The 44,028-nt window shown below is 67.1% G+C and carries 58 protein-coding genes, 1 tRNA gene and 1 pseudogene (1 of these 60 only partly in view); 22 read left to right on the top strand and 38 right to left on the bottom strand.

The window, feature by feature from the left end; translation table 11 throughout:
- Together dgcN and yfiB are read left to right on the top strand one after the other, a co-directional pair.
- On the top strand, positions 1-245 hold the final stretch of the coding sequence (dgcN, locus tag DES41_RS11410) for a diguanylate cyclase DgcN/YfiN (protein WP_211332947.1). It extends 1,096 nt beyond the left edge of the window; the window shows 245 of its 1,341 coding nt (coding positions 1,097-1,341); the start codon falls outside the window, past its left edge; its stop codon occupies positions 243-245.
- Positions 245-769: an outer membrane lipoprotein YfiB gene (gene yfiB, locus DES41_RS11415; protein WP_114467725.1), complete on the top strand. Its 525-nt coding sequence runs from the start codon at positions 245-247 to the stop codon at positions 767-769. Before dgcN ends, yfiB begins: the two co-directional genes overlap by 1 nt.
- Positions 770-780: 11 nt before the next feature.
- Here the strand turns inward: yfiB and DES41_RS11420 are convergent, their stop codons facing one another.
- On the bottom strand, positions 781-1,494 hold the full coding sequence (locus DES41_RS11420; protein WP_114467726.1) for a YggS family pyridoxal phosphate-dependent enzyme: 714 nt from the start codon (positions 1,492-1,494) through the stop codon (positions 781-783).
- A gap of 41 nt (positions 1,495-1,535) precedes the next feature.
- Between DES41_RS11420 and DES41_RS11425 the strand changes: the two genes are divergently transcribed.
- The 3 genes from DES41_RS11425 to DES41_RS11435 are packed head-to-tail and all read left to right on the top strand — an operon-like array spanning position 1,536 to position 4,386.
- Positions 1,536-2,579 carry a type IV pilus twitching motility protein PilT gene (locus DES41_RS11425; RefSeq protein WP_114467727.1) on the top strand — a complete coding sequence of 348 codons (1,044 nt, stop codon included), beginning with the start codon at positions 1,536-1,538 and terminating at the stop codon, positions 2,577-2,579.
- A 24-nt stretch (positions 2,580-2,603) separates the two neighbouring features.
- Positions 2,604-3,272 (top strand): cyclic nucleotide-binding domain-containing protein, encoded by a 669-nt coding sequence (locus DES41_RS11430; protein WP_114467728.1) that lies wholly within the window; start codon positions 2,604-2,606, stop codon positions 3,270-3,272.
- Positions 3,250-4,386, top strand: coding sequence for a PilT/PilU family type 4a pilus ATPase (locus DES41_RS11435; protein ID WP_114467729.1), 1,137 nt, complete (start codon positions 3,250-3,252; stop codon positions 4,384-4,386). Before DES41_RS11430 ends, DES41_RS11435 begins: the two co-directional genes overlap by 23 nt.
- Here DES41_RS11435 and DES41_RS11440 read toward each other — a convergent pair.
- Positions 4,383-5,285, bottom strand: a complete 903-nt coding sequence (locus tag DES41_RS11440; protein ID WP_114467730.1) for a LysR family transcriptional regulator — start codon at positions 5,283-5,285, stop codon at positions 4,383-4,385. The two genes, DES41_RS11435 and DES41_RS11440, sit on opposite strands and share 4 nt — an antisense overlap.
- Before the next feature lie 87 nt (positions 5,286-5,372).
- Between DES41_RS11440 and DES41_RS11445 the strand changes: the two genes are divergently transcribed.
- Together DES41_RS11445 and DES41_RS11450 are read left to right on the top strand one after the other, a co-directional pair.
- On the top strand, positions 5,373-5,762 hold the full coding sequence (locus tag DES41_RS11445) for a tautomerase family protein (RefSeq protein ID WP_114467731.1): 390 nt from the start codon (positions 5,373-5,375) through the stop codon (positions 5,760-5,762).
- A gap of 33 nt (positions 5,763-5,795) precedes the next feature.
- Positions 5,796-6,698, top strand: a complete 903-nt coding sequence (locus DES41_RS11450; RefSeq protein WP_114467732.1) for an NAD(P)-dependent oxidoreductase — start codon at positions 5,796-5,798, stop codon at positions 6,696-6,698.
- Between the two features lie 27 nt (positions 6,699-6,725).
- Here the strand turns inward: DES41_RS11450 and DES41_RS11455 are convergent, their stop codons facing one another.
- The 3 genes from DES41_RS11455 to DES41_RS11465 form a co-directional block, all read right to left on the bottom strand.
- Complete coding sequence (locus tag DES41_RS11455) at positions 6,726-7,355, bottom strand: BON domain-containing protein (protein ID WP_114467733.1); 630 nt, start codon at positions 7,353-7,355, stop codon at positions 6,726-6,728.
- The gene (locus DES41_RS11460) at positions 7,352-7,951 is read right to left on the bottom strand and encodes a phosphoheptose isomerase (RefSeq protein WP_114467734.1); all 600 of its coding nucleotides are present in this window, start codon (positions 7,949-7,951) and stop codon (positions 7,352-7,354) included. Before DES41_RS11460 ends, DES41_RS11455 begins: the two co-directional genes overlap by 4 nt.
- A gap of 64 nt (positions 7,952-8,015) precedes the next feature.
- Positions 8,016-8,405, bottom strand: coding sequence for a YraN family protein (locus tag DES41_RS11465; RefSeq protein WP_114467735.1), 390 nt, complete (start codon positions 8,403-8,405; stop codon positions 8,016-8,018).
- Here DES41_RS11465 and rsmI point away from each other — a divergent pair.
- Entirely contained in the window at positions 8,405-9,328 is a 924-nt protein-coding gene (gene rsmI / locus DES41_RS11470; protein WP_114467736.1) for a 16S rRNA (cytidine(1402)-2'-O)-methyltransferase, read from the top strand. The two genes, DES41_RS11465 and rsmI, sit on opposite strands and share 1 nt — an antisense overlap.
- Before the next feature lie 6 nt (positions 9,329-9,334).
- Here rsmI and DES41_RS11475 read toward each other — a convergent pair.
- The 3 genes from DES41_RS11475 to DES41_RS11485 form a co-directional block, all read right to left on the bottom strand.
- Positions 9,335-9,410: transfer RNA gene (locus DES41_RS11475), tRNA-Arg, on the bottom strand.
- A gap of 63 nt (positions 9,411-9,473) precedes the next feature.
- Positions 9,474-9,932: a hypothetical protein gene (locus DES41_RS11480; RefSeq protein ID WP_147282834.1), complete on the bottom strand. Its 459-nt coding sequence runs from the start codon at positions 9,930-9,932 to the stop codon at positions 9,474-9,476.
- An 84-nt stretch (positions 9,933-10,016) separates the two neighbouring features.
- A complete protein-coding gene (locus DES41_RS11485) occupies positions 10,017-10,655 on the bottom strand; it encodes a TetR family transcriptional regulator (protein ID WP_342769650.1) in 639 nt (212 codons plus the stop codon).
- 223 nt (positions 10,656-10,878) lie between these two features.
- Here DES41_RS11485 and DES41_RS11490 point away from each other — a divergent pair, with 223 nt between their 5' ends.
- The 4 genes from DES41_RS11490 to DES41_RS11505 all read left to right on the top strand — a co-directional run bounded on the left by DES41_RS11490 (position 10,879) and on the right by DES41_RS11505 (position 17,384).
- The gene (locus tag DES41_RS11490) at positions 10,879-12,135 is read left to right on the top strand and encodes an efflux RND transporter periplasmic adaptor subunit (RefSeq protein ID WP_114467738.1); all 1,257 of its coding nucleotides are present in this window, start codon (positions 10,879-10,881) and stop codon (positions 12,133-12,135) included.
- Between the two features lie 18 nt (positions 12,136-12,153).
- Positions 12,154-15,324, top strand: a complete 3,171-nt coding sequence (locus tag DES41_RS11495) for an efflux RND transporter permease subunit (RefSeq protein WP_114467739.1) — start codon at positions 12,154-12,156, stop codon at positions 15,322-15,324.
- Positions 15,317-16,723: an efflux transporter outer membrane subunit gene (locus DES41_RS11500; RefSeq protein ID WP_114467740.1), complete on the top strand. Its 1,407-nt coding sequence runs from the start codon at positions 15,317-15,319 to the stop codon at positions 16,721-16,723. The genes DES41_RS11495 and DES41_RS11500 overlap by 8 nt, the downstream gene beginning before the upstream one ends.
- 88 nt (positions 16,724-16,811) lie before the next feature.
- Positions 16,812-17,384 carry a c-type cytochrome gene (locus tag DES41_RS11505; RefSeq protein ID WP_114467741.1) on the top strand — a complete coding sequence of 191 codons (573 nt, stop codon included), beginning with the start codon at positions 16,812-16,814 and terminating at the stop codon, positions 17,382-17,384.
- 15 nt (positions 17,385-17,399) lie between these two features.
- On the opposite strand, the gene DES41_RS11510 is transcribed toward DES41_RS11505, so the two are convergent.
- From DES41_RS11510 to DES41_RS11520, 3 genes are read right to left on the bottom strand one after another with little or no spacing between them, the layout of a single operon-like run.
- Positions 17,400-17,948, bottom strand: a complete 549-nt coding sequence (locus DES41_RS11510; RefSeq protein WP_114467742.1) for a DUF2946 family protein — start codon at positions 17,946-17,948, stop codon at positions 17,400-17,402.
- A 10-nt stretch (positions 17,949-17,958) separates the two neighbouring features.
- A complete protein-coding gene (locus tag DES41_RS11515) occupies positions 17,959-18,954 on the bottom strand; it encodes a YheT family hydrolase (protein WP_114467743.1) in 996 nt (331 codons plus the stop codon).
- A gap of 35 nt (positions 18,955-18,989) precedes the next feature.
- Complete coding sequence (locus DES41_RS11520) at positions 18,990-19,445, bottom strand: YybH family protein (protein ID WP_114467849.1); 456 nt, start codon at positions 19,443-19,445, stop codon at positions 18,990-18,992.
- 142 nt (positions 19,446-19,587) lie between these two features.
- Here DES41_RS11520 and DES41_RS11525 point away from each other — a divergent pair, with 142 nt between their 5' ends.
- From DES41_RS11525 to DES41_RS11535, 3 genes are read left to right on the top strand one after another with little or no spacing between them, the layout of a single operon-like run.
- Complete coding sequence (locus DES41_RS11525; RefSeq protein WP_114467744.1) at positions 19,588-20,175, top strand: LemA family protein; 588 nt, start codon at positions 19,588-19,590, stop codon at positions 20,173-20,175.
- Positions 20,176-20,178: 3 nt separating this feature from the next.
- Positions 20,179-21,111 (top strand): TPM domain-containing protein, encoded by a 933-nt coding sequence (locus DES41_RS11530; protein ID WP_425466350.1) that lies wholly within the window; start codon positions 20,179-20,181, stop codon positions 21,109-21,111.
- Between the two features lie 14 nt (positions 21,112-21,125).
- Positions 21,126-21,644: a TPM domain-containing protein gene (locus tag DES41_RS11535; protein WP_114467745.1), complete on the top strand. Its 519-nt coding sequence runs from the start codon at positions 21,126-21,128 to the stop codon at positions 21,642-21,644.
- 7 nt (positions 21,645-21,651) lie between these two features.
- Here DES41_RS11535 and DES41_RS11540 read toward each other — a convergent pair.
- From DES41_RS11540 to DES41_RS11585, 10 genes and pseudogenes are all read right to left on the bottom strand, one after another.
- Positions 21,652-22,098, bottom strand: a pseudogene (locus DES41_RS11540) (SGNH hydrolase domain-containing protein); the annotation flags it as partial.
- A 264-nt stretch (positions 22,099-22,362) separates the two neighbouring features.
- Complete coding sequence (locus DES41_RS11545; protein ID WP_056667572.1) at positions 22,363-22,782, bottom strand: F0F1 ATP synthase subunit epsilon; 420 nt, start codon at positions 22,780-22,782, stop codon at positions 22,363-22,365.
- Positions 22,783-22,802: 20 nt separating this feature from the next.
- Positions 22,803-24,209 (bottom strand): F0F1 ATP synthase subunit beta, encoded by a 1,407-nt coding sequence (atpD, locus tag DES41_RS11550; RefSeq protein WP_114467747.1) that lies wholly within the window; start codon positions 24,207-24,209, stop codon positions 22,803-22,805.
- A gap of 33 nt (positions 24,210-24,242) precedes the next feature.
- Positions 24,243-25,124: a F0F1 ATP synthase subunit gamma gene (gene atpG / locus DES41_RS11555; RefSeq protein WP_114467748.1), complete on the bottom strand. Its 882-nt coding sequence runs from the start codon at positions 25,122-25,124 to the stop codon at positions 24,243-24,245.
- A 23-nt stretch (positions 25,125-25,147) separates the two neighbouring features.
- Positions 25,148-26,701, bottom strand: coding sequence for a F0F1 ATP synthase subunit alpha (atpA, locus tag DES41_RS11560; RefSeq protein ID WP_114467749.1), 1,554 nt, complete (start codon positions 26,699-26,701; stop codon positions 25,148-25,150).
- Between the two features lie 45 nt (positions 26,702-26,746).
- Positions 26,747-27,277 (bottom strand): F0F1 ATP synthase subunit delta, encoded by a 531-nt coding sequence (locus tag DES41_RS11565; protein ID WP_114467750.1) that lies wholly within the window; start codon positions 27,275-27,277, stop codon positions 26,747-26,749.
- Between the two features lie 7 nt (positions 27,278-27,284).
- Positions 27,285-27,755, bottom strand: coding sequence for a F0F1 ATP synthase subunit B (locus DES41_RS11570; protein ID WP_056901418.1), 471 nt, complete (start codon positions 27,753-27,755; stop codon positions 27,285-27,287).
- Between the two features lie 42 nt (positions 27,756-27,797).
- Complete coding sequence (atpE, locus tag DES41_RS11575; RefSeq protein WP_056667590.1) at positions 27,798-28,058, bottom strand: F0F1 ATP synthase subunit C; 261 nt, start codon at positions 28,056-28,058, stop codon at positions 27,798-27,800.
- Between the two features lie 59 nt (positions 28,059-28,117).
- Positions 28,118-28,996, bottom strand: a complete 879-nt coding sequence (gene atpB / locus DES41_RS11580; RefSeq protein ID WP_114467751.1) for a F0F1 ATP synthase subunit A — start codon at positions 28,994-28,996, stop codon at positions 28,118-28,120.
- Positions 28,997-28,998: 2 nt separating this feature from the next.
- The gene (locus DES41_RS11585) at positions 28,999-29,451 is read right to left on the bottom strand and encodes an ATP synthase subunit I (RefSeq protein ID WP_245965655.1); all 453 of its coding nucleotides are present in this window, start codon (positions 29,449-29,451) and stop codon (positions 28,999-29,001) included.
- Positions 29,452-29,660: 209 nt separating this feature from the next.
- On the opposite strand from DES41_RS11585, the gene DES41_RS11590 reads away from it, so the two are divergent.
- The 4 genes from DES41_RS11590 to lipA are packed head-to-tail and all read left to right on the top strand — an operon-like array spanning position 29,661 to position 32,515.
- Positions 29,661-30,530 (top strand): aminotransferase class IV, encoded by an 870-nt coding sequence (locus DES41_RS11590; RefSeq protein WP_114467753.1) that lies wholly within the window; start codon positions 29,661-29,663, stop codon positions 30,528-30,530.
- 11 nt (positions 30,531-30,541) lie between these two features.
- A complete protein-coding gene (locus DES41_RS11595; RefSeq protein ID WP_114467754.1) occupies positions 30,542-30,838 on the top strand; it encodes a YbeD family protein in 297 nt (98 codons plus the stop codon).
- 13 nt (positions 30,839-30,851) lie between these two features.
- Positions 30,852-31,523, top strand: a complete 672-nt coding sequence (gene lipB, locus DES41_RS11600) for a lipoyl(octanoyl) transferase LipB (protein WP_114467851.1) — start codon at positions 30,852-30,854, stop codon at positions 31,521-31,523.
- A 5-nt stretch (positions 31,524-31,528) separates the two neighbouring features.
- Positions 31,529-32,515 (top strand): lipoyl synthase, encoded by a 987-nt coding sequence (gene lipA, locus DES41_RS11605; protein WP_114467852.1) that lies wholly within the window; start codon positions 31,529-31,531, stop codon positions 32,513-32,515.
- A 15-nt stretch (positions 32,516-32,530) separates the two neighbouring features.
- Here lipA and ptsP read toward each other — a convergent pair whose 3' ends face one another.
- From ptsP to DES41_RS11625, 4 genes are read right to left on the bottom strand one after another with little or no spacing between them, the layout of a single operon-like run.
- The gene (gene ptsP / locus DES41_RS11610; protein ID WP_114467755.1) at positions 32,531-34,300 is read right to left on the bottom strand and encodes a phosphoenolpyruvate--protein phosphotransferase; all 1,770 of its coding nucleotides are present in this window, start codon (positions 34,298-34,300) and stop codon (positions 32,531-32,533) included.
- A gap of 22 nt (positions 34,301-34,322) precedes the next feature.
- A complete protein-coding gene (locus DES41_RS11615) occupies positions 34,323-34,592 on the bottom strand; it encodes an HPr family phosphocarrier protein (RefSeq protein ID WP_114467756.1) in 270 nt (89 codons plus the stop codon).
- Positions 34,561-35,004 carry a PTS sugar transporter subunit IIA gene (locus DES41_RS11620; protein ID WP_114467757.1) on the bottom strand — a complete coding sequence of 148 codons (444 nt, stop codon included), beginning with the start codon at positions 35,002-35,004 and terminating at the stop codon, positions 34,561-34,563. Before DES41_RS11620 ends, DES41_RS11615 begins: the two co-directional genes overlap by 32 nt.
- A 10-nt stretch (positions 35,005-35,014) precedes the next feature.
- Positions 35,015-35,557 carry a hypothetical protein gene (locus tag DES41_RS11625; RefSeq protein ID WP_114467758.1) on the bottom strand — a complete coding sequence of 181 codons (543 nt, stop codon included), beginning with the start codon at positions 35,555-35,557 and terminating at the stop codon, positions 35,015-35,017.
- Positions 35,558-35,616: 59 nt separating this feature from the next.
- Between DES41_RS11625 and DES41_RS11630 the strand changes: the two genes are divergently transcribed.
- The 3 genes from DES41_RS11630 to DES41_RS11640 all read left to right on the top strand — a co-directional run bounded on the left by DES41_RS11630 (position 35,617) and on the right by DES41_RS11640 (position 37,901).
- Positions 35,617-36,762 (top strand): hypothetical protein, encoded by a 1,146-nt coding sequence (locus DES41_RS11630; protein ID WP_147282835.1) that lies wholly within the window; start codon positions 35,617-35,619, stop codon positions 36,760-36,762.
- A gap of 70 nt (positions 36,763-36,832) precedes the next feature.
- Complete coding sequence (locus DES41_RS11635; protein ID WP_114467760.1) at positions 36,833-37,333, top strand: TlpA family protein disulfide reductase; 501 nt, start codon at positions 36,833-36,835, stop codon at positions 37,331-37,333.
- An 85-nt stretch (positions 37,334-37,418) separates the two neighbouring features.
- On the top strand, positions 37,419-37,901 hold the full coding sequence (locus tag DES41_RS11640) for a GNAT family N-acetyltransferase (protein ID WP_211332948.1): 483 nt from the start codon (positions 37,419-37,421) through the stop codon (positions 37,899-37,901).
- A 21-nt stretch (positions 37,902-37,922) separates the two neighbouring features.
- Here the strand turns inward: DES41_RS11640 and DES41_RS11645 are convergent, their stop codons facing one another.
- The 13 genes from DES41_RS11645 to DES41_RS11705 all read right to left on the bottom strand — a co-directional run.
- A complete protein-coding gene (locus tag DES41_RS11645; RefSeq protein ID WP_114467761.1) occupies positions 37,923-38,429 on the bottom strand; it encodes a peroxiredoxin in 507 nt (168 codons plus the stop codon).
- 90 nt (positions 38,430-38,519) lie between these two features.
- On the bottom strand, positions 38,520-38,789 hold the full coding sequence (gene rpsQ / locus DES41_RS11650) for a 30S ribosomal protein S17 (protein WP_114467762.1): 270 nt from the start codon (positions 38,787-38,789) through the stop codon (positions 38,520-38,522).
- An 11-nt stretch (positions 38,790-38,800) separates the two neighbouring features.
- Positions 38,801-39,022 carry a 50S ribosomal protein L29 gene (gene rpmC / locus DES41_RS11655; RefSeq protein WP_369820949.1) on the bottom strand — a complete coding sequence of 74 codons (222 nt, stop codon included), beginning with the start codon at positions 39,020-39,022 and terminating at the stop codon, positions 38,801-38,803.
- A 14-nt stretch (positions 39,023-39,036) separates the two neighbouring features.
- Positions 39,037-39,453: a 50S ribosomal protein L16 gene (gene rplP, locus DES41_RS11660; protein WP_056667638.1), complete on the bottom strand. Its 417-nt coding sequence runs from the start codon at positions 39,451-39,453 to the stop codon at positions 39,037-39,039.
- Positions 39,454-39,455: 2 nt separating this feature from the next.
- Positions 39,456-40,316 (bottom strand): 30S ribosomal protein S3, encoded by an 861-nt coding sequence (rpsC, locus tag DES41_RS11665; RefSeq protein WP_114467763.1) that lies wholly within the window; start codon positions 40,314-40,316, stop codon positions 39,456-39,458.
- 15 nt (positions 40,317-40,331) lie between these two features.
- Positions 40,332-40,661 (bottom strand): 50S ribosomal protein L22, encoded by a 330-nt coding sequence (rplV, locus tag DES41_RS11670; protein ID WP_056667645.1) that lies wholly within the window; start codon positions 40,659-40,661, stop codon positions 40,332-40,334.
- Positions 40,662-40,670: 9 nt separating this feature from the next.
- A complete protein-coding gene (gene rpsS, locus DES41_RS11675; protein ID WP_013899633.1) occupies positions 40,671-40,949 on the bottom strand; it encodes a 30S ribosomal protein S19 in 279 nt (92 codons plus the stop codon).
- Between the two features lie 10 nt (positions 40,950-40,959).
- Positions 40,960-41,784 carry a 50S ribosomal protein L2 gene (gene rplB, locus DES41_RS11680; protein ID WP_114467764.1) on the bottom strand — a complete coding sequence of 275 codons (825 nt, stop codon included), beginning with the start codon at positions 41,782-41,784 and terminating at the stop codon, positions 40,960-40,962.
- A gap of 1 nt (position 41,785) precedes the next feature.
- On the bottom strand, positions 41,786-42,109 hold the full coding sequence (gene rplW, locus DES41_RS11685; RefSeq protein ID WP_114467765.1) for a 50S ribosomal protein L23: 324 nt from the start codon (positions 42,107-42,109) through the stop codon (positions 41,786-41,788).
- Positions 42,106-42,729 (bottom strand): 50S ribosomal protein L4, encoded by a 624-nt coding sequence (rplD, locus tag DES41_RS11690; protein ID WP_056667653.1) that lies wholly within the window; start codon positions 42,727-42,729, stop codon positions 42,106-42,108. Before rplD ends, rplW begins: the two co-directional genes overlap by 4 nt.
- Positions 42,729-43,403 carry a 50S ribosomal protein L3 gene (rplC, locus tag DES41_RS11695; protein ID WP_114467766.1) on the bottom strand — a complete coding sequence of 225 codons (675 nt, stop codon included), beginning with the start codon at positions 43,401-43,403 and terminating at the stop codon, positions 42,729-42,731. Before rplC ends, rplD begins: the two co-directional genes overlap by 1 nt.
- A 161-nt stretch (positions 43,404-43,564) precedes the next feature.
- Positions 43,565-43,879 (bottom strand): 30S ribosomal protein S10, encoded by a 315-nt coding sequence (gene rpsJ, locus DES41_RS11700; protein ID WP_056901436.1) that lies wholly within the window; start codon positions 43,877-43,879, stop codon positions 43,565-43,567.
- Positions 43,880-43,893: 14 nt separating this feature from the next.
- Positions 43,894-44,028 (bottom strand): EF-Tu C-terminal domain-related protein (locus DES41_RS11705; RefSeq protein ID WP_484279570.1); only part of this gene is annotated, 135 nt, incomplete at its 5' end.

Here is a 44,028-nt window from a genome sequence, read left to right on the forward strand (position 1 = left end):
CCCAGGACGCCCTGCGCATCGCCGACAAGATCAACGCCGCCGTGGCGCTGCCCTTGTCCGAGCGCCACGAGCGCATCGTGCCCTCGGTCAGCATCGGCATTGCGCTGTATCCCCAGCATGGCCAGACCGCCGACCAGCTGCTGCGTGCGGCCGACCGCGCCATGTACGAAGCCAAGAAGAGCGGCCGAGGCACCAGCCGCCTGTTCGAAGGCGCCTATGTCGTCAGCGACATTTCGGAGTTGTGATGGAACTGCATCGGATCGCCCCCCGCCGCGCCTGGCTGCTCGGCGCCGCCTGGGGCAGCGCCTGGCTGCTGGCAGCCTGCGCCGCACCACCGCCCCCGCCCCCGCCCCCGCCATCGCCGCCGGCACCGAGCCGGCAAGAGCGCTTGCGGGCGCTGGGCTTTCGCCCCACCGACGAGGGCTGGGAGCTCTCGATCGCGGGCCGGATGCTGTTCGACAGCGATTCCGACATGCTGGACGCCGAGGGCCAGGCCACCGCCGAGCGGCTCGGGCAGCAGCTGGCCCAGCTGGAGATCACGCGCGTGCGCATCGAAGGCCATGCCGACAGCACCGGAAGCGAGGCCTACAACATTGCGCTGTCGCTGCGGCGGGCCCAGGCCGTGCAGCGCGCCATGGCGGCCGCAGGGCTGCACGACGCGGACATCCAGGCCCTCGGCCTAGGCAAGGCCGCGCCCATGAACGACAACCGCACGCCCGAGCAGCGCCAGCAGAACCGGCGCGTGGCCATCGTGCTGCCGGCGCACTGAGAAGCTGCGCCTCAGCGCGCGCCGAAGATCGCCGTGCCCACGCGCACCAGCGTGCTGCCCGCGTCGATCGCGGCCTCCAGGTCGGCCGTCATGCCCATGGACAAGGTGTCGAACGCTGCCCCGCCGATGCCGGCCTCCCGCACCTGCTCGAACAGGGTGCGCGCACGCGCGTGCACGGCGCGCTGGGCCTCGAAGCCGCTCTGCGGCTCGGGAATGGTCATGAGCCCGCGCAGCGCCAGCCGCGGCAGGGCGGCCACCGCGCGCGCCAGCGCCAGCACCTCCTCGGGCGCGACGCCGGACTTGCTGGCCCCGCCGTCGATGTTGACCTGGATGCAGACCTGCAACGGCGCCAGTTCGGCCGGCCGCTGCTCGGCCAGCCGCTCGGCGATCTTGAGCCGGTCCACGCTGTGCACCCAGTCGAAGTGGGCGGCGACCACGCGGGTCTTGTTGCTCTGCAGCGGACCGATCATGTGCCACGCGACCTGCACCGGGCGCCCGCCCTCGGCCTCCCAGGCGCGCAACGCCTCGATCTTCTGCACGCCCTCCTGCACATAGTTCTCGCCGAAGCCCGCCTGGCCAGCGGCCATGGCCTCCAGCACGCTGGGCAGCGGCATGGTCTTGGAGACGGCCAGCAGCTGCACGCTGTCCACCGGGCGCCCGGCGCGGGCACAGGCTGTGGCCATGCGGTCACGCACTTGCTGGAGATTGTTACGTATGCTCGTCATAATTAGTTAAGCAAGAGTACCAAATCCACCCTAGGATTCCTGTGGACATCACCCAGCTGCTGGCCTTCACGGTCAAGAACAAGGCTTCGGACCTGCACCTGTCGGCTGGCCTGCCGCCGATGATCCGCGTGCACGGCGACGTGCGCCGCATCAACGTCGATCCGCTGGACCACAAGACAGTGCATGGCATGGTGTACGACATCATGAGCGACAGCCAGCGCAAGCACTTCGAGGAGTTCCTGGAGATCGACTTCTCGTTCGAGATCGAGGGCCTGTCGCGCTTCCGGGTCAACGCCTTCAACCACAACCGCGGCGCCGGCGCCGTGCTGCGGACCATCCCCTCCAAGATCCTCACGCTGGAGCAACTCAACGCGCCGCGCATCTTCGGCGAGCTGGCGCTCAAGCCGCGCGGCCTGGTGCTGGTGACGGGGCCCACCGGCTCGGGCAAGTCGACCACGCTGGCGGGCATGGTCAACCACCTCAACGAGAGCGAGTACGGCCACGTGCTGACGATCGAGGACCCGATCGAGTTCGTGCACGAGTCCAAGAAGTGCCTGATCAACCAGCGCGAGGTGGGGCCGCACACGCTGTCGTTCGCGGCCGCGCTGCGCTCGGCGCTGCGCGAGGACCCGGACGCCATCCTGGTCGGCGAACTGCGCGACCTGGAAACCATCCGCCTGGCCATGACGGCAGCCGAGACCGGCCACCTGGTGTTCGGCACGCTGCACACCTCCAGCGCGGCCAAGACCATCGACCGCATCATCGACGTGTTCCCTGCGGAGGAAAAGGAGATGGTGCGTGCCATGCTGTCCGAATCGCTGCAGGCCGTGATCTCGCAGACCCTGTGCAAGACCAAGGACGGCCAGGGCCGCGTGGCGGCGCACGAGATCATGCTGGGCACGCCCGCCATCCGCAACCTGATCCGCGAAGCCAAGGTGGCGCAGATGTACTCCACCATCCAGACCAGCCAGGCCGCCGGCATGCAGACGCTGGACCAGAACCTGACCGACCTGGTGCGGCGCAACGTGATCTCGCCGGCCGAGGCGCGCGGCAAGGCGAAGACGCCCGAGAACTTCCCCGGATGAGCTTGCGGCGCGGGAGCGGGCGTCATGCGTAGCTGGTTCGGCTCCCTGCGCGGCGGACTGCCGGGACGCGAGCGCTCTTCGGCCAGCGCCGAACCAGGGCTGTTCGCCACGGGGCACCCCGGCCCGGGCCACGCCGATGCGGTGATGGTGCCCTGGGAGACCCGGGCCATCGAGATCGGCGCGCGCAGCATCGCCTCCGGCACGGCCATCGCGGGCCTGCAGGCCTTGTGGGCGCGCGACCGCAACATGTCGCGCCTGGAGGCGCAGGACATCGTGCAGATGGAGCGCTTCTTCCGCTTCGTGCGGGTCGGCAGCGGCCGCGTCGTCATCCACCAGCACGAGTTCGGCAATTTCATGGTGGTGCTGCTGCAGGGCAGCATCGCGGTGGACCGGCGCCAGCCCTGGGGCGAACTGCTGCGCCTGGCCGAGAGCCGGCCGGGCGAGATCCTGGGCGAGATGTCGCTGCTGGACAGCGGCCAGCGCTTTTCCGCCTGCACCACCTTGACCGACTGCGAGATCGCCGTCCTGCCCGCCGACGGCCTGGACGAGATGATGGGCAGCGACCCGCGGCTGGCGGCGGCGCTCATCGCCCTGCTGGCCCGCAAACTGTCCTTGCGACTGCGCGCCGTCAACGCCCGGCTCACGGACCGTCCGAACCAGGAAGCCCCCTATGGAACGCGATCAGGCCAGTAAGTTCATCAGCGACCTGTTGCGGTTGCTGCTCACCCGCGGCGGCAGCGACTTGTTCGTCACCGCCGACTTCCCGCCGGGCATCAAGGTGGACGGCAAGATCGTCAAGGTCTCGGCGCAGCCGCTGCTGCCGGCCCACACGATGGCGCTGGCGCGCGCCATCATGAACGACAAGCAGGCGGCCGAGTTCGAACGCACCAAGGAGTGCAACTTCTCGATCTCGCCCGGCGGCATCGGCCGCTTCCGCGTCAACGCTTTCCTGCAACAGGGCAAGGTCGGCCTGGTGCTGCGCGTGATCCCGGCCTCGGTGCCCACGCTGGACGGGCTCAACGTGCCCAGCGTGCTCAAGGAGGTCGCCATGACCAAGCGCGGCCTGTGCGTCATGGTGGGCGCCACCGGCTCGGGCAAGTCCACCACGCTGGCGGCCATGGTGGACTGGCGCAACGAACACTCGCACGGCCACATCATCACCATCGAAGACCCGGTCGAGTTCGTGCACCCGCACAAGAACTGCGTGGTGACGCAGCGCGAGGTGGGCATCGACACGGACAGCTGGGAAGCGGCCCTCAAGAATTCGCTGCGCCAGGCGCCCGACGTGATCCTGATGGGCGAGATCCGCGACCGCAACACCATGGACCAGGCCGTGGCTTTCGCCGAGACCGGCCACCTGTGCCTGGCCACGCTGCATGCCAACAACGCCAACCAGGCGATGGACCGCATCGTCAACTTCTTCCCGGAGGAACGGCGCACGCAGCTGCTGATGGACTTGTCGCTGAACCTCAGGGCCATCGTCTCGCAGCGCCTGGTGCCGCGCCAGGACGGCAAGGGCCGGGTGGCGGCGGTCGAGGTGCTGCTGAACTCGCCGTTGATCGCCGACCTGATCTTCAAGGGCGAGGTGGCCGGCATCAAGGAGGTCATGAAGAAGAGCCGCAACCTGGGCATGCAGACCTTCGACCAGGCCTTATTCGACGCCTTCGAGAGCTACGAGATCACCTACGAGGATGCGCTGCGCAACGCCGATTCGCTGAACGACCTGCGCCTGCAGATCAAGCTCAACAGCCAGCGCGCGCGCAGCAGCGACCTGGCCGCCGGCACGGAGAACCTGACCATCCTCTAGCCGGGCGCGAACGCCGCCTGCAGGTGCGCCAGCATGGCGCGGATGCGCGGCGCGCGGTGCCGCTCGGCCAGCACCACGGCCTGGATGCTGTGCTCGCCCGGGTCCACGCAGTGCGCCAGCACGGGCTGCAGCCGCCCCTGGCGCACCAGTGGCTCGGCCACCAGGTCGTTCAGGCTGGCGATGCCCGCGCCGGCCAGCGCCATCGCCACGACGGCCGCGCTGCAATCGGCCCGCAGCTGGCCTTGCACCGCGAGGCCGCCCTCCGCGTGGAAGAGCCACAGGTTGTGGCCTGGCACCGCGGTGTTGCCGATGAGGGCATGCGTGGCCAGCGCGGCCACGCTGCCTGGTGCGCCGTGCCGGTCGAGGTAGGCCGGCGCGGCGTACAGGCGGCGACCGTAGCGCGCCAGCGGCCGCACCACATGGTGTCCGGCGGGCGCCACGCCGGCCCGCACCGCGATGTCGATGCCTTCGTCGGCAATGCGGGCCAGGCGGTCGCCCAGGTGCAGCTCGACCTGCAGCTCCGGATGGGCGGCGCGCAGGGCCGGCAGGCTGGGCACCACGATGTACTCGGCCAGCAGGCGGCTCAGCGCCAGCCGCAGCGTCCCCGCGACGGCCGTGCGGCGCGGCGACAGGCTGGCCTGCAGCGCGCGGCGCTCGGCCAGCATGCGTTGCGCGTGTTCGAGGAACAGCTCGCCCTCGTCGGTGAGTGCCAGGCCATGCGTGCTGCGGTGCGCCAGGCGCAGGCCGCAGGCGGCCTCGATGCGGCCGAGCGCGCGCGAGACATTGCTGCTGGCCACGCCGCGCTCGCGCGCGACCTCGGACAGCGAGCGTGTCGCCGCGATCCGGTCGAACAGTTCGAAGTCCTCAAAGCCCAGCTGGTCGATGCTTGTGCGCGCCATGCACAAGCATTGTGAACGGGCGGGCGTTTCGGCAGCGGCGCGCGCCGGGCACAGTGGCAGCTCTTCAAACGATCACAGGTGAACCCCATGCCCTTCGTCCGCATCGACCTTCCCGACACCATCTCGCCGCAGGATGCGCAAGCGCTCGGCGACGCCGTCCACCAGGCCCTCGTGGCCAGCTTCGAGGTGCCGCCCGACGACCGCTTCCAGGTGCTCGCGCGGCATGCGCCCGGCGCACTGGTCTGCACGCCGGCCTACCTCGGGGTGGCGCACTCTGCGCGCGTGGCGCTGGTGCAGATCACCTGCTCGTTCGGCCGCACGCTCGCGCAAAAGCGCGCGCTCTACGCAGGCATCGCGCACAACGCAGCGCAGGCCGGTTTCGCTGCGGCGGACGTCATCGTCCACCTGGTCGAGACCGCGCGCGAGAACTGGTCGTTCGGCGGGGGCGTGGCGCACTATGCGCCCGTGGCTTCCTAGAATCGCCGGTCCACTCTGGAGAAAAGAATCCGCATGGCTTCCACCAATCCGCGCAGCTACACCGCCACCCCCGCCCGCAACGTCGCCTTCCTGGGCCTGGGCGTGATGGGCTTTCCCATGGCCGGCCACCTGGCCCTGGCCGGCCACCAGATCACCGTCTACAACCGCTCGGCAGCCAAGGCCCAGGCCTGGGCCGCCGAATTCAAGGGCAAGAGCGCCGCCACCCCGCGCGAGGCTGCCGCGGGCGCCGACATCGTCTTCTGCTGTGTCGGCAACGACGACGACCTGCGCTCCGTCGTGCTGGGCCCGAACGGCGCCTTCGCCGGCATGGGCAAGGACACGGTGTTCGTGGACCACACCACGGCCTCGGCCGACGTGGCGCGCGAACTGCACGGCAAGGCCCGCGAGGCTGGCCTGCACTTCGTCGACGCCCCGGTCTCCGGCGGCCAGGCCGGCGCGCAGAACGGCATGCTGACCGTGATGTGCGGCGGCGACGCCGAACCCTTCGCCCGCATCGAGCCCGTGGCCCAGGCCTTCTCGCGCTCCATCGTGCTGCTGGGTGCCAGCGGCTCGGGCCAACTGGCCAAGATGGTCAACCAGATCTGCATCGCGGGCCTGGTGCAAGGGCTGTCCGAGGCCGTTGCCTTCGGCCAGCGTGCCGGGCTCGACATGGAACAGGTGCTGGCCGTGATCAGCAAGGGCGCGGCCCAGAGCTGGCAGATGGAGAACCGCGGCAAGACCATGGTCCAGGGGAAGTTCGATTTCGGCTTCGCGGTGGACTGGATGCGCAAAGACCTGGGCCTGGTGCTCGACGAAGCCAAGCGCAACGGCGCACGCCTGCCCGTCACGGCGCTGGTGGACCAGTTCTACGCCGACGTGCAGCAGGCCGGCGGCAACCGCTACGACACATCCAGCCTGATCACCCGGCTGAAATGAACAAGGGCGCCTTGCGGCGCCCTTGACTCACTTCGCGGGAGGCTGCTGGCCCAGCCGGGCCAACTCTTCCTCGGTGAGCGTCTCGAAGACGCGCACGACCTTGGCCACGTCCTTGACGCCGCGTGCGATCTCGGTCGCGCGGTTGGCTTCGCGCGGCGTCACACGGCCCATCAGGTAGACCACGTTGCGCTCGGTCAACACCTTGAAGGCACTGGCCTGCAGGTCCTTGGCGTCGATCAGCGAGGCCTTGACCTTGCTCGTGATGAGCAGGTCGGTGGAACGCTGTGTGAGCGCTGCGGGGATGCCCACGGCCAGGTCGTTCACGACGGAGTTCACGTTCTCCACCTTGGCGACGATCTGCTCGGCACGCTGGATGTCCTCGGTGCGCGCCACCTCGCCGGTCAGCAGCACCTGGCGGTTGTAGCTGGTCACGTTGACGCGCGCGTTCTCGCCCAGGGCTTCCTTGAGGCGGTTGGCGCCACGCAGTTCGATGCCCTGGTCTTCGAGCTGGGCACCCGAGGTGCGGCGGTCCATCGCCACCATCACGCCGCTTGCGAAACCGCCACCGACCACCAGCGGCACGCAGGCCGACAGACTCGCCACCAGCGTGGCAGCCGCCAGCGACATCAGCACGACGCGCTTGGAACGCACTTTCATAGACTTGTTTCCTGGTCACCTAGCAATTGGGAATCCACGCCATCGCACAGGCAATGCAGCGTCAGCAGATGCACCTCCTGGATGCGGGCGGTGCGCTCGTGCGGCACGCAGACATGCACATCGGTCTCGCGCAGCGCGCCGGCCATCTTGCCGCCGCCACGGCCGGTCAGCGCCACCACGGTCATCTCGCGTGCATGCGCGGCCTCGACGGCCGCCAGGATGCTGGGCGAGTTGCCGCTGGTGGAGATCGCCAGCAGCACATCGCCGGCCAGGCCCAGCGCGCGCACCTGGCGCGCGAAGACCTGCTCATACGAATAGTCGTTGGCAATCGCCGTGAGGATGGAGCTGTCGGTCGTCAGCGCGATGGCACCGAGCTCGGGCCGCTCGCGCTCGAAGCGGCCGACGAACTCGGCCGCGAAATGCTGGGCATCGGCAGCCGAACCGCCGTTGCCGCAGGCCAGCACCTTGCCGCCGCTCGTCACGCTGACCAGGATGGCTTGCACGGCTGCCGCAATGGGCTTGCTCAGTGCCTCGGCCGACTGGTATTTCAGGTCGGCGCTGTCGATGAAGTGCTGTTGGATGCGTTGCTCTAGCATGGGGCGCAGATGATACCCCTGCGGTTTTCCCTGCTGCGGCTGGGGTGAGTTTGCATACGCGGGCTCAATCGGCGTCGAAGGCGGCCTGCAGCCACTGCGGCCCGCCCGGCTCCAGCAGCACCACGTCGAAACGGCAGGGCGGAGGCGAGGCCAGCCGCGCGAGATAGTGGCGCGCGGCGAACACGATGCGCCTGCGCTTGACGGCGCCGATGCTGGCCGCGGCGCCGCCGTGCGAGAGGCTGGCGCGGCGCCGCACCTCGACGAACACCACCGTGCCATCGGGCGCGCGCATGACGAGATCGATCTCGCCGCCGCCACGCCCCGGCGTCCGATAATTGCGCGCCAGCAGGCGCAGCCCGGCACGCTGCAGATGTGCCAGCGCCACGGCCTCGGCCGCGTCGCCAGCCTGCTTCGTGGTCGGCCCGCTGGCCGCACCCTTCCAGAGGAATCCCATTGAGCGCTTCTTTCGCCTTGGCGCTGCGCGCCGCCCATGAGGCCGCGGCCACCCAGCATTACCCGCAGGCCGCACTCTACGTGGTCGCCACGCCGATCGGCAACCTGGCCGACATCGGCCTGCGCGCGCTGCATGTGCTGCAGCTGGTCGACGCCGTCGCCTGCGAGGACACGCGCCACACGCAGAGCCTGCTGCGCGCCTACGGGCTGGAGCGTCCCGGCGCACAGCTGATGGCCGCGCACCAGCACAACGAGGCCGAGGCCGCGCAGACCGTGCTCGCCCGCTTGCAGCAGGGCCAGCGCGTGGCCTATGTCAGCGACGCCGGCACGCCTGCGCTGAGCGACCCCGGTGCACGCCTGGTGGCGGCCGCCCGCGCAGGCGGCTTCGCCGTGGTGCCGCTGCCCGGCGCGAGCAGCGTGACCACTGCCCTGTCGGTTGCCGGCATTGCCGACGACGCAGCCTTCGTGTTCATGGGCTTCCTGCCCAGCAAGGCCGGCGAGCGCGATGCGGCAGTGCAGGCGCTGGAGGCCGACCCACGCGCCGTGGTGCTGCTGGAGGCGCCGCACCGCATCGAGGCGCTCGCGCGTGCTTTGGCGGCATTGGGCGCGCGGCCCGTGACGGTGGGCCGCGAACTGACCAAGCAGTTCGAGGAGATCGCCACGGTTGCCGCGCAGGAGCTGCCGTCCTGGCTGGCCGCGCAGGCCACACGCACGCGCGGCGAGTTCGCATTGGTCGTGCATCCCGCGCCGGCACAGGCCGCACCGCAGGAAGACCTGCGCGTGCTCAAGCTGCTGCTGCCCGAACTGCCGTTGAAGACCGCCGTGCGCCTGGCCGCCGAGATCACGGGCCAGCCGCGCAATGCGCTGTACGCGCAGGCCCTGAGGCTGAAGCCGCAGCAGGACGAAGAAGCGGGGGAAAACTGAAAGACTTGGTGCGGCTGGCGGGGATCGAACCCACGACCCTTGGCTTCGGAGGCCAATACTCTATCCACTGAGCTACAGCCGCGACCGGGCGCCATTGTAGCCACGCGCCGGCACCGACTTTCGGCCGCAGGCCGCGCGGCCGGATTCAGGGACCGGGCGGGTCCGCCGGCCAGTCGCAACTGGCCGAGCGCGCCGTTGCTGCACGGCCGTCGGCCTGGCGCAGCCGCGCGAACAACTCGAGCTGCACCGGCCGGCCGGCGTCGACATGCACGCGGAACTCGATGTGGCGGACATCTGCCGCACACGGCAGGCGCTGGTAGCCCCAGACGAAGCTGTGCTCGCCGCGCGCCGTGGCGCCCTGTGCCTGCTGGGCCATGGCCGCCGGCTCGAACACGCCGCCGGCCGTCAGGCGCGAGCGCACGCGCACACGCCAGCCCGCGCCCATCAGGCTGGTCTCGCGGTAGGCGAGGAAGGCATGCGCCTCGCCGCTGACCAGGTCAGTCGCTTCCAGGTAGGCGAGCGTGTCGTACCGGGTCCAGCGGTCGGACATGGGCGGGCGCAGGCGCGCGGGATCCTCGGGCGGACCCAGGCCGGGGCTTTGCATGGCGGACAGGGGCAGCGGCGACATCGCCGCCCATGGTGGAAAGCCGCTGTTTCACCGCGGTTGCATGCGTACGGGAGACTTGTTTCACTTGTTGCGCTGCACCGGCTCGCGCAGACCAAGGCCGATCAGGTACAGCTCCAGCATCTGCTCGCCCAGGGTCGGCAGGTCGAACGCAGCCGTGTCGAGCAGCCAGTTGAAGATCAACCCGTCGATGGTGGCGTGCAGGCCAGCCGCCGCCACCGCGGCCGGCAGGCGCAGGCGCTGGCCGCGCTGGCGCGCCGCCAACCGCAGCGCGCGCTGGATGTCGCCCACGCACTGGTTGCGCACGGCAAGGTGGCGCGCACGCACGGCGTGGAGCTCGTCCACGTACTCGACCTTCTGCACCGCGATCTCCACGACGCGGCGCAGTTGCGCGTCGTCGCGCATCTGCACCAGCGCATTGCGTAGCGATTCCTTCAGGCCCACCAGCGGCTCGACACCATTTGTTGCAACCTGCTGCAGCGATTGCTCCAGCGGCAGCGTGACCCGTTCCATCATCGCGTTGAACAGATCGGCCTTGTCCTTGAAATGCCAATAGATCGCGCCACGCGTGGCGCCGGCCTCGGTGGCGATGTGCTGCAACGAGGTCTGCGAGACCCCGTTGCGGTGGAACAGCCGCTCGGCCGCATCGAGCAACCGATGCCGCGTGGCCTGGGCTTCTTCCTTGGTACTGCGCGCCACCATTTCCTCCTTGGCAAGAGACTGTTGTGCCCGGCGGGGGCAATATACATTCATCATTGTATGTAAGTAAGCTACACTGCGGCGGCGTTGGGGAGTCCTGGGATCGGCGGCCTGCGCTCGCTGGCCATCGCCTGATCCACCATCGCACCCATTTCCAAGAAAGAGACCGGAGCCTCCGCAATGGCGGCGGTTGCGGCGTTGTGTTGTTGTCTGAGGAAGGAATCGCATGTCTGCGTTGCGTCTTGGTTCCCTGAATGTCGTGGCGGCCCCGCTGCGCCCCATCGTGTTGGCCATGGCCGTGTTGCTGGTCGCCTGCGGCCAGGGCGACAAGAAGGCCGAAGCACCGGCCAAGGGCGGTGGCGGCATGCCAGCGCCCGAGGTGGGCGTCGTGGTCGCCACGCCGGGCGACATCGGCCTCGTGACCGAACTGCCGGGCCGCCTGGAAGCCTCGCGCATGGCCGAGGTGCGTGCGCGTGCCGCCGGCATCCTGCAGCGCCGCCTGTTCAAGGAGGGCAGCGACGTGAAGGCCGGCCAGCCGCTGTTCGCGATCGACGCCGCGCCCTACCAGGCCACCTACCAGAGCTCCCAGGCGCAGGTGCTGCGCGCCCAGGCCGCCGTCACGCGCACCACCGAGGTGGCCAAGCGCTACGAGCCGCTGGTGGCCGCCAACGCGATCAGCAAGCAGGATTACGCCGATGCCGTGGCCGCGCGCGTGCAGGCCGAGGCCGACCTCGCCGTGGCCAAGGCCGCCGTGCAGACCGCCAAGATCAGCCTGGACTACGCGGCCGTCACCTCGCCGATCTCCGGCCGCATCGGCCGCGCACTCGTGACCGAGGGCGCACTGGTCGGCCAGGGCGAGGCCACGCCGCTCGCGGTAGTGCAGCAGATCAATCCGCTGTATGTGAACTTCACGCAGTCGGCCAGCGATGCGCTGCGCCTGCGCCGTGCCATGGAGGCCGGCACGCTCAAGCGCGCCGGCAATGGCGAGGCTGCCAGCGTGCGCATCGTGCTGGAAGACGGCAGCACCTACGCCCAACCCGGCAAGCTGCTGTTCTCCGACCTGACCGTGGACACGACCACGGGCCAGATCACGCTGCGCGCCGAAGTGCCCAACCCCAAGGGCGACCTGTTGCCAGGCCTGTACGTGCGCGTGCAGATCGAGCAGGCCCAGGCCAGCAACGCGATCGCCGTGCCGCAGCAGGCCGTCACGCGCAGCGAGAGCGGCAACACGCTGACCGTGGTCGGCGAAGGCGGCAAGCTGGAGAAGCGCCAGGTGAAGATCACGGCCGGCCAGAACAACCGCTGGATCGTGACCGAAGGCCTCAAGGCCGGCGAGCAGGTCATGGTCGACGGCTTCCAGAAGCTGCAGATGCTGCCGCCCGGCACACCGGTGAAGGCCGTGCCCTGGCAGGCTCCGGGCCAGGCCCCGGCGCCCGCGGCATCGGCATCGGCCGCTGCCCCCGCCGCGGCCCCCAAGCAATAAGAAGCAAGGCAAGCATCCATGGCCAAGTTCTTCATCGATCGCCCGATCTTTGCCTGGGTGATCGCGCTGTTCATCATCGTGATGGGCGCGGTCTCGATCACCCAGCTGCCGATCTCGCAGTACCCGCCGGTGGCCCCGCCGGCCATCGTCATCAACGTCTCCTATCCCGGCGCCTCCGCGCAGACGCTGGAGGACAGCGTGCTGTCCGTCATCGAGCGCGAGATGAACGGCTCGCCGGGCCTGGTCTACGTGGAATCGGTCGCCCAGGCCGACGGCACGGGCACCATCACGGTGACCTTCGAGCCTGGCACCAACGACGACCTCGCGCAGGTGGACGTGCAGAACCGGCTGTCGCGTGCGACACCGCGCCTGCCCTCCGCCGTGACGCAGCAGGGCGTGCGCGTGGACAAGTCGCGCAACAACTTCCTGCTGTTCGCGATGCTGTCTTCGGACAACCCCGACTTCACTCCGGTGGAGCTGGGCGACTATGCCGCGCGCAACATCCAGCCTGAGCTGCAACGTGTCAAGGGCGTGGGCCAGGTGCAGCTGTTCGGCTCGGAAACCGCCATGCGGATCTGGCTGGACCCGGCCAAGATGCAGGGCGTGCAGATCTCCTCGGCCGATGTGTCGGCCGCGATCCGCGCGCAGAACGCCCAGGTGGCCTCCGGCACCATCGGCGACCTGCCGAACGTGGCCGGCCAGGGCATCGCCGCCACCGTCGTCGTCAAGGGCCAGCTGTCCAACGTCGAGCAGTTCCGCAACATCGTGCTGCGCGCCAATCCCGATGGCTCCACCGTGCGCCTGAAAGATGTGGCCCGCATCGAGATCGGCGGCCAGAGCTATGCCACCTCGGCACGCCTGAACGGCACGCCCGCGGTGGGCCTGGGCGTGCAACCCTCACCGGGCGGCAATGCGCTGGAGTCGGCCCGCCTGCTACGGCAGAAGATGGACGAGCTGTCCAAGTTCTTCCCGCAGGGCGTGAAGTACGACATCCCCTACGACAGCTCCAAGTTCGTGAGCATCTCGATCGAGCAGGTCACGCACACGCTGCTGGAAGCCGTGGCGCTGGTGTTCCTCGTGATGTTCCTGTTCCTGCAGAACTGGCGCTACACGCTGATCCCCACGCTGGTGGTGCCGATCGCGCTGCTGGGCACCTTCGCGGCGCTGCTGGCGCTGGGCTTCTCGATCAACGTGCTGACCATGTTCGGCATGGTGCTGGTGATCGGCATCGTGGTGGACGACGCCATCGTGGTGGTGGAGAACGTCGAACGCATCATGAGCGAGGAAGGCCTGTCGCCGCTGGAAGCCACCAAGAAAGCGATGCAGCAGATTTCGGGCGCCATCATCGGCGTGACCGTGGTGCTGATCTCAGTGTTCGTGCCGCTGGCCTTCTTCGCCGGCTCGACCGGCAACATCTACCGCCAGTTCTCGGCCGTGATGGTGGTCTCGATCGGGTTCTCGGCCTTCCTGGCACTGTCGCTGACGCCCGCGCTGTGCGCCACGCTGCTCAAGCCCGTGGAAGCCGGCCACCACCACGAGAAGCGCGGCTTCTTCGGCTGGTTCAACCGCAGCTTCTCGCGCACGGCCAAGGGCTACGAAGGCGTGGTCGCGCGCATGCTCAAGGGCGCGGCGCGTTACCTCGTCATCTACGCCGCCATCATCGGTGCCGTGGTCGTGGTCTACCAGCGGCTACCCACCTCTTTCCTGCCGCAGGAAGACCAGGGCAACATCATCGTCAACGTGCAGCTGCCGCCAGGCGCGACGCAAGAGCGCATGCTGGACGTGATGCAGCAGGTCGAAGGCTTCATGCTCAAGCAACCTGAAGTGGAGAGCATGGTCGGCGTGCTGGGCTTCTCGTTCTCGGGCCAGGGCCAGAACTCGGGCCTCGCCTTCGTGACGCTCAAGGACTGGTCCGAACGACACGACCCGGCGCACTCCGCCGGTGCACTGGCCGGCCGCGCGTTCGGCGCGCTGTCGGGCATCCGCGACGCCTTCATCTACCCGCTGAGCCCACCGCCGATTCCCGAACTGGGCAACGCCAGCGGCTTCTCGTTCCGGCTGCAGGACCGCTCCGGCCAGGGCCACCAGGCGCTGCTCAACGCACGCAACCAGCTGCTGGGCATGGCCTCGCAGAGCAAGGTGCTGGCGCAGGTGCGGCCGGACGGCCTGGAAGACGCATCGCAGCTGCAGATCGACATCGACCGCGACAAGGCCCAGGCCCTGGGTGTGGGGTTCGATTCGATCAACACCGCGCTGTCGACCGCACTGGGCTCGAGCTACATCAACGACTTCCCGAACCGCGGCCGGTTGCAGCGCGTGATCGTGCAGGCCGACGCACCGGCCCGCATGCAGCCTGAAGACCTGCTGCGCCTGAACGCTGCCAACGCGCAAGGGCAACCGGTGCCGCTGTCGGCCTTCGCGACCACGCGTTGGGTCACCGGCGCCATGCAGACGGTGCGCTACAACGGCTACCCGGCCATGCGCATCAGCGGCGACGCCGCGCCCGGCCAGAGCACCGGTGCGGCCATGGCCGAGATGGAACGCCTGGCAGCGCAGCTGCCGGCAGGCTTCGGCTTCGAATGGACCGGCCAGTCGCGCGAGGAAAAGCTCGCCGGCTCGCAGGCCATCATCCTGTACGGCTTCGCGATCCTGGCGGTGTTCCTGTGCCTGGCGGCGCTGTACGAAAGCTGGTCGATCCCGCTGGCCGTGATCCTGGTGGTGCCGTTGGGCGTGATCGGCGTGCTGCTGGCCACCTTGCTGCGCTCTTACGCGAACGACGTGTACTTCCAGGTGGGCCTGATCACCATCATCGGCCTGTCGGCGAAGAACGCGATCCTGATCATCGAGTTCGCCAAGGACCTGCAGGCCCAGGGCCGCAGCGTGGTGCAGTCCGCGCTGGAAGCCGCGCACCTGCGGTTCCGCCCGATCATCATGACCTCGCTGGCCTTCGGGCTGGGCGTGGTGCCACTGTTCATCGCGTCGGGCGCCGGTTCGGCCAGCCAGCGCGCGATCGGCACGGGCGTGATCGGCGGCATGGTGACGGGCACCTTGCTGGCCGTGTTCTTCGTGCCAGTGTTCTTCGTGGTCGTGCGCAGCCTCTTCAAGGGCAGCAAGCGCCAGAACGAGATGTATGCGGCCCATGCACGTGATGCCGGCGTGAGCGAAGCCAAGGAAGGCGCACATGACTAAGAAACCATCGACGCGCCTGACGGCGCTGGCGCTGGCCGCACTGCTGAGCGGCTGCTCTTTCATCCCGACCTACGAGCGGCCCGCTGCCCCGGTGGCCACGCAGTGGCCGGGCGAGACCGCGGCCACCGCCGCGGCCCAGCCCGTGGCCGACATCCCGTGGCAGAGCTTCTTCAGTGACGCACGGCTGCGCGCATTGGTGGAGCAGGCCCTGGCCAACAACCGCGACCTGCGCGTGGCCGTGCTCAACATCGAGCAGGCCCGCGCGCAGTACCGCATCCAGCGCGCCGACCGCTTGCCCAGCATCGGCGTGGGCGCCAGTGGCACGCGCACGGAGCTTGGCCAGGGCGGCAGCACCACGGCCTACCAGGTCGGGCTCACGCTGTCGTCATGGGAACTGGACTTCTTCGGCCGCGTTGCCAGCCTCAGCGAGGCGGCTCTGGGCCAGTACCTGGCCACCGAGGAAGGCCGCAAGTCCACCCAGATCACGCTCGTGTCCGCGGTGGCGAACGCCTATCTGAGCCTGCTGGCCGACGAGGAACTGCTGGAGCTCACGCGCCAGACCCTGGTCACGCGCGAGGACTCGGCCAAGCTGTCCAAGCTGCGCTTCGACAACGGCGTGGCCTCGGAGCTGGACCTGCGCCAGGCCCAGTCGCTGCTGGAGGCCGCACGCGCCACGCTGGCGCAGCTGCAGCGCCAGCGCGCACAGGACCAGAACCAGCTGACCTTGCTGGTCGGCCAACCCGACTGGGCGCAACGCATCGCGGCCCTGCCCGCCACGAGCCGGCTCGAATCGGCCATCGTCATGAACGATCTGCCGGCCGGCCTGCCTTCGGACGTGCTGACGGCGCGGCCGGACATCCGCCAGGCCGAACAGTTGCTGCGCTCGGCCAATGCCAACATCGGCGCGGCGCGCGCGGCCTTCTTCCCGCGCATCACGCTGACGGCTGGCTTCGGCACCGTGAGCAGCCAGCTGTCCGGCCTGTTCGAGAGCGGCAGCTGGGGTTTCAGCGCAGCACCGCAGCTGCTGCTGCCAATCTTCGATGGCGGACGCAACCAGGCGGGATTGGACTCGGCCAACGTGAACCGCGACATCGCGGTGGCGCAGTACGAGAAAGCCATCCAGACGGCGTTCCGCGAGGTGGCCGATGCGCTGGCTGGCCGCGCCACGCTGGGCGAGGAGTTACGCGCGCAGCAAGCGCAGGCCGAGGCGGAATCCGCGCGCTTCAAGCTCTCGGACCTGCGCTACCGCAACGGCGTGGCCAGCTACCTCGATCTGCTGGACGCGCAGCGCTCGCTGTTCGTCACGCAGCAGGCCGTGGTGCAAACCCGGCTCGCGCAATTGCAGAACCAGGTGACGCTGTACAAGACGCTGGGTGGCGGTTGGACCAGCCAGCCCTGAGCGAGCGGCGCGTGCGCGACGGGCTCGTACAGAACCGGCCGTTATACTCGCCGGCTGACAAAAAGCCCCCGACGAGACTGAGGACAACATGAGCGAACATGCGGACGGCGGCGCCCATACGGGCCCCATCAAGAATCCCAAGCAACTGCTGCTGGCAACCCTGTTCTCGTTCGTCGTCCCGATCTTCGTGATCATCGGGCTGGTGTACTTCGTGGTGTCGGCGGTCAAGCCCTCCGGCAGCAGCGATGCCGACGCCATGGTGCTGGGTGGTGTGACCGAGCAGAGCCTCGCGCAGGGCGTGGCGGCCCGGTTGCAGAAGGTCGGCAGCGTGGAAATCCGCGACGCCAACCGCCCGCTGGCCAACGGCGAGACGGTGTTCAAGGCGCAGTGCGCGGCCTGCCACGGCACCGGCGTTGCCGGTGCGCCGAAGCTCGGCGATGCAGCCGCCTGGGGCCCGCGCCTGGGTCAGGGCTTCCAGACCCTGGTGGAGCATGCGCTCAAGGGCAAGGGCGCCATGGCCCCGCAGGGCGGCGGCGATTTTGCCGATCTGGAGATTGCGCGTGCCGTGGCCTACATGGGCAACGCCGGCGGCGGCAAGTTCGAAGAGCCGGCCCAGCCTGCAGCCGCGGCTGCTGCCCCGGCGGAAGCCGCGTCGAAGTAAAGCCGGGCGGCGGCCTCAGCCTGCCGCGCTGGTCTGCTCCAGCCGCTGCGGGCTGGTGACGAATCCGTAGGCTGCCGGCAGATCGGCGGCCTTCACCTCTTCCAGCACCCAGCCGGCCTGCTCGACGGCAGAGGCCACGAGCACGACATCGAGCGAGTGCACCAGCCCCAGGCCCAGATCGGTCAGCGCAAACACCCGGCCCTGATCGTCCATCAGCGCCCGCTCCAGGCGGGCTGCAGTGCCCGTGTGGGCCGACAGCGAGAAGTCGGGCGCGACACGCCACACCCAGGGCGCGGCCTCCAGTTCCACGAAGACACGCTGCGGCCCGTTCTGGAAGAACCAGCAGCCCCGCGCATCGCAGGCGTAGTTGCGGCCGATGAAGGCCAGCAGCTTGTCGTGCCGCAGCAGATCGCCCTTGGCGGCACCGCCCTGCGCGAAAGCGCCTGCGGCCTGTGCCTGGGCGTCGCGCAGATACCATCCGCCGCGCGCGTCCAGGCCCAGCCAGCCATAGCAGTCCGGCACATTGGGCCATTTCGCGATGGCCTGGCGCACGATGTCGTCCATGCCGGGATTATCAGCGCACGGCTTGCAGCAACCAGTTGCCTACCGCATCGGGCATGGCCCGCACATTGGCCGGCCAGGCCCCATGGGGGAAGCCGACGTGGCCACCTTCCTCGGGCTGCCACAGCGTGACGTACTTTCCCACGGCGTCGGCACTGGGCAGGCTGGCCACCGGCACGAAGGGGTCGTTGCGCGCATTGAGCACCAGCGCCGGGATGCGGATGCGCGCGAGGTGCGGGCCGGCCGAGGCGCGCCGCCAGTAGTCCTCGACGTCGCGGTAGCCGTGCAGCGGTGCTGTGAACACATTGTCGAAGGTGTAGAGATCGCGCGCCGACAAGAGCAGATTGCGGTCGAACAGACCAGGATGCTGCGCCAGCTTGCGCAGCGCCTTGGGTTTCATCGAGCGCAGGAACATGCCCGTGTAGACCAGCCGGTTGAAGCCCTGTCCCAGCGCCATGCCGCCGGCCGTCAGGTCCAGCGGCGCGCAGACCGCCGCGATGGCAGACGCATAGGCCGCAGCCTCGCCTTCCATCTCTTGGGCCCAGCGCAGCAGCGCATTGCCGCCGAGCGACACGCCGACCGCCACGATGGGCCCGGGATGGCGTGCCCGCATGCGCCGCAGGATCCAGCCGACCTCTTCGAAGTCGCCGGAGTGGTAGGCGCGCGGCGCGAGGTTCAGCTCGCCGCTGCAACCGCGGAAATGCGGCACCGCGTAGACCATGCCGTGCTGGCGCGCGAAGTCGCCAAAGGCTTCGGCGTAGTGGCTGCTCGACGAGCCCTCCAGGCCATGGAAGAGCACCAGCAGCGTGCGCTGCTCGGGGCTGGCGGCAGGATCGACGGCGTCGGCAGCGGCATCCGCCATGTCCACGTCGATGAAGTCCATGTCGGGCGTGATCCAGCGCTCGCGCTTGAACGCCAGTGCCGGCCCCCGGCGCCGCTGGGCGTACAGCGAGGCCCAGATCGTCTGCAGGTCACCGCCGCGAAGCCACCAGGGTGCGCTGTACTCCATCGGCCCGCCTTGCTGTCGTGGATCGGGATGACCGTTCAGTGCAGGGTCTGCGGACCCGCCGCAGGCTCGTGGTCGCGGCCGCCACCGAGCCTGTCGGCGCTGGCATGGTGCGTGACGATGCGCCAGCCCTGCGCAGTCTTCAGATAGACATTGGTGGCCACCACTTCGGCGGCGCGCAGGCCGCTGTCGGTCAGCACCTCGATGCGCTCGACCACGCTGTGCACGGCGCAGGTCAGCGTCTCGATCTTGCGCACGCGTTGCGGCAGCACGCGCACCGCGCCAGCGCTGAACAAGGATTCGTAAGCACCGCGGATGGCAGCGGCACCGACCAGGCGCGGGCCATCGGGGTGGATGCAGAGGATGTCGTCCTCGTCGGCCCAGCAGGCCATCATCGCGTCAACGTCGGCGTGCAGCATGGCGTCGTAAAACGCGGCCTCGGTGTCGTCGGCGCTGCCGGCCAAGGGGGCGGACTGCAGTCGGGCTGGGCTCATGCGGTCGGCATACGAAGGGTTGCGGTGCGCGCGATTGTGCAACGAATTGCTGCCAATGCCCCGGGGTCGGCATGGCGGAGGCCTTGCTCCGCTATGCTCCACGTCGGCCGGCGGTGGCGCCGGATCCACGGAGCACGGGAAGATGCGTCATTGGCTGTTCACCATCGCACTGGCATTGGCCCTGTCGGGCTGTGGCTACAACGACTTTCAACGCCTGGACGAGCAGTCCAAGGCGGCCTGGAGCGAGGTGTTGAACCAATACCAGCGCCGCGCCGATCTGGTGCCCAACATCGTGGCAACGGTAAAGGGCGAGGCCGCGTTCGAGCAGGACACGCTGACCAAGGTGGTTGAAGCGCGTGCCAAGGCCACATCGATCCAGGTCACGCCCGAAACGCTGAACAACCCCGAGGCCATGGCGAAATTCCAGGCGGCCCAGGGAGAACTGGGCAGCGCACTGTCGCGGCTGATGGTGGTCAGCGAGCGCTATCCCGACCTCAAGGCCAACCAGGGCTTCCGCGACCTGCGTGTGCAGCTGGAAGGCACGGAGAACCGCATCACGGTGGCGCGGAACCGCTACATCCAGACGGTGCAGGAGTACAACGTGCTCGCGCGCAGCTTCCCGACCAACCTGACGGCCAAGGTGTTCGGCTACGACGCCAAGGCCAGCTTCGCGGTGGCCAACGAGGCGCAGATCTCCACACCTCCCGTGGTCGACTTCCAGAAGAAGTAGGCCTTGCGCGCCTGGCTCGCACGGATCGGTCTGTGGGCGGCGCTGCTGCTGGCGCAGGCCACGCTGCAGGCCCAGCCGGTGCAGCCCGTGCCGGCGCTCACAGCGCCCGTGGTGGACACCACCGGCACGCTGGACGCGGCCCAGCTTTCGCAAGTGGAACAGGCCCTGGCCCGGCTGGAACAGGAGCGCGGCGCGCAGGTGGTCGTGCTGCTGGTGGCGACGACGGCACCCGAGGACATCGCGTCCTACGCCAACCGCGTGGCCAACGCCTGGAAGATCGGCCGGCGCGATATCGGCGACGGTGTGCTGCTGCTTGTCGCCAAGAACGATCGGCGGCTGCGCATTGAAGTGGCCAAAACCCTGGAAGGCGCCATTCCCGATCTCGCCGCCAAGCAGATCATCGACGAGGCCATCACGCCGCGGCTGCGGCAGAACGACTACGCGGGCGCGCTGCTGGCCGGCGTGGCGCAGTTGGACGCCCGCATCCGCGGAGAGAACCTGCCGGCCCCCAGCCCTTCAGCCGGGGATGGACTGGACGAAGACGCCGTCACGCCGCTGCTGTTCGTGCTGTTCTTCGCCGTTCCGGTGGCCGCAGGCGTCCTGCGCAGCATGCTGGGGCGGCGTCTGGGCGCGGCAGCCACCGGCATCGGCGTCGGCGCTTTCGCAGGTCTGGTGCTGCACACCGCACTGTGGCTGGCCGCGGCGGCCGGGCTGCTGGCCTTCGTTGTTGCGCTGGTGGCCGGGCTGGGCCCGCTCATGCGCGGCGGCACGCCGCAACGGCGTGGCCGCATCGGCCCTGGCACCGGCGGCTGGGCGGGCGGCGCAGGAGGCTTCGGCGGCGGCTGGTCCGGCGGAAGTGGCGGCGGCGGGGGCGGCGGCTTCAGTTCGGGCGGTGGCGGTGATTTCGGGGGCGGTGGTGCCTCAGGCGATTGGTGAGGAGCGGTACGCGCATGGCAGGAATCTGGAGCCGGGTGCAGCGCTTTCTGACCCACCGTTGGATCGACGTTGGCGATGCGCACCAGGCTTTACCCCGCGCTGCGCTGGAACGGCTGGAGCGCCGGATTGCCGCCAGTGAACAGCGCCACACCGGGGAAGTCTGCATTTGCGTGGAGGCCGCCCTGCCCGCCAGCTACCTGCTGCGCGACGCTACGGCGCGTGAGCGTGCGGTGGCGATGTTCGGCAAGCTGCGTGTGTGGGACACCGAGCACAACAACGGCGTGCTGATCTACCTGTTGCTGGCCGAGCACGCCATCGAGCTCGTGGCCGACCGTGGGCTGAACCGGCATGTGGATGCACAGCGCTGGCACCAGGTGGTCGAGCAACTGCGCAATGCCCTGCGCGCGGGCCAGTACGAGGACGGTTTGACCACGGCGCTGGAAGAAGTCTCGGCGGTCCTGGTGCAACACTTTCCGGCAAGGGATGGCGCCGGCGGCGCCAATGCGTTGCCGAACCGCATCGACATCAGGTAGCGGCAGTTCAAATGGCCTTGGCGGAAGCGCGGGGCGGCAGATGCTGGGCGGCAGACTCCAGCATGGCCAGGAACGATGGGAACAGAACGCGGTTGCCGTGACCGCTCAGGTGGTCGCCATCCAGAAACATCGGCAGCGGTCCGTCAAAGGCGGAGCAAACCGTCTCAGGGCACAGCACCGGGAAAGGGTCCCAGACGGCAAGCTCAGGATGCAGGGTCTTGAGCTCTGCCAGCGCATTCATGACCGGCCGGCGGCGCTGCTCGAGAAAATCGCGCTCGATGACGAAGCCGCCGGCGCAGATCGGATTGCGCGCGTTGAACCAATCAGAGCAACGGAAGGCGGGCGATTTGAAGATCGGTTTCGGCGCATCGATGACTACCAGCAGGCCGGCCTCCTGGAGCGTGGACACGATCTTGTCGGCTTCCTGGAAAACGGGGGTCTGCCGGACGTCGCGCGGTGCAGGTCGGTTGGCGGGAACGACTCTGTCTCGGCCGTGGTCTACATGCTTGCCTGGACCGCCATGGCAGGCAGCGCACGGTCACGTGACGCAGGTGTCCGCGGGCTTGGTAGCTGCCGTCATGAACGCCGCTCTCCGCGCCCGGAAGGACGCGGAGAAAAGCGCACCCCAAGTGCCCAAAAAAAATGCCACCTCGCGGTGGCATCTCTTGGCAAGGCCACGACAAGAGCGGCCCCGGCGTCTGCGCATTGCAGCGCAAGATTACTTCTTCTGGCGGTACTTGCGCAGTGCAGCGATCTGAGCGGCCATCACGGCCAGCTCGGACTGCGCCTTGGCGATGTCCAGCTCGCCCTTGGCGTTGCGCAGCGCTTCCTCGGCCGCAGCCTTGGCCGCGTTGGCCTTCTCGTCGTCCAGGTCCTTGCCGCGGATGGCGGTGTCGGACAGCACGGTGACCGCGTTGGGCTGCACTTCGAGAATGCCGCCAGCCACGAAGATGAACTCTTCGCTGCCGTCGGGACGCTCGATGCGCACCGAGCCGGGCTTGATGCGCGTGATCAGCGGCACGTGCCGCGGGAAGATGCCGAGCTCGCCGGCCTCGCCAGGCAAAGCCACGAAGCGGGCCTCACCCGAGAAGATGGACTCCTCGGCACTGACGACGTCAACTTGGAATGTCGTTGCCATGGGGTTCCTTCCAACGCCGGTCAGGCGATCTTCTTGGCCTTTTCGAAGGCCTCGTCGATGGTGCCGACCATGTAGAAGGCCTGCTCGGGCAGGTGGTCGCATTCGCCAGCCGTGATCATCTTGAAACCACGGATGGTTTCGGCCAGCGGCACGTACTTGCCAGGCGAGCCCGTGAACACTTCGGCCACATGGAAGGGCTGCGACAGGAAACGCTGGATCTTGCGGGCACGGGCGACGGCCAGCTTGTCTTCCGGTGCCAGTTCGTCCATGCCCAGGATCGCGATGATGTCGCGCAGTTCCTTGTAGCGCTGGAGCGTGCCTTGCACCGAACGGGCCGTCTCGTAGTGGTCCTGGCCCACGACCAGCGGGTCCAGCTGGCGGCTGGTGGAGTCCAGCGGGTCCACGGCTGGGTAGATGCCCAGCGAGGCGATGTCACGCGACAGCACGACGGTCGAATCCAAGTGGGCAAATGTCGTGGCGGGAGATGGGTCGGTCAAGTCATCCGCCGGCACGTACACGGCCTGGATCGACGTGATGGAGCCCACCTTGGTCGAGGTGATGCGCTCTTGCAGGCGGCCCATTTCCTCGGCCAGCGTCGGCTGGTAGCCCACGGCGGAAGGCATGCGGCCCAGCAGAGCAGACACTTCGGTACCGGCCAGCGTGTAACGGTAGATGTTGTCCACGAAGAACAGCACGTCCTTGCCTTCGTCGCGGAACGACTCGGCGATGGTCAGGCCGGTCAGGGCCACGCGCAGACGGTTGCCCGGGGGCTCGTTCATCTGGCCGTAGACCATGGCCACCTTGGACTCTTCCAGGTTCTCCAGGTTCACGACGCCGGAGTCGGCCATCTCGTGGTAGAAGTCGTTGCCCTCGCGGGTCCGCTCGCCCACACCAGCGAACACCGACAGACCGCTGTGGGCCTTGGCGATGTTGTTGATGAGTTCCATCATGTTCACGGTCTTGCCCACGCCGGCGCCGCCGAACAGGCCGACCTTGCCGCCCTTGGCGAACGGGCACACCAGGTCGATCACCTTGATGCCGGTTTCCAGCAATTCCTGCGATGGCGAGAGCTCGTCATAAGCGGGGGCCTTGCGGTGGATCGACGCCGTCAGGGCCTGGTCGACCGGACCACGCTCGTCGATGGGGCTGCCCAGCACGTCCATGATGCGGCCCAGCGTGGCCTTGCCGACCGGCACCATGATGGAAGCGCCGGTGTTGAACACGACGGAACCGCGGCGCAGGCCGTCGGACGAACCCAATGCAATGGTGCGCACCACGCCGTCACCCAGCTGCTGCTGGACTTCCAGCGTCAGCGCCGAACCTTCCATTTTGAGCGCGTCGTAGACCTTGGGCATCTGGTCGCGCGGGAACTCGACGTCCACCACAGCGCCGATACATTGAACAATCTTGCCTTGTGCTTGAGCCATTGTTTGCTCCAAAAATTTTGAATCGGGCGGACGTCAGACCGCAGCAGCACCCGCGACGATCTCGGAGAGTTCCTTCGTGATCGCCGCCTGACGCGACTTGTTGTAGACCAGCTTGAGCTCGGCAATCACGTTGCCGGCGTTGTCGGTCGCGGACTTCATGGCCACCATGCGCGCGGACTGCTCCGACGCCATGTTCTCGGCCACGGCCTGGTAGACCAGCGCCTCCACGTAGCGGACCAGCAATTCGTCGATGACGGACTGCGCGTCGGGCTCGTAGATGTAATCCCAGCTGTGCGTGCCCGTGGCTCCGGCCTTGGCCTCGTCACGGATCTTCGCGTTGGACAGCGGCAGCAGCGGCTCGATCACCGACTCCTGCTTCATCGTGTTGATGAAGCGGGTGTAGCAAAGGTAGACCGCGCCGAGCTTGCCTTCGGCGTACGCATCGAGCAGCACCTTGACGGGGCCGATCAGCTTGTCCAGGTGCGGCGTGTCGCCCAGGTGCGTCACATGCGAGACGACCTTGGCGTTCATCCGGTTCAGGAAACCCAGGCCCTTGCCGCCGATAGCCACCGTCAGCGGCGTGCCGCCTGCGGTTTGCACATCGCGCAGCTTGCCCGTCAACAGACGCAGCAGGTTGGTGTTCAAGCCACCGCACAGGCCCTTGTCGGTCGTCACGACGATGAAGCCAACGTCCTTGGCTTCGTTCGTCTTCATGAAGGCGTGCGTGTACTCCGGATTCGCCTCACCAAGGTGGGCCGCGATGTCGCGGATCTTGGTGGCGTACGGGCGCGCAGCGCGCATCCGTTCCTGGGCCTTGCGCATCTTGGACACCGAGACCATTTCCATGGCCTTGGTGATCTTCTTGGTGTTCTCGACCGACTTGATCTTGCCGCGAATCTCTTTACCAGCAGCCATGCAAGACTCCTTTGCTTAGGTGATCAGGCAAAGGACTTCTTGAACGCGCCGATGGCGGCCGACAACTCGGCTTCTGCGTCCTTGTCCAGGGCCTTCGTCGACTCCAGCTTGGCCAGCAGCGCGGCGTTCTTGTCCTTCAGGTAGGCGTGCAGTCCATGCTCGAACGGCAGCACCTTCTTGACCTCGATGTCATCCATGAAACCCTTGTTCACGGCGAACAGCGTGGCGCCCATCAGGCTGATCGGCAGCGGCGCGTACTGGGCCTGCTTGAGCAGCTCGGTCACACGGGCACCGCGGTCCAGCTGCTTGCGGGTGGCCTCGTCCAGGTCGGAAGCGAACTGCGCGAACGCAGCCAGTTCACGGTACTGGGCCAGGTCGGTACGGATACCGCCGGACTGGTTCTTGATGATCTTGGTCTGGGCCGACGAACCAACGCGCGACACCGAGATACCGGCGTTGATGGCGGGACGGATGCCGGCGTTGAACAGGCTGGTTTCCAGGAAGATCTGGCCATCGGTGATCGAGATCACGTTGGTCGGCACGAAGGCGGACACGTCGCCAGCCTGCGTTTCGATGATCGGCAGGGCCGTCAGCGAACCGGTCTTGCCCTTGACGGCACCCTTGGTGAAGGCTTCCACGTAGTCGGCGTTCACGCGGGCAGCGCGCTCGAGCAGACGGCTGTGGAGATAGAACACGTCGCCCGGATAGGCTTCGCGGCCTGGCGGGCGGCGCAGCAGCAGCGAGACCTGGCGGTAGGCCACGGCTTGCTTGGACAGGTCGTCATAGACGATCAGCGCATCTTCGCCGCGGTCGCGGAAGTACTCGCCCATCGTGCAGCCGGAGTAGGCCGACAGGTACTGCATGGCAGCGGATTCGGAGGCCGACGCGGCCACGACGATGGTGTAGTCCATCGCGCCGGCCTGCTCCAGTGCGCGCACCACGTTCTTGATCGACGAAGCCTTCTGGCCGATCGCAACGTAGACGCAGGTCATGTTCTGACCCTTCTGGTTGATGATCGCGTCGATCGCCACGGCGGTCTTGCCGGTCTGGCGGTCGCCGATGATCAGCTCACGCTGGCCGCGGCCGACGGGCACCATGGAGTCGATGGACTTGAGGCCCGTCTGCATCGGCTGGTCGACCGACTTGCGGGCGATCACGCCGGGAGCGACCTTCTCGATCACGTCCGTCAGCTTGGCGTTGACGGGACCTTTGCCGTCGATCGGCTGGCCCAGCGCGTTGACCACGCGGCCGATCAGCTCGGGGCCGACCGGCACTTCCAGAATGCGGCCGGTGCACTTGACGGTGTCGCCTTCGGAAATGTGCTCGTACTCGCCCAGAATCACCGCGCCGACGGAGTCGCGCTCCAGGTTCAGGGCCAGACCGAAGGTCTGCGCGCCACTGGGGGTGGCGGGGAATTCCAGCATTTCACCCTGCATCACGTCCGACAGGCCGTGCACGCGCACGATGCCGTCGGTCACGGAGACCACGGTGCCCTGGTTGCGGATGTCGGCGCTGACGCCGAGACCTTCGATGCGGCTCTTGATCAGTTCGGAAATTTCTGCGGGATTGAGCTGCATGACTCTTTCCTTATTCAATATTGGGAGACACCGTCGCCGACCGCTTCAAGCGGTGAGCGCCGCTTTCATCTGTTCCAGGCGGGCCTTGACCGAGGTGTCGAGCACCTCGTCGCCGACCACGGCACGGATGCCGCCGATCAGCGCCGGATCGATCTCGACCCGGGTCGTCAGCTTGCGGCCGAAGCGTTGCTCCAGCGTGGCCGAGACTTCCTGCAGCGCCTGCGCATCGATCGGAAAGGCGCTGTAGACCACCGCGTCGGACGCGCCCGTGGCGGCGTTCTTCAACGACCGGAACTGCACCGCCGCTTCGGGCAGAGCAGCCAGGCGATCGTTGTCGATCAGCACGCGCAGGAAGTTCTTGCCCGATTCGGGCAGGCCCTGCGGCACCAGGCCGGCGATCAGGTCGAACACCTGGGCAGGCGTGACCTTGGGGTTGGCAGCGACTTGCAGCAGTTCCGGCTGGGCGGCAACCGCCGCCAACTGGTCCAGCCAGGCCTGTGCGCCGCTCAGATCGGACGCGCTGGCCTTGAACAAGGCCTCTGCATAAGGACGCGCAATGGTCGCGAGTTCGGCCATGGCGTCCTCAGAGCTCCGTCTTCAGGCGCTGCAGCAGATCTGCATGCACGCCGGCGTTGACTTCCTTGCGCAGGATCTGCTCGGCACCCTTGACGGCCAGCACGGCAACCTGCTCGCGCAGGGCCTCGCGTGCACGCACGGTCTGGTGCTCGGCCTCGTCGCGCGCGGCGGCCACGATCTTGGCGGCCTCTTCCGTTGCGCGGCTCTTGGCCTCGTCGATGATCTGCTGAGCACGGCGCTCGGCGTCTGCCAGGCGGCCGGCGGTCTCGTTGCGCGAGGCTGCCAGTTCCTGTTCGACACGCTGGTTGGCGGAGCTGAGTTCGGCCTTGGCCTTTTCAGCGGCCGCCAGGCCGGCTGCGACTTTCTGTGCCCGTTCATCCAGCGCCTTCGCAATGGGCGGCCACACGAACTTCATCGTGAACAGCACCAGCAGCAGGAAGACGACGGCCTGAACGAACAGGGTTGCGTTGATACTCACGTCAACACTCCTCTACTTCTAGGCGGGGCGTCGAACGCGGGATCAGGCGGCGGGCAGTGCAGCAATGAAGGGGTTGGCGAAAGCGAACAGCAGGGCGATGGCCACGCCGATCAGGAAGGCCGCGTCGATCAGACCGGCCAAGATGAACATCTTGGTTTGCAGGTCGTTCATGAGCTCAGGCTGGCGTGCCGAAGACTCCAGGAACTTGCCACCCATCAGAGCGATACCGATGGAAGCACCGATCGCGCCGAGACCGACGATCAAACCACAAGCCAGAGCGACGAGACCGAGAACGTTTGCCATGATGACTCCTTAGATAAATGAAAAGGCAAGAGAAAAGAAACGAGATTTAAACCGCGGGCTCAATGAGCCTCATGCGCCTGGCCCAGATAGATGAGCGTCAGCATCATGAAGATGAAAGCCTGCAGCGTGATCACGAGGATGTGGAACACCGCCCAGATGAAGCCAGCGACCACGTGACCCACCGTGAGTGCCATGCCGGAGAAGCTGAAGGCCATGGCGCCACCCATCAGGGCGATCAACATGAACACCAGTTCGCCTGCATACATGTTGCCGAACAACCGCATGCCATGCGAGACGGTCTTGGCAAGATATTCGATGGCCTGCATCAGCAGGTTGATGGGCCACAGCACGGGGTGGGCGCCGAAAGGAGCAGTGATGAGTTCGTGGCCCCAGCCGCCCAGGCCCTTGATCTTGATGCTGTACAGGAAGCACAGGAACAACACGGAGGTGGACAGGCCCAGCGTCGTCGAGAGGTCGGCCGTCGGCACGACGCGCATGTAAGCGTGGTGCGGATCGTGGCCCAGGGCGCCGTAGACATGGGTCCAGGCGCTCGGCAGCAGGTCGACCGGCAGCATGTCCATCGCGTTCATCAGGAAGATCCAGACGAACACGGTCAGTGCCAGCGGCGCGATGAACTTGCGGCTCTGTGCGTTGTGGATGTTGGCCTTGGCCTGGTTGTCGACCATCTCGACCAAGATCTCGACAGCGGCCTGGAAGCGACCCGGCACACCCGACGACACCTTGCGTGCGGCCAGCCACATCACGAAGCAGCCGATCACACCCAGCAGCAGCGAGTAGAGAACGGAATCCAGGTTGATGACGTTGAAGTCGACGATGGCCGTCTGCTTCACGGGATTGAGAGCCCAATCCACTTGCCAGTGCTGCAAGTGGTGGACGATGTACTCACTTGCGGTCGGTGCGTGTCCTTCAGCGGCCATCTTCAAGGTCTCTTCAGTTCCGTTTTCAACAACTTCGGCCGAGCCACAAGGGCCAGCCAATACATCTTCAGTGCAGCCACCACACCGGCCAGCATGGCCAGCCAATGCAGGTCTGCGATCAACCACCACGCCAACCCGAGCATCAACACGCTCAGGCCCAGCTTGACCATCTCCCAGACCGCAAACCGCAACATCGCTGCCTGCGAATTCGCGGGCGAGCGCTGCATGGCCCGCACGAACAAGGTCGCAGGCAGGGCGATCGCCAGCGCGCCATACAAGGCGGACCAAGCGGCCGACCACTCGCGCACCCACAGCAGCGCCAGCATTGCCACGAGCAGACCCACGCCCACTTGGGCCGCAATCACCCACCAGGGCGAGAGCACGGGATTTGCGTCGCGCAAGCGCTGCGCCTCTTCGGCGGTCAAGGGCTTGAAATCTGCGACTTCAGCGTCCATCTCGGACACAGGAGCTTGGTATGTCATTTGTTATGGCTCCTCGTGCTCCTGTCACGCGTGCTTCCGGGCTGCGAGACGGGCAGCGCCTGAGCGCCATCTGCTGCAGCTTGTGAAGCCTCTCCCCCGAGAATTTCGCAAAGCCACTTATTATACGTAGAAACCCCTGACGCTCGAAAGCTTCACGCTTACGGCGTTGCATTTGCGCTTCCATGACCTCCGCCGCACTCCCCGAAACGCTGTGCCATCTCGATGGCGCGTTGCTGCCTTTGCGCAGTGCCAAGATCAGCGTGCTCGACCGCGGCTTCATCTTCGGCGACGGCATCTACGAGGTGATTCCGGTCTATGGCGGGCGGCTGTTCGGCTTCTCTTCGCACATGGCGCGTCTGGCGCGCTCGCTGGACGAGATCGGCATCCCCAACCCGCACGGCGAAGCCGCCTGGCGCAGCATCGCCGAGCAGCTGCTGGCCGCCTGCCCGGCCGCGCCGCGGCAGTCCTTGTACCTGCAGGTGACGCGCGGCGTTGCCATGCGCGAGCACACCATCCCCGACGGCCTCACGCCGACGGTGTTCGCGATGCTCAACCCGATGAAACCGGTGCCCGATGCGGCCCGCGCGGCCGGCGTGGCCTGCGTGACAGCCGAGGACTTCCGCTGGAAGAAGGCCCACATCAAGAGCACGAGCCTGCTGGGCGCGGTGCTGGCACGCCAGATCAGCGCGCAGGTCGGTGCGACGGAGACTGTGATGTTCCGCGACGGCCTGCTCAGCGAAGCTTCGGCCAGCAATGTTTGGACCGTGCAACAGGGCCGGCTCAGCGGCGTGACCCCCGACGAGCTGGTGCTGCGCGGCATCCGCTACGGCGTGATCGAGCAGCTGTGCAACGAAGCCGGCATCGCGTTCTCGTTGCGTGCGATCACGCGGGACGAGGTGTTCTCCGCAGACGAGGTGCTGTTGTCTTCGGCCAGCAAGGAAGTGCTGCCCGTCACGCAGCTGGACGGCCACCCCGTTGGCAACGGCCGGCCCGGCCCCATCTACACCCAGTTGTACGCGCTCTACCAGCAGGCCAAGGCCCGCGCCGAATAGGAATCCAAGCCATGAACGAAAGCCCAGACACCCCGCAACCCGAGGCGCGCAAGGAATCGCTGATCGACTATCCCTCGCCTTTTCCGATCAAGGTCATGGGCACCAAGGCCGAAGGCTTCGTGCACGCCGTGACCACCATCGCGCGCCAGTTCGATCCCGCCTTCGATGCCAGCACGGTGGAGTTGCGCGAGAGCAAGGGCGGCAACTACCTGGGCGTGACGGTCACGGTGACGGCCACCTCGCGCGAGCAACTCGACGAGCTCTACCGCACGCTCAGCACGCATCCGATGGTCAAGGTGGTGCTGTAGGCAGGTGTCCGCGATCCGCATCGAACAGCGTGGCCGCACGGACTGCGCGGCGGTCTGCGCCGAAATGCAGGCCTTCACGGCCGCACGCAGCGCCGACACGCCCGACGCACTCTGGGTCTGCGAGCACCCCCCGGTGTTCACCCAGGGCCTGGCCGGCAAGCCAGAGCACCTGCTGCTGCCGGGTGACATCCCGGTGCTGGCCACCAACCGCGGCGGCCAGGCCACCTACCACGGGCCCGGCCAGGTCGTGGCCTATCCGCTGATCGACCTGCAGCGCGCCGGCTACTACGTCAAGGAGTACGTGCACCGCATCGAGGAGGCCGTGCTGCGCACGCTGGGCCATTTCGGCGTGACCGGCCACCGCGTGCGTGGCGCGCCTGGCATCTATGTGCGGCTGGACGATCCATTCGGCCACGCCCGGCTCGAAGCAACACCTGAGGGCGAGGAGCCGCGCTTCACCGGCCTCGGAAAGATCGCCGCGCTGGGCATCAAGGTCAGCCGGCATTGCACTTACCACGGTGTCGCGCTCAATGTGGCGATGGACCTGGAGCCCTTCGGCCGCATCAACCCTTGCGGCTATGCCGGGCTGCAGACGGTGGACCTTTCTACAATCGGCCTCCCCATCACCTGGAACGAAGCGGCGTCCGTGCTGAGCGACAAGCTCGTCACCCACCTCGCGCCATGACCACCATGAGCAGCACCGAAGTCGTCCGCGACGCGCAAGACGCCGCCAGCTATAACGCATCCGCCAAGCAGAAGGCCGCGGCCAAGCTCTCGCGCATCCCGGTCAAGGTCGAACAGGCCGAGACGCTCAAGAAGCCCGATTGGATCCGCGTCAAGGCCGGTTCGCCGACCACGCGCTTCTACGAAATCAAGCAGATCCTGCGCGAGAGCAACCTGCACACGGTCTGTGAGGAAGCCTCCTGCCCCAACATCGGGGAATGCTTCGGCAAAGGCACGGCGACCTTCATGATCATGGGCGACAAGTGCACCCGGCGCTGCCCGTTCTGCGACGTCGGCCACGGCCGCCCTGATCCGCTGGATGCAGATGAGCCGCTGAACCTCGCGCGCACCATTGCCAAGCTCATGCTCAAGTACGTGGTGATCACCAGCGTCGACCGCGACGATCTGCGCGACGGTGGCAGCGGCCATTTCGTCGAGTGCATCCGCCAGACACGCGCGCTGTCGCCGACGACGCAGATCGAAATCCTGGTGCCTGACTTCCGTGGCCGCGACGACCGTGCGCTGGAGATTCTCAAAGCCGCGCCCCCGGACGTGATGAACCACAACCTGGAGACCGCGCCGCGCCTGTACAAGCAGGCCCGCCCCGGCAGCGACTACCAGTTCAGCCTGAACCTGCTGAAGAAGTTCAAGGCCCTGCATCCCAGCGTGCCGACCAAGAGCGGCATCATGGTCGGCCTGGGCGAGACGGACGAAGAGATCCTGCAGGTCATGCGCGACATGCGCGCGCACGACATCGACATGCTGACCATCGGCCAGTACCTCGCGCCCAGCAACAGCCACCTGCCGGTGCGCCGCTACGTGCACCCGGACACCTTCAAGATGTTCGAGGAAGAGGCGTACAAGATGGGCTTCAGCCATGCGGCTGTGGGCGCCATGGTGCGCTCCAGCTACCACGCCGACCAGCAGGCCGGCCACGTGCTGGCCGCCCACTGAGAGCGGCGAGGCGGCTCAGCCCCTCGCCAGCAGCGCGGCCGGCTCGTCTGCCGCGAGCACCTGCTGCGCCCAACCCGCCAGCTTGCCGGCGTCGGCGCGCAGCACCTCCTGCTTGACGGCCAGGATCTGCGCCGGGTGCATGGAGAAGCTGCGCAGGCCCAGACCCAGCAGCAGCCGCGTGAACTGCACGTCCCCGGCCATCTCGCCGCAGACGCTCACGCCCTTGCCCTGCGCACGGCATTCCGCGATTGTGTCGGCCAGCAACCGCAGAACGGCGGGATGCACGGGGTCGTACAGGTGGGCCACCGATTCGTCCGCGCGGTCGATGGCCAGGGTGTACTGGATCAGGTCGTTGGTACCGATCGACAGGAAGTCGAAGTACTTCAGGAACATCCGAACCGTCAACGCCGCCGCGGGCACCTCGATCATGGCGCCCAGTTGCACCTGGCCGTGGGCCTGGCCCCGGTTGTCCAATTCGGCGCGCGCGAAGTCGATCAGTGACAGGGTCTGCCGGATCTCGCTGCCGTGTGCCAGCATGGGAATCAGCAAGTGCACCGGGCCATGCACGGCGGCGCGCAGGATGGCCCGCAGCTGGGTGCGGAACATGGCAGGATCGGCGAGGCTCCAGCGGATGGCGCGCAAGCCCAGCGCCGGGTTCAGGTGCGCCTCGTCCTTGGGCGAACGGTCGAGCGGTTTGTCGGCCCCGATGTCCACAGTGCGGATCGTGACCGGCAAGCCCTCCATGCCCAGCACGGCGCGGCGGTAGGCCTGGTACTGCTCTTCCTCGTCGGGCAGGTGCCCCTGGCGGCCCATGAACAGGAACTCGCTGCGGAACAGGCCCACCCCGGCGGCCCCGCCCTTGAAGGCGCCTGGCGCGTCCTCGGGCATTTCGATGTTGGCCAGCAGTTCAATGCGCTCGCCGTCCAGCGTGACAGCCGGCGTGTGACGCAGCCGCGCCAGGCGCTCGCGCTCCAGTTCACCCTGGCGCTGCTTGAACCCGTACTCGGCCAGGATGATGGCCGAGGGATCGACGATGACCACGCCGGCATCGCCGTCGATGATGACCCAGTCGTCCTGACGCACCAGCTGGCTGGCCGTGCGTGCGCCGACCACGGCCGGAATGTCCATGCTGCGCGCCACGATGGCCGTGTGCGAGGTCTTGCCCCCCACATCGGTCACGAAACCGGCGAACACGCTCTGCTTGAACTGCAACATGTCGGCCGGCGAGAGATCGTGCGCGATCAGCACCAGCGGCACGTCGACGGTGTCGTCCAGCAGCAGGTCCTGCTGGGTCTTGCGGCGCGGGGCCGTCGGCGGTGCCACGGGCGAAGCCACGCCCTTCATGTAGCGAAGGATCCGCTCGACCACCTGCTCGAGGTCGGCCTTGCGCTCGCGCAGGTACTCGTCCTCCATCTCGTCGAACTGGCGCGCGATGATCTCCAGCTGCGTGGTCAGCGCCCACTCGGCGTTGTACAGGCGGTCGGTGATCCAGTGCTTGACGCCGCTGGTCAGCGCCTCGTCCTGCAGCAGCATGAGGTGCACGTCCAGCATGGCCGAGAGCTCGTGCGGGGCGTCGTTCGGCCCCATCTGGGCCACGCTCAGCTGCAGCCGGTGCAGTTCGTCGACGACGGCATTGCGCCCGGCACGCAGCCGGTCGATCTCGCCGGCGATGCGCTCGGGTTCGATGAAGTAGTGCGCCACCTCGACGCGGCTGGACGCCATCAGCACTGCGCGGCCGATCGCCACGCCACGCGCCACCGGAAGGCCATGCAGGGAGAAGGTCACCGCAGGCCCCGCATCGCCGCGATCACTCGGCCTCGCCGAACTTGTCGGCGATCAGCGCCAGCACCGCATCCATCGCCTCCTGCTCCTGCGGCCCTTCCGTGTCGATCACCACGGTGCTGCCCAGGCCGGCGGCCAGCATCATGACGCCCATGATGCTCTTGGCGTTCACGCGCCGCTCGCCCTTGGCGATCCAGACTTCGCACGGGAAGCTGCCCGCCAGCTTGGTCAGCTTTGCAGACGCGCGGGCGTGCAGCCCGAGCTTATTGTTGATGCTCGTGGTGGCTTTGATCATTCCTCTTCCTTGCCTGGTTCTGCGGCGCCGTGATCGCCACCTGCATGACCCCTTGCGTGCCGCCCACCAGGGCACGCGAGACGAGCGCCTCCAGAGGCTCGTGCCGGTAGCTCACCGTGCGCAGAAGCATGGGGAGGTTGACGCCCGCCACCAATTTGCTGCGCACGCCATCGACCAGCCGCTGGGCCACGTTGCAGGGCGTGGCGCCGAACACGTCGGTCAGCACGAGGACGGGTGCATTGCCCATCTGTGCCATGGCGATGCGGGCCGCGCCGAAGGTCTCGTCGGGAGACACATGGGGCTGCACATCCAGCGCCTGCACGCCACGCTCGCAGTCGGGGAATACGTGCAGTGCGCACTGGCGCAATGCGTGCGCCAGTGGCGCATGGGCGACGATCAGGATGCCGGTCATGACTGCGGGATTATGGTGCCGGCGCGAAGCTGGAGAAAAAGCTCTCCGCCACGTCCTGGCGCAGCTGCGGCGTGAAGACAACGCCATGCACGAGGTGCAGGCCCGCCGCATCGGCCGTGGCGAACCACACCGCTTGCATGGCAATGGCAGCGCCATCGGCCCTGCGCCCCTCGGCGCGCAAGTGCAGCGCCGGACCAGAGGTACCCACGCCAGCCGGGACCCAAACCTGCTCCACCACGGCGCTGGCCTGCACATGGGCCAGCACGGCGGCCTTCCAGCCCGCCAGCAGCGCCGCCACGTCCATCCCTGCGGCCATGGGCGCCTGCACATGCGAGACCGCGAACGTGGCCCCATCGGCGTCGCAGCCCAGCATGCGCAGCGGGAGCTGGCGCCCGCCCATCGCGACCGCGCGCTCCGCGCGGTCCGGCTTGCAGGGCAGCAACAGGCGCAGAGGCATGCCGTCGATGCGGACCTCCCGCCAATTCAGCGCGGGGCTGCAGGCCAGCAGCATGGCCGCCAGCAGTGCCAAGGACCAGGGGCGGATGCGGATCATGGTGCGGATTATCGAGGGCGTGCACCGGGCGTTCGGCCCATTAAACTGGATGGCTCCCCATGACCCACGACGCAGACTCCGATCCGGCAATGCCCGGCACGCCGCCCCTGCCGCCGCACCCGCCAGCGACGGCGGCGGGAGCGGCGCGCGCCCATGCCGGCTTGGCCGCCGCGATCGGAGACGCACTCGGCCCACCAATGGAAGAGGCGCACGCCATCGTCCAGGAGTTCCTGCGCAGCGGCAAAATTTCCCGCGTCCAGCTGCAGCGGCTCGGTGCCGCGGTCGAAGACGGGCTGCAGGTTGCGCAGCAAAGCCGGCAGCTGGCGACCCTGGCCGAGCCGCGGCGCGCTCCCATTGGCGAGGCGCAACGCCTGGACATCCTCATATCGCAGGCGTTGGCGCGGCACATGCCCAGCCTGCAGCACCACCGCGTGCAGGTGCGCCAGCAAAGCGCTTCGCCCGCCTGGGTCGCCATCGACGCCGAACTGCTGCAAGGGCTGATCGATGCTGCCATCGCCTGGTGCATCCGACCCGACCACCGGCTCACGGTCTCGCTCGATGCATCGGGCGACATGGCGATCGCGCTGCTGCGCCTTCGCCTGCATGCCGGCGGCGCCGCCCCCACTGCCCGGGACACGCGCCAGCATCTGTCCTGGCATGTGCTGGAGACGCTGGCGCGCGCGACGGGCACCCGGCTCGCGTGCCAGGACGACGGCGACGAAACGGTGCTCACCCTGGGCCTGTTGCAGCTCCATGAGGTGGCGGCCGACCCGATGCCCGGAGACTTGCTGACCAGCCAGGACTCGTTGGTCGGCAGCGCGGCCGTGCCGCTGCAGCACCAACGCGTGCTGCTGATCACGCGGCACGAGGTCGTGCGCCTGGAGGTCGAGCATGTCTGCGAAAGCCTCGGCGCCCTGGTCGACTGGGTTGCGACCGGCACTGCGGCACAGCGCCAGTTCGCGCAGACCCGGGCCGATCTCGTGCTGGTGGACGCGCGCAACATCGATGCCGCGACGCAGCGCCTGCAGCAAGAACTCCAGGCGGCGGCGCCCGACGTCCCCTGGATCGAGATCGCACAGGATGCGGCCAGCGCCTCGCTGACCCAGTGGATGCGGGAAGACAGCCTGACGCTGCACAATCTGCGCAGCCAATTGGCCAGCACGCTGCTGTACGGCCTGTCACGTGCACATGCACATGGGCGCTGAAACGCGCTTGCCCGCAGAACTTTTCTGCCTTTGCCGAGTCGCTCCTTCGGTCCGCCCGCCTTTCACCGCCATGAAAAAGCTCTACTCCTTCGCCGCCGTCGCTGCCCTGCTGGCTGCCGGCGCATTTGGCTACCACGCGATGGTGGCCTCTACGCCGGCGCCGGATGCCAGGTATGTGCTGCTGGATGGCAGCACGGTGGACACGCAGGCCATGAAGGGCCGCGTCACGCTGGTCAACTTCTGGGCCACCAGCTGCGTGACCTGCGTGGCCGAGATGCCGCGCATCATCGCCACCCACGACAAGTACAGTTCGCAAGGCTACGACACGTTGGCGGTCGCCATGCAATACGACCCGCCAAGCTATGTCGTGAACTTCGCCGAAACGCGCAAGCTGCCCTTCCGCGTGGCCATCGACAACACCGGCAGCGTGGCCAAGGCCTGGGGCGACATCCAGCTGACGCCCACCACCTTCGTCGTCAACAAGCGGGGTGAAATCGTCAAGCGCTACGTGGGCGAGCCGGACTTCGCCGAGCTGCACCGCCTGATCGAGAAGCTGCTGGCCGAAGCCTGAAAGCCCGCCACCCGGAAGGATCCCGGGTTGGGGCGCGCGGCACGAGTCGCTACACTGGGCCGTGCCCTCGCCTGCCCGCCTGCCGATGCCAAGGATCAGCATCATCCAGCCCGACGACCCTGCGCTGCTGGACGCGACACGTGAAATCTTCTCGGAGTACGCTGCCAGCCTCGGCGTGGATCTCCAATTCCAGCAGTTCGACGCCGAGCTCGCCGCGCTGCCAGGCGACTATGCCCCCCCGCGCGGCGCGTTGCTGCTGGCGCTGGTTGACGACGCCGTGGCCGGTTGCTGCGCATTGCGACCGCTGGACGACACGGACTACGCCAACGCCTGCGAGATGAAGCGCCTGTACGTGCGCAAGGCCTTCCGCGGTTTTGGCCTGGGCCGGCAACTGGCCGAGCAGGCCCTGGACGCGGGGCGCCGCGCCGGCTATGGCTGCGTGCTGCTCGACACCCTGGACGACATGGAAGCCGCGCGCGCGCTGTACGAGGAATTGGGCTTCGAGGAAGTGCCGCCCTACTACCACAACCCGATCGCGGGCGCGCACTACCTCAAGGCCGAGCTCTGAGCGAGCCCGGCTCTGGGGGCATCAGCCCTGGGCTTGCTTGAGCAGCGTGGCCGCGTCGCTGACCTCGAACTTGCCCGGCGCTTCCACGTTCAACGCTGCGACCTTGCCGTCTTTCACGAGCATGGAATAACGGTTGCTGCGCAAGCCCATGCCGCGCGCCGTCAGATCGAGCGTCAGACCGGTGGCCTTGGCGAAATCGGCACTGCCATCGGCCAGCATGCGGACCTTGCCGGCCGTCTTCTGGTCGCGCGCCCAGGCACCCATCACGAAGGCATCGTTCACGCTCACGCACCAGATCTCGTCCACACCGGCGGCCTGCAGGGCAGCCTGGTTCTCGACATAGCCCGGCACGTGCTTGGCCGAGCAGGTCGGCGTGAAGGCGCCGGGCAGTGCGAAGAGCGCAATCGTCTTGCCTGCGCTGGCCTTGGCCACGTCGACCGGGTTCGGGCCGATGCTGCAGCCCTCGCCTTCGACCTCGGAATACTCCATCAGCGTGGCGGTGGGCAGGCTGTCGCCGACTTTGATCATGTGCGTTCTCCTCTGGGGGTTGAAAAACAAAAACGGCCCACATTGTGGGCCGTTTTCAAAGGTCGCTTTGCCGGGATCACCGGCAAGCCATCACAGCTCGGGGGCCTTCTGGACCAGACGGGTCGCAACCCAGGTCTTGGTCTTGGAGATCGGCCGGCTTTCGGTGATCTCGATGGTGTCGCCCATCTTGTATTCGCTCTTCTCGTCATGAGCGTGGTACTTGCTGGACTTGCCCACGATCTTGCCGTAGAGCTCGTGCTTGACGCGGCGCTCGATCAGCACCGTCACCGTCTTGGCGCGCTTGTCGCTGACGACCTTGCCGATCAGGGTGCGCTTGAGGGAGGGTTTGGCTTCCGTCATGGTGCTACTCCTTACTTGGCGGCCGCATCGGCGCTGCGCTTCTGGGCCAGGATGGTCTTGGCACGCGCGATCTCACGACGCGTGCTGCGCAGCGTCGAGGTGTTGTTCAGCTGCTGCGTGCCCTTTTGCATGCGCAGACCGAAATGGGCCTTCTGCAGTGCCTTGACTTCGGCTTCGAGGCCGGCTGCGTCTTTGGCTTGCAGGTTCTTGCGGGATTCCGTGATTTTGGACATTCAGGTTTCCTCGCTCATTGGCCAATCATGCGCGTCACGAAGGTCGTGCGCAGCGGCAGCTTGGCGGCAGCCAGGCGGAACGCTTCGCGGGCGAGCTCTTCGGGAACACCGACGATTTCGAACACGATCTTGCCGGGCTGGATCTCGGCGACGTAGTACTCGGGGTTGCCCTTGCCGTTACCCATCCGGACTTCGGCGGGCTTCTGCGAGATGGGCTTGTCCGGGAACACGCGGATCCAGATGCGGCCACCACGCTTGACGTGGCGGGAAATCGCACGACGGGCCGACTCGATCTGGCGTGCCGTCAGGCGGCCACGGTCGGTGCACTTCAGGCCGAAGTCGCCAAAGGCGACCGAGCTACCGCGCGTGGCGATGCCCGTGTTACGGCCCTTTTGCTCTTTGCGGTATTTGCGACGAGCGGGTTGCAACATGATTACTCTCCTTTACCGTCGGCAGCGGGAGCTGCCGGCGCGGCTACCTTGCGGACGCGCTGAACGGTAGATTTCGGCGCATTTGCGCCTGCGGTTTCGTTGGGGCGGTCGCCAGCACCATCGCGGCGCGGGCCGCGGTTGGCCGGACGGTCACCCGGGCGGCCATCGCGGCGCGGACCACGCGGACGACGCTCTTCCTCGGCACGCGGCTCCTGCACTGCGGGTGCATCGCCACGGCCCAGGGTGTCACCCTTATAGACCCAGACCTTGACGCCGATGACGCCGTAGGTGGTCTTGGCTTCGGAGACGCCGTAGTCGATGTCCGCGCGCAGCGTGTGCAGGGGCACACGGCCTTCGCGGTACCACTCGGTACGGGCGATTTCGATGCCGTTCAGACGACCGGCGGACATGATCTTGATGCCCTGGGCGCCCAGACGCATCGCGTTCTGCATCGCGCGCTTCATGGCGCGGCGGAACATGATGCGCTTTTCCAGCTGCTGGGTGATGCTGTCGGCGATCAGCTTGGCATCGATCTCGGGCTTGCGCACTTCTTCGATGTTGACTGCCACCGGCACGCCCAGCTGCTTGGCCAGTTCGCGCTTGAGGTTCTCGATGTCCTCGCCCTTCTTGCCGATCACGACGCCCGGACGTGCCGAGAAGATCGTGATGCGGGCGTTCTTGGCGGGGCGTTCGATCAGCACGCGCGACACGGACGCGTTCTTCAGCTTCTTCTTCAGGTACTCGCGCACCTTGATGTCTTCGGCCAGCATGCCGGCGAAGTCATTGTTGCTGGCGTACCAACGGCTGGACCAGTTGCGGCTCACCGCAAGGCGGAAGCCGGTCGGATGGATTTTCTGTCCCATAGCTTTCCAGACTTCTTAGTTGCCAACCGTCACGTACACATGGCACGTCGGCTTGCTGATGCGGTTGCCACGGCCCTTGGCGCGCGCAGTGAAACGCTTGAGCGTTGCACCTTGCTCGACATAGATCGTCTTGACCTTGAGCTCGTCGATGTCGGCACCGTCGTTGTGCTCGGCGTTCGCGATCGCGGACTCCAGCACCTTCTTGATGATGACAGCGGCCTTCTTCTGCGTGAATTGCAGCGTGTTCAACGCCTGGTCCACCTTCTTGCCGCGGATCAGGTCCGCCACCAGACGACCCTTGTCGACCGACAGACGGACACCCCGCAGGACTGCACGTGTTTCCATGGTCATTCCTTACTTCTTCTGGACTTTCTTGTCCGCAGGGTGACCCTTGAACGTACGGGTCAGTGCGAACTCGCCCAGCTTGTGACCGACCATCTGGTCGGTGATGTAGACCGGAACGTGCTGCTTGCCGTTGTGCACGGCGATGGTCAGGCCGATGAACTCGGGCAGGATCATCGAGCGACGCGACCAGGTCTTGATCGGCTTCTTGTCCTTGGTGGTAACGGCCTTGTCGGCCTTGGCCACCAGGTGATGGTCCACGAAGGGACCTTTCTTGAGAGAGCGGGTCATGTGCTATCCCTTACTTCTTGCGACGCGACACGATCATGACCTGCGTGCGCTTGTTGTTGCGGGTGCGGTAGCCCTTGGTCAGGTTGCCCCATGGGTCGACAGGATGGCGACCTTCACCGGTCTTGCCTTCACCACCACCGTGCGGGTGGTCCACCGGGTTCATGACGACGCCACGAACGGTCGGACGGATACCTTGCCAGCGGGTGGCACCGGCCTTGCCCAGACGGCGCAGGCTGTGCTCTTCGTTGGCGACTTCGCCAATCGTGGCGCGGCACTCGATGTGGATCTTGCGCACTTCGCCCGAACGCATACGCACCTGGGCGTAAGCGGATTCGCGGGCCAACAGCGTGGCCGAAGCACCGGCGGAACGCGCGATCTGCGCACCCTTGCCCGGCTGCAGCTCGATGCAGTGGATCGTCGAACCGACGGGGATGTTGCGGATCGGCAGCGTGTTGCCAGCGCGGATCGGCGCTTCGGCGCCCGACAGCAGCGTTGCACCGACTTCAACACCGCGCGGGGCAATGATGTAGCGGCGCTCGCCGTCGGCGTAGCACACCAGCGCGATGTGGGCGGAACGGTTCGGGTCGTACTCGACGCGTTCGACCTTGGCCGGGATGCCATCCTTGTTGCGCACGAAGTCCACCACGCGGTAGTGGTGCTTGTGGCCACCACCCTTGTGACGGGTCGTGATGTGGCCGTTGTTGTTGCGCCCAGCCTTCTGGAATTGCGGTTCCAGCAGGGGCGCGTGCGCGCCACCCTTGTGCAGGTGGTCACGCGTCACCTTCACCATGCCGCGACGGCCTGGCGAGGTGGGCTTCATCTTGATGACGGCCATGTTATGCAGCCTCCCCAGTCAGTTGGAGTTCCTGGCCCGGCTGCAGGGTGACGTACGCCTTGCGCACGTTGTCCCGGCGGCCCATGGACTTGCCGAAGCGCTTGGCCTTGCCCTTGGTGTTCACCACGGACACGCCCTTGACCTCGACCTTGAACAGCAGTTGCACTGCGGCCTTGATCTCATGCTTGGTCGCGTCCTGCAGCACCTTGAAGGTGACTGCGTTGGACTTCTCGGCGACCATGGTGGCCTTCTCGGAGACGACAGGCGCAACCAGCACCTGCATCAGACGGCCTTCGTCGAATTGAGTCGTCTTGGAGGAGCTCATGCGAACATCTCCTTGAGTTTGTCCATGGCGGCCTTCGTCACCAGGACCTTCTTGTAATGCACCAGCGACACAGGGTCGGCGTAGCGCGGCTCGACAACCAGCACGTTGGCCAGGTTGCGGGAGGCCAGGTACAGGTTCTCGTCGACTTCGTCGGCGATGACCATGACCGAAGAGGCCAGGTTCAAGGCCTTCAGGCGCGTGGCCAGGGCCTTCGTCTTGGGCGAATCCACCGTCAGCGATTCAACGACAGCCAGGCGGCCTTCGCGGGCCAGCTGCGAGAAGATGGACGCCATGCCGGCGCGGTACATCTTCTTGTTGATCTTCTGGGTGAAGTTCTCGTCCGGCATGTTCGGGAAGATCCGACCGCCCCCGCGCCACAGCGGCGAGGACGTCATACCAGCACGTGCGCGACCCGTACCCTTTTGCTTGAAAGGCTTCTTGGTCGAGTGCTTGACCTGCTCGCGGTCCTTCTGCGCACGCGTGCCCTGGCGGGCATTGGCGCGGTAGGCCACCACGATCTGGTGCACCAGATCTTCGTTGTAGTCACGACCGAACACGGTGTCGGGCACATCCACCTTGGACGCGGCCTGGCCTTGGTCGTTCAGGAGTTCGAGCTGCATCAGTTCGCTCCCTTTTCAGTCTTGGCCTTGATGGCCGGACGCACCGTGACGAAACCGCCCTTGGAGCCGGGCACGGCGCCACGGATCATCAGCAGCTGACGGGCTTCGTCGACGCGGATGACGTCGAGGTTTTGGGTGGTGACGGTGTCGTCGCCGAGGTGGCCCGACATCTTCTTGCCCGGGAACACGCGGCCCGGATCCTGCGCCATGGAGATCGAGCCCGGCACGTTGTGCGAACGGCTGTTACCGTGCGACGCGCGCTGCGAACCGAAATGGTGACGCTTGATGGTGCCGGTGAAGCCCTTGCCGATGGTCGTGCCTTGCACGTCCACCTTCTGGCCCACGGCGAAGAGCTCAGCGACGGGCAAGGTTGCGCCGGCTGCGAACTTCGCAGCGGCATCGGCCGTCACGCGGAATTCCTGGATGATTTCACCGGCTTCCACGCCTGCCTTGGCAAGGTGGCCGGCTTGCGGCTTGGTCACGCGCGAGGCACGGCGTGCGCCGAACGTCACTTGCAGGGCGACGTAGCCGTCGTTCTCTTGGGTCTTGACCTGGGTCACGCGGTTGTTGGACACGTCGACCACCGTGACGGGCACTGCATCGCCGTCGTCGGTGAACAAACGCATCATCCCAACCTTGCGCCCCAGCAACCCGAGGGAGTTGCTTTGACTCATTGTTTTCTCCGTGACTTCCACCACCCCGACTGCAATTGGCCGGCGTGTTGTGTTGTGGAAGATGGTTGATGATTCCCCACCCAAAACGGGCGGAGCCAAAAATTATAGCCCGGAGCTGCCGAATCGGCAACTCCGGGCTACAGGGATCGATCAGGCCGCGTTTATTGCAGCTTGATTTCGACGTCCACGCCAGCCGGCAGGTCCAGCTTCATCAGTGCGTCGACGGTCTTGTCGGTCGGGTCGACGATGTCCATCAGGCGCTGGTGCGTGCGGATCTCGAACTGGTCGCGGCTCGTCTTGTTGACGTGCGGCGAACGCAGGATGTCGAAACGCTTCATGCGCGTCGGCAGGGGCACAGGACCCTTGACGATGGCGCCGGTGCGCTTGGCGGTGTCGACGATCTCGGCTGCGGACTGGTCGATCAGCTTGTAATCGAACGCCTTCAGGCGGATGCGGATCTTTTGCTTGTTGCTCATGGTGCTCGCTCCGCTCACTCGATGATCTTGGCGACCACGCCAGCGCCGACGGTTTTGCCGCCTTCGCGGATGGCGAAGCGCAGGCCTTCTTCCATGGCGATCGGGTTGATCAGCTTGACGGTGATCGACACGTTGTCGCCAGGCATGAC

This window comes from Pseudorhodoferax soli (assembly GCF_003337555.1).
GTDB classification, from domain to species: domain Bacteria; phylum Pseudomonadota; class Gammaproteobacteria; order Burkholderiales; family Burkholderiaceae_C; genus Pseudorhodoferax; species Pseudorhodoferax soli.

What these genes read in the sequence shown, in the direction of transcription:
- yfiB (WP_114467725.1), top strand. Translation starts at nt 245, where the DNA reads ATGGAACTGCATCGGATCGCCCCCCGCCGCGCCTGGCTGCTCGGCGCC.
- DES41_RS11420 (WP_114467726.1), bottom strand. Translation starts at nt 1,494, where the DNA reads ATGACGAGCATACGTAACAATCTCCAGCAAGTGCGTGACCGCATGGCC.
- DES41_RS11430 (WP_114467728.1), top strand. Translation starts at nt 2,604, where the DNA reads ATGCGTAGCTGGTTCGGCTCCCTGCGCGGCGGACTGCCGGGACGCGAG.
- DES41_RS11435 (WP_114467729.1), top strand. Translation starts at nt 3,250, where the DNA reads ATGGAACGCGATCAGGCCAGTAAGTTCATCAGCGACCTGTTGCGGTTG.
- DES41_RS11440 (WP_114467730.1), bottom strand. Translation starts at nt 5,285, where the DNA reads ATGGCGCGCACAAGCATCGACCAGCTGGGCTTTGAGGACTTCGAACTG.
- DES41_RS11445 (WP_114467731.1), top strand. Translation starts at nt 5,373, where the DNA reads ATGCCCTTCGTCCGCATCGACCTTCCCGACACCATCTCGCCGCAGGAT.
- DES41_RS11450 (WP_114467732.1), top strand. Translation starts at nt 5,796, where the DNA reads ATGGCTTCCACCAATCCGCGCAGCTACACCGCCACCCCCGCCCGCAAC.
- DES41_RS11455 (WP_114467733.1), bottom strand. Translation starts at nt 7,355, where the DNA reads ATGAAAGTGCGTTCCAAGCGCGTCGTGCTGATGTCGCTGGCGGCTGCC.
- DES41_RS11460 (WP_114467734.1), bottom strand. Translation starts at nt 7,951, where the DNA reads ATGCTAGAGCAACGCATCCAACAGCACTTCATCGACAGCGCCGACCTG.
- DES41_RS11465 (WP_114467735.1), bottom strand. Translation starts at nt 8,405, where the DNA reads ATGGGATTCCTCTGGAAGGGTGCGGCCAGCGGGCCGACCACGAAGCAG.
- DES41_RS11480 (WP_147282834.1), bottom strand. Translation starts at nt 9,932, where the DNA reads ATGCAAAGCCCCGGCCTGGGTCCGCCCGAGGATCCCGCGCGCCTGCGC.
- DES41_RS11485 (WP_342769650.1), bottom strand. Translation starts at nt 10,655, where the DNA reads ATGGTGGCGCGCAGTACCAAGGAAGAAGCCCAGGCCACGCGGCATCGG.
- DES41_RS11490 (WP_114467738.1), top strand. Translation starts at nt 10,879, where the DNA reads ATGTCTGCGTTGCGTCTTGGTTCCCTGAATGTCGTGGCGGCCCCGCTG.
- DES41_RS11495 (WP_114467739.1), top strand. Translation starts at nt 12,154, where the DNA reads ATGGCCAAGTTCTTCATCGATCGCCCGATCTTTGCCTGGGTGATCGCG.
- DES41_RS11500 (WP_114467740.1), top strand. Translation starts at nt 15,317, where the DNA reads ATGACTAAGAAACCATCGACGCGCCTGACGGCGCTGGCGCTGGCCGCA.
- DES41_RS11505 (WP_114467741.1), top strand. Translation starts at nt 16,812, where the DNA reads ATGAGCGAACATGCGGACGGCGGCGCCCATACGGGCCCCATCAAGAAT.
- DES41_RS11510 (WP_114467742.1), bottom strand. Translation starts at nt 17,948, where the DNA reads ATGGACGACATCGTGCGCCAGGCCATCGCGAAATGGCCCAATGTGCCG.
- DES41_RS11515 (WP_114467743.1), bottom strand. Translation starts at nt 18,954, where the DNA reads ATGGAGTACAGCGCACCCTGGTGGCTTCGCGGCGGTGACCTGCAGACG.
- DES41_RS11520 (WP_114467849.1), bottom strand. Translation starts at nt 19,445, where the DNA reads ATGAGCCCAGCCCGACTGCAGTCCGCCCCCTTGGCCGGCAGCGCCGAC.
- DES41_RS11525 (WP_114467744.1), top strand. Translation starts at nt 19,588, where the DNA reads ATGCGTCATTGGCTGTTCACCATCGCACTGGCATTGGCCCTGTCGGGC.
- DES41_RS11535 (WP_114467745.1), top strand. Translation starts at nt 21,126, where the DNA reads ATGGCAGGAATCTGGAGCCGGGTGCAGCGCTTTCTGACCCACCGTTGG.
- DES41_RS11545 (WP_056667572.1), bottom strand. Translation starts at nt 22,782, where the DNA reads ATGGCAACGACATTCCAAGTTGACGTCGTCAGTGCCGAGGAGTCCATC.
- atpD (WP_114467747.1), bottom strand. Translation starts at nt 24,209, where the DNA reads ATGGCTCAAGCACAAGGCAAGATTGTTCAATGTATCGGCGCTGTGGTG.
- atpG (WP_114467748.1), bottom strand. Translation starts at nt 25,124, where the DNA reads ATGGCTGCTGGTAAAGAGATTCGCGGCAAGATCAAGTCGGTCGAGAAC.
- atpA (WP_114467749.1), bottom strand. Translation starts at nt 26,701, where the DNA reads ATGCAGCTCAATCCCGCAGAAATTTCCGAACTGATCAAGAGCCGCATC.
- DES41_RS11565 (WP_114467750.1), bottom strand. Translation starts at nt 27,277, where the DNA reads ATGGCCGAACTCGCGACCATTGCGCGTCCTTATGCAGAGGCCTTGTTC.
- atpE (WP_056667590.1), bottom strand. Translation starts at nt 28,058, where the DNA reads ATGGCAAACGTTCTCGGTCTCGTCGCTCTGGCTTGTGGTTTGATCGTC.
- atpB (WP_114467751.1), bottom strand. Translation starts at nt 28,996, where the DNA reads ATGGCCGCTGAAGGACACGCACCGACCGCAAGTGAGTACATCGTCCAC.
- DES41_RS11585 (WP_245965655.1), bottom strand. Translation starts at nt 29,451, where the DNA reads ATGGACGCTGAAGTCGCAGATTTCAAGCCCTTGACCGCCGAAGAGGCG.
- DES41_RS11590 (WP_114467753.1), top strand. Translation starts at nt 29,661, where the DNA reads ATGACCTCCGCCGCACTCCCCGAAACGCTGTGCCATCTCGATGGCGCG.
- DES41_RS11595 (WP_114467754.1), top strand. Translation starts at nt 30,542, where the DNA reads ATGAACGAAAGCCCAGACACCCCGCAACCCGAGGCGCGCAAGGAATCG.
- lipA (WP_114467852.1), top strand. Translation starts at nt 31,529, where the DNA reads ATGAGCAGCACCGAAGTCGTCCGCGACGCGCAAGACGCCGCCAGCTAT.
- DES41_RS11615 (WP_114467756.1), bottom strand. Translation starts at nt 34,592, where the DNA reads ATGATCAAAGCCACCACGAGCATCAACAATAAGCTCGGGCTGCACGCC.
- DES41_RS11620 (WP_114467757.1), bottom strand. Translation starts at nt 35,004, where the DNA reads ATGACCGGCATCCTGATCGTCGCCCATGCGCCACTGGCGCACGCATTG.
- DES41_RS11625 (WP_114467758.1), bottom strand. Translation starts at nt 35,557, where the DNA reads ATGATCCGCATCCGCCCCTGGTCCTTGGCACTGCTGGCGGCCATGCTG.
- DES41_RS11630 (WP_147282835.1), top strand. Translation starts at nt 35,617, where the DNA reads ATGACCCACGACGCAGACTCCGATCCGGCAATGCCCGGCACGCCGCCC.
- DES41_RS11635 (WP_114467760.1), top strand. Translation starts at nt 36,833, where the DNA reads ATGAAAAAGCTCTACTCCTTCGCCGCCGTCGCTGCCCTGCTGGCTGCC.
- DES41_RS11640 (WP_211332948.1), top strand. Translation starts at nt 37,419, where the DNA reads ATGCCAAGGATCAGCATCATCCAGCCCGACGACCCTGCGCTGCTGGAC.
- DES41_RS11645 (WP_114467761.1), bottom strand. Translation starts at nt 38,429, where the DNA reads ATGATCAAAGTCGGCGACAGCCTGCCCACCGCCACGCTGATGGAGTAT.
- rpsQ (WP_114467762.1), bottom strand. Translation starts at nt 38,789, where the DNA reads ATGACGGAAGCCAAACCCTCCCTCAAGCGCACCCTGATCGGCAAGGTC.
- rpmC (WP_369820949.1), bottom strand. Translation starts at nt 39,022, where the DNA reads ATGTCCAAAATCACGGAATCCCGCAAGAACCTGCAAGCCAAAGACGCA.
- rplP (WP_056667638.1), bottom strand. Translation starts at nt 39,453, where the DNA reads ATGTTGCAACCCGCTCGTCGCAAATACCGCAAAGAGCAAAAGGGCCGT.
- rpsC (WP_114467763.1), bottom strand. Translation starts at nt 40,316, where the DNA reads ATGGGACAGAAAATCCATCCGACCGGCTTCCGCCTTGCGGTGAGCCGC.
- rplV (WP_056667645.1), bottom strand. Translation starts at nt 40,661, where the DNA reads ATGGAAACACGTGCAGTCCTGCGGGGTGTCCGTCTGTCGGTCGACAAG.
- rpsS (WP_013899633.1), bottom strand. Translation starts at nt 40,949, where the DNA reads ATGACCCGCTCTCTCAAGAAAGGTCCCTTCGTGGACCATCACCTGGTG.
- rplB (WP_114467764.1), bottom strand. Translation starts at nt 41,784, where the DNA reads ATGGCCGTCATCAAGATGAAGCCCACCTCGCCAGGCCGTCGCGGCATG.
- rplW (WP_114467765.1), bottom strand. Translation starts at nt 42,109, where the DNA reads ATGAGCTCCTCCAAGACGACTCAATTCGACGAAGGCCGTCTGATGCAG.
- rplD (WP_056667653.1), bottom strand. Translation starts at nt 42,729, where the DNA reads ATGCAGCTCGAACTCCTGAACGACCAAGGCCAGGCCGCGTCCAAGGTG.
- rplC (WP_114467766.1), bottom strand. Translation starts at nt 43,403, where the DNA reads ATGAGTCAAAGCAACTCCCTCGGGTTGCTGGGGCGCAAGGTTGGGATG.
- rpsJ (WP_056901436.1), bottom strand. Translation starts at nt 43,879, where the DNA reads ATGAGCAACAAGCAAAAGATCCGCATCCGCCTGAAGGCGTTCGATTAC.